The following is a 56291-nucleotide window of genomic DNA, read 5'->3' on the forward strand; positions in this document are numbered from 1 at the left end:
ACGCAGCGCTTCCCAGGCGCGGCCGACCGGCATGCGCCTGAGCCTTATGGTGACAAAGGCCGTCAGCAGGCAGAGCCCAAGGATCAGGTAGTAGAGGAAGATCTTATAGTAGGCGCCAGATTGGGCGATGCCGAGAACCTTCGAGATGTAGTTCGGATCCGAGACGTTGAACGATATCAGGCCGAAGAAAGAGACCTTCGGGATACCGGAAATGCCGGCCGAGCCGTTGGTCACTTCGCGCCAGTTGATGATCACCAGCCTTATGATCTCGCCGAAGGCGAGCGTCACGATCGCCAGATAGTCGCCGCGCAAGCGCAGCACCGGAAAGCCGAGCATGACGCCCCAGAACGCGGCCATGGCGCCGGCAGCAGGCAGCAGGATCCAGAACGACAGGCCGAAATGGGTACCGAGCAGTGCATAGGCATAGGCGCCGACGGCGTAGAAGGCGACATAGCCGAGGTCAAGCAAACCGGCGAGGCCGACGACGATATTCAGTCCCCAGGCCAGCATCACATAGATCAGGATTTGGATGCCGAAATTGTCGACCCATTTCAGCGAGCCCTGGAAGCCGCCCACCATCGATCCCGTATAGAGGGCAAGCACCAGCACGACGACGATCGGATAGAGCGCCAGCGCGGTTATGCCTAGGCCCGAGAAATGCGCAAGAATGAAGGCCCGGAAATAATAGATCACCCAGGCCAGTGCATAGATGATCGCCAGCGCCCGCACGAACCGCGCATAACCGGCAAGAGCCGGCCCCAGCAAACCATCGAGGGAGCCGGCCAGAAGAACCAGCACGGCCACTATGGCGATGGCCGCGATGAAATACGGCAACCGGAAGAACCGCGTCGCGACGCTGGCTGGCAACAGGCCGGTGGCGACATCGGCGATCTTCTGTTTGGCCAGGAAGGGCTGGCCATAGGCGACGTAAAGGAAGCGGCCGACCATCGTGGCGATCATCAGCACGGCGAGCAGGCCCCAGCGCTGCACCAGGATCAGTTCGTTGGAGATGTTCTGATCGGTCTTCAGCCCGATGAACAGCACGAACAGGCCGAGCACGATGGCCCCGGCATAAAGCGCCTCGCGGATAGCGCGCTGGATAGGGTTGGCGACGATGTCGCGCTCTGGAGATACGGTAACTGCCATGATCTCAGACCTTTTCGACTTCTGGCCGGCCCAGAATGCCGGAAGGCAGGAAGATCAGCACGATCGCCAGGATCGAGAAGGCGGCGACGTCCTTGTAGTCGATCGAGAAATAGGCCGACCACATGCTCTCGATGAAGCCGATCATCAGCCCGCCGAGCACGGCGCCTGGCAGCGAACCGATGCCGCCGAGCACGGCCGCGGTAAAGGCCTTCACGCCGGGCGTGAAGCCATCTGAAAACACCACCACGCCGTAATACATCAGGAACAGCGTGCCGGCGACGGCGGCAAGCGCCGCGCCCATGATGAAGGTGATCGAGATCGTGCGGTCGACATCGACGCCGAGCAGTGCCGCCATCTTTTGGTCCTGCTCGCAGGCGCGCTGCGCCCGGCCAAGCGAGGTCTTGTTGACCAGATACCAGAACAGCGCCAGCAGGACTATGGTGACCAGGACGATGATGATCTGCTTCAGCGACACGCTGATGCCGTCGATCGTGTAGACCTTGGACACCATCGGCGGCACCGGCTTGTTGCGCGGCCCTTGCGTCACCTGGACGAAATTGGAAAGCACGATCGACATGCCGATCGCGGTGATCAGCGGCGCCAGCCGGAACGAGCCGCGCAGCGGCCGGTAGGCCACTTTCTCGATCGTCCAGTTGTAGAGGCTGGTCAACAGCATCGCGACGATCATCATGATCAGCAGCGCGATGACGATCGGCACCGAATAGAACATCGCGCCGAGGATGAGGAAAACGATGAGGGCGGCGAAGGCGCCGACCATGAAGATGTCGCCATGGGCGAAATTGATCATGCCGATGATGCCGTACACCATCGTGTAGCCGATCGCGATCAGCCCATAGATCGATCCCAGCGTCAGCCCATTGATAAGCTGCTGGACAAAGTACTGCATGCTGTCGTGGCTCCCCTGGAATGTCGCCCATGCAGACGCATTCCTTTTCGTATTTGCCCTAGTCGTAAAGTTTCGAGCCCGGATTGCAACGTGATTTTTCGATCAGAACGCGTGTTTTCGCCGCACGCTGCCCGATCGCCCGTTTTTTTCATATCCGGCCTCTGGACTATCGCGGACCCTACCATTGGCATAACGCAATGTCATTGACGATTCAGCCGTATCATGCACCCCGTTTCGAAGAAATCGCCGTCAAAATAAGTTGATGAGAGGGATCGTTGCGCTGTCGACGGCAATCGATTTTTGCGCTCCTTTCGTTTCCCCTGGGTCAGGATCCCTCTCTATTCGACGACGAATCCGTGCGCGAACGGATCGCGGTCGTCGATGAAGATGGTGTTCAATCCGGTCATGCGCGCCCAGCCGCCGATCGATGGGATGATCGCCGGCTTGCCCGCGACGGTGACTTCCTTCTCGACCCTGCCCTTGAACAGCGAGCCGATGATCGATTCATGGACGAAATCGTCGCCGGTCCTGAGCTTGCCCTTGGCATGAAGCTGCGCCATCCGGGCCGAGGTGCCGGTGCCGCACGGTGAGCGGTCGATCGCCTTGTCGCCGTAGAAAACGGCATTGCGCGCATCCGCTTTGGGGTCGGTTGGCGCACCGGTCCACAGCATATGCGACAGCCGGTCGATGCCGGGATTCTCGGGATGCACGAAGGCGTACTTCTCGTTGAGCCGCTGCCGCACCACCGGGCTCCAGGCGATGAGGTCGCCGGCGGAATGGTCGGCCATGTCGCGATAGTTCTTCTGCGGCTCGACGATGGCGTAGAAATTGCCGCCATAGGCGACGTCGACGCTGATCTCGCCGAGCTGCGGACATTCGACAGTCAGACCCTCGGCATAGAGGAAGGACGGCACGTTGGTGATGCGCACCTCTTCGACATATTCGCCGACCTGTTTGTACTCGGCGGTGACCAGGCCGGCCGGCGTGTCCAGCCTGAGCAAACCCGGCGTCTTCGGCTTGACCAGCCCGTGCTCGATGGCCATCGTCACCGTGCCGATGGTGCCATGGCCGCACATCGGCAGGCAGCCCGAGGTTTCGATGAACAGGATGGCGATGTCGCAGTCGGGCCTTGTCGGCGGATAGAGGATCGAGCCGGACATCACGTCATGGCCGCGCGGCTCGAACATCAGCCCGGTGCGGATCCAGTCGTATTCGGCCAGGAAATGCGCGCGCCGCTCCATCATCGTCGCGCCGTTGAGCAGCGGTCCGCCGCCGGCGACAAGCCGCACCGGATTGCCGCAAGTGTGGCCGTCGATGCAGAAGAAGGAGTGGCGCGCCATTTCTAGATCCCGTCAGAAGCGGTTCGGAGAAAACGGAGACAGATCAAACACCGGATTTTGGCCGAGAATGAGATCGCGGACCAGGCGTCCGGTGGCAGCCGCCTGGGTCAGGCCGAGATGGCCGTGGCCGAAGGCATAGACTATCGTGCCGGCCTCCCTGGCGCCACCGATCACCGGCAGCGAATCCGGCAGTGACGGCCGGAATCCCATCCACTCGCGGCCGCCGGCCGGGTCAAGCCCCGGCAGGAATTTTTGTGCCTTGTCGAGCAGCGCTTTCGAGCGGGCGTAGTTGGGCGGCAGCTCGATGCCGCCGAGTTCGACCGCGCCGCCGACGCGCACAGCGGTTTCAAGCGGGGTGATGACGAAGCCGTGGCCGGAGAAGATCAGTTGCCGCTTCAAGTCGAAGGCGGTCTTCGGCAGCGTCGTGTTGTAGCCGCGCTCGGTTTCGAGCGGAATGCGGTCGCCGATCTGTTTCGCCAGAAGATGCGACCACGCGCCGGCGGCGATGACGAGGCATTTTGCTTGCCGCACCGTGCCGTTGGCCAGCGTCAATGTCGCGCCATCCTGCCCTGCTCCGACATGGTCGATCCGAGCCTTTTCGAAACGCGCGCTGTTCTTCTCGGCATAGGCCCAGATCGCCTTGCCCAATAATTTCGGATCCGTAACAGTCTTCCATCCCGGCACGAAGGTGCCCTTGATGAAACGCGGCGACAGGCCCGGCTGCAAGGCGGCGAGAGCATCGCCCTCGACATGGCTGAAGCCGATGTCGAAGCGCTGCCTTGCCGCCCAGCCGGGCAGTGACGCCTTGAACTCGGCCTCGCTCTCGTAAAGTTCGAGCGAGCCGTCCTCGCGCAGCATGTTTCCGGTGCCCGAGCGCGCCATCAGCCCGGCCCATTCGGCCTCGGCGAGCCGCATCATCCCGGCCTGCGCCACGAGGCTGGCCTCGTAGCGGTCGCTTCGTCCGGCCCGCCAGAAGCGGATAAGCCATGGCAGCAGCTTCGGCAGGTAGGCGGGCGGGATGCTGAGCGGGCCGAGCGGGTCGGCAAGCCATTTCGGCAGATGCCTGATCATGCCCTTGTGGGCCAAAGGCAGCACATCGGAAAAGGCCAGGGCGGCGGCATTGCCGGAACTCGTCTCCTCACAAATCCCCGTCCGATCGAAGATCGTGACGTTTCGCCCCGCCTCGGCCAGATAGGCGGCGACGCAGATGCCGATGATGCCGCCGCCGATAATGGCGATGTCTTCACCTTCTCCCCGTTCACGGGGAGAAGGTGCCGGCAGGGCGGATGAGGGGCGGCGCCCCGCCTTTGCCGACTTGGAAATTCCCTGCATGTGGGCGCTGCCCCTCATCTGGCTGCCGCCATCATCTTCCCGTAAACGGGTAGAAAAGAGCATGCCTCAAAACGTCGGCAGTGCCGGCCGCACCGCCAGTGCATCCCTGACGACCTTTTCGACCATCTTGCGGCGCTCGCCCGACAGCGGCTGGCGCGGCATGCGCACGCGGTCGTTGGTGTTGATCGCCAGGACTTCCGCGAGCTTGATGTTCTGCACCAGATAGGTCGACACGTCGAGGTCGAGCAGCGGCCGGAACCAGCGGTAGATTTTCAGCGCCTCCTCGCGGCGGCCCTGCTTCATCAATTGGTAGATCGCGACCGTCTCGCGCGGAAACGCGGTGACCAGCCCCGCCACCCAGCCGATGGCGCCGACCGACAGCGCCTCGAACGCCAGATTGTCGACGCCGGTGAACAGGTCGTAGCGATCACCGAAGCGGTTGATGATTTCGGTCGAGCGGCGGATGTCGTCGGAGGATTCCTTGATGGCGAAAAAGCGTTTGTCCTTCGCCAGTTCCTCCATCTGGTCGACGGTGACGTCGACGCGGTAGGCAAGCCGGTTGGAATAGATCATCACCGGCAGGTCGCCGGCCTCGGCGACGGCACGCAATGCGGCGACCGTCTCCGCCGCATTGGTGTGGTAGATCGGGCTCGGCACCACCATCAGCCCGTTGGCGCCCTCCTTGGCGGCGCGGCGCGCGATCGCCGCCGCCTCGCGGGTGCCGGCTTCGTTGACCGTCAGCAGAACCGGCTTATTGCCGGCGATCTTCTGCGCGGTCTTCAGCACGTCGATCTTCTCGTCATGCGAGAGCATCGGCCCCTCGCCGAGCGAGCCGCAGACGATGATGCCGTCGCAGCCGGCCTCCATCTGCAGCGCAAAGCAGCGCTCCATCTCGGCGTGGTCGAGGCGGTCGTCCTCGGTGAATTTCGTTGTGACGGCGGGGAAAACTCCGGTCCACATGGTGGTCGCTCCATCTGATATATCAGTCGTATATTTAGTAAGAAACGGACTGTCAACACGGATTTCGCTATGATATATCAAAAATATATCAGGAGCTCGCCTTTGATATTCAATGAAACAAGCCCGGCATTCGAGCCAGTGGCGGCGAAAGCCTACCGCCTGCTCGAGCACATGATCGTGACGCTCGAACTGGCGCCTTCAAGCTTCATCACCGAGGGCGCGCTGATCGACAGGCTGGGGCTCGGCCGCACGCCGGTGCGCGAGGCGATCCAGCGGCTGGCGTGGGAGGGACTGCTGGATGTCCGGCCGCGTGCCGGCATCGCCATTGCCCCGCTGCATCCCGGCGACTGGTTGCGCGTTCTCGATGCACGGCGTGGCGTCGAGGTGGTTCTTGCCCGCTCGGCCGCCCGCTTCGTCACCCGTGAGGCCGCCGATCTGTTTCACGACGCGGCACTGGCCATGCAGAAGGCGGTGATTTCAGGCAATGTGCTGGCCTTCATTCAGGCCGACAAGGCGCTCGACGAGGCGCTGGCGCTGGCGGCCGACAACCCCTTCGCCGCGCGGCTGGCAGCCCCCTTGCAGACCCACAGCCGCCGCTTCTGGTTCCGCTACAAGGCCGAAACCGGACTGGCGGAATCGGCAGAGCACCACGTCGCGCTGATCCGCTCGATCCTCGCCGGCGACGAAGACGCCGCCGCCAAAGATGCCAAGCGCCTGATGGCGCTGCTGCGCGGCCATGCCGAGGCGGCTGCGACGCGCTAGGAGATCGGCATCATCCTTCGGCCGGCTCTTTGAGTTCCGTCCATCCGGCGGCGGCCAGGCGCTGAGCATCGTTCAATTCGGTCATGCGTCCTGGTCGGGCGGGATCACCACGTTTTCCCAATGTTCGCCGGCCGCGACGATGCAGCTTCTGCCGGCGACGTCGGTGACGATGATCGTCCAGCTTCCGCTGTCGGCGACATAGACTTCCATAATCGCCATCTGACCGATCAGCCCGAAAGCAAACTGTCTTTCCTGGAACTGCTCGCTCAGGTGGGCGACGAGATCGCCATGTTCAACGCAGTATTGATATTGGGCGCTTGCGGCGTTCGTACCCACCGCCAATGCCCCAGCAAGAATCAGGGTTTTCAAACCAACCAACAGCGATTTGCGCGCCATAGGGCACTTCCTTTGCTATCACGTCCGACAAAGGGAGAGCCCTCATTTTGCCGGAACGATCCAGGCCGGTCCCGACGTCATCACCATCGCGTCGTTCCTTTCTGTGTTCCGGTCTGTCATCAGCGGGGACGATTCTTAATGTTCCCACTATGTTCCAATATGGTGTCGGCAAGGAAAAAGCGCAAGCAGGCGCCCGCTGGGGCGCCTGTGGATCCGTTTCATGGTCGTCGCCGAGAACCGCGGCCTGCGCGCGGCTATGCTAAGGCGGCTGCCACCCACTAGGCGGCTCAGGTGCCTGGCAGCGCTGCTGTCGTCACCGCGCTCTCCCAGCCTTCACCCACCGAAACCACGCAGCTTTGACCGCGTGTGTCGCTGGCGAGGATGGTCCAGGTGCCCTGGTCGGAAACGAAGACTTCAACAATCACATTCGGATTGACGACGCCGAGCGCGGTTGGATTTTCCCGGAACTTCTCGCCGAGCGCCTTGATCATGTCGGCTCGTGGCGCGCATTGTTCGGCCGCTGTTGCCGGGGCGGCGGAAAGCGCCGCAACTGCTAGGAATATCGTCGCTATTAGACGTGTCATCTGACACCTCCTTGCGCCGGCCGCCCCCGAAGCTGTTGCCAGCGCCGTTGGTTGGTCTACCGCGCCTGCTTCGCTGCAGGATCGCAATCTTAAGACGTCTGCTGCCGCCTGGTTCCATCACATTAGCGTTCAGGCAGATACGGTGCGAGACCGGCCAACAGAAAGGTCCGGTTTCTAGCCGGGCCTTTTCGTCTTCAATCATAAAATCTGGAGCTGTTTGTCGTTCGGCTAATTCATCGTCGGGATGACGAACTCGGCCTCGTCCTTGACGGCTGCCCGCGCGCCCACAGCCAAGGCGAGGGCGCGCAAACAAAAAACCGTCCGGCTAATTCATCGTCGGAATGACGAATTCAGCCCCGTCCTTGACGCCGGACGGCCAGCGCGAGGTCACTGTCTTGGTCTTGGTGTAGAAACGGAATGCGTCCGGTCCGTGCTGGTTGAGGTCGCCGAAGGAAGACGCTTTCCAGCCGCCGAACGTATAGTAGGCGATCGGCACCGGGATCGGCACGTTGATACCGACCATGCCGACCTGGACCCTCGAGGCGAAGTCGCGGGCGGCATCGCCGTCGCGGGTGAAGATGGCGACGCCGTTGCCCATTTCGTGATCGTTGGCGAGCTTGATCGCGTTCTCGTAAGTCGGCGCGCGCACCACCGAGAGCACCGGCCCAAAAATCTCTTCCTTGTAGATGCGCATATCGGCGGTCACGTTGTCGAACAGGCAGCCGCCCATATAGTAGCCGTTCTCATAGCCCTGCATGGAAAAGCCGCGGCCGTCGACGACCAGCTTGGCGCCTTCCCTGACGCCGGTATCGACATAGCCCTTGACCCGCTCCAGCGCCTGCGCCGTGACCAGCGGGCCGAAATCGGCGGACGAATCCGTCGACGGGCCGACCTTCAGGCTTTCAACGCGCGGCACCAGCCTTTCCATCAGCCGGTTGGCGGTGTCGTTGCCGACCGGGACAGCCACCGAGATCGCCATGCAGCGCTCGCCGGCCGAGCCGTAGCCGGCGCCGATCAGCGCATCGACGGTCTGGTCCATGTCGGCGTCGGGCATGATGATCATGTGGTTCTTGGCGCCGCCGAAGCACTGCACGCGCTTGCCGGCCGCGCAGCCGCGCGAATAGATGTACTGGGCGATCGGCGTCGAGCCGACGAAACCGATGGCCTTGATATCGGGATCGTCGAGGATGGCGTCGACCGCCTCCTTGTCGCCGTTGACGACGTTGAGGATGCCCGCCGGCAGACCGGCCTCGATGAACAGCTCGGCGATGCGCATCGGCACGCCCGGGTCGCGCTCCGAAGGCTTCAGGATGAAGGCGTTGCCGCAAGCGATAGCCGGCGCGATCTTCCACAATGGGATCATCGCCGGAAAATTGAACGGCGTGATGCCGGCAACGACGCCGAGCGATTGGCGCATCGAATAGACGTCGATGCCAGGGCCGGCGCCGTCGGTGAACTCGCCCTTCATCATGTGCGGCGCGCCGATGCAGACCTCGACCACTTCCAGGCCGCGCTGGATGTCGCCCTTGGCGTCGGCGATGGTCTTGCCGTGTTCGCGCGCCAGAATGTCGGCCAGCGCATCATAATCCCTGGCGACCAGTTCGAGGAACTTCATCAGGACGCGCACGCGCCGCTGCGGATTGGTCGCCGCCCAGCCGGGCTGCGCCGCCTTGGCGTTTTCCACCGCCGCACGCAGTTCCGCCTGCGAAGCCAGCGCCACGGTGCCGCGCACCGTGCCGTCCATCGGCTGCATGACGTCCTGCTTGCGGCCGCTGGTCCCAGCGACACGCTTGCCGCCGATGAAATGACCGTAGTCGATCATGGTCTCTCTCCCTGTATTTATGATGCGGCATTGTCCGCCTTTGCGCGGCCGATGGCAACGCGCGCGAGAACGCAACCGTTGTGCGGAAAATAGATAGCGGACGACGCCTGTGCATCAATTGCCGCAAATGATAAGGATGCAGGTCCCCTAGCGGCAAGGATTGAGAAATTGAGTTCCTTCGCGCCCCCCTCTGTCCTGCCGGACATCTCCCCCACGAGGGGAGAGATTGGCTGTCATCCCCGCTTTCGCCAACCCGCAACGTTGCAAGAAAGTCGCCGCCGGAGCGGCCGGCCGATCTCCCCCCAAGTGGGGGAGATGTCCGGCAGGACAGAGGGGGGCGCCCTAGAGCACTGCCGTAATCGTCGTCATCCGGATCATCCTCATGAATTGGGATGACGTCCGCATCTTTCTGGCGGTGGCGCGTGCCGGCCAGATCCTTGGCGCGGCCAAGCGGCTGGAGCTCAACCACGCCACCGTCTCGCGCCGCGTCGCCGCACTCGAGGATGCGCTGCGCACAAAACTCTTCCGCCGGCTGACCACCGGCAGCGAGCTAACGCCGGCAGGCGAGCGTTTCCTCGATATCGCCGAGCGCATGGAAGGCGACATGATCGCCGCGCGCTCGACCGTGGCGGGCGAAGGCGACGATGTCTCCGGCACCGTGCGCATCGGCGCACCAGATGGTTTCGGCGTTGCCTTCCTGGCCAAACGCCTCGGCGCACTGACGGCGCTTCACCGCGAACTCACCATCCAGCTGGTGCCGGTGCCGCGTTCCTTCTCGTTGTCCAGGCGCGAGGCCGACATCGCCATCACCGTGGAGCGGCCGACCGAAGGTAGGCTGGTGGCGGGAAAGCTGGTCGATTACACGCTCGGCCTGTTCGCGTCCCGCGCCTATGCCGAAGCGCATGGCCTGCCCCAGACGCCCGCCGAGCTCGGCCGGCACACGCTGATCGGCTATGTGCCGGACCTCATCGTCAGCCCCTCGCTCGACTATGCGGCCGAGTTCAGCGCCGACTGGCGTACGAGCTTCGCCATCTCCTCGGCACTCGGCCAGGCCGAAGCGGTGCGCTCCGGCGCCGGCATCGGTATCCTGCACACCTTCGTCGCCCGTTCGATGCCGGAACTGGTGGCCGTCGACATCGTCGCGCCCATCCGCCGCGCCTACTGGCTGGTCTATCACGAATCGGTCAGGCCGCTGCGCCGCGTCCAGATCGTTGCGAGCTTCATCACCAAGGCGGTGGAACGGGAGCGAAGCCTGTTCGTCTGACGATATTCATCTGACGCGGCGAAGTGTGTTGAACCTTGATCCCAAATTGCGCGGCAAGTTTCTCACCCCGCTCAAATGCGTGAAGGACCTTCCGATCCTACCGCTGGTATCGCTCCGGTCCGAGATCGCGGACATTGATGTCCGGCACCCGGCTGGAAATGATGTCGGCCAGGACCTTGGCCGAGCCGCAGGCCATGGTCCAGCCGAGCGTACCATGGCCGGTGTTGAGATAGAGGTTGGAAAACTCGGTGCGGCCGATCAGCGGCGGGCCGTCCGGCGTCATCGGCCGCAACCCGCACCAGAAGGTCGCCGACCGCATGTCGCCGCTGCCCGGAAAAAGGTCGCCAAGCGAATGTTCGAGCGTGCGCCGCCGCGATTCATGCAGCGTCAGGTCGAAGCCGGAAAGCTCCGCCGTGCCACCGACCCGGATGCGGCCGCCGAGCCTGGTGATCGCCACCTTGTAGGTCTCGTCCATCACCGTCGACACCGGTGCTGCGGCAGCGTCCTTGACCGGCACGGTGATCGAATAGCCCTTGACCGGATAGACTGGGATGGGTCGTTTCAGGCTGCGCATGAACTTGGCTGAATAGCTGCCCATTGCCATCACATAGGCGTCGGCAGCCTTCCAACCTTTGCTCGTATTGATGTTGGCGATACGATTGCGCTTGCGGACGATGCGCCTGATCGACGTGTCGTATTCGAAGGTGACGCCGCGCGCCACGCAGAGCTCGGCCAGACGGTCGGTGAACATCTTGCAGTCACCGGTTTCGTCGCCCGGCAGTCGCAGGCCTCCGACGAATTTTTCACGCACCCCTGCCAGCCCCGGCTCGGCCGCGATGCAGCCGTCGGGATCGAGTATCTCGTAGGGAACGCCGTATGTCTTCAGCACCTCGACATCGCCGGCAGTGCCGTCGAGCTGCTGCTGCGTGCGAAAAAGCTGCAGCGTTCCCTTGGCGCGCTCGTCATAGGCGATACCGGTCGCCGCGCGCAGCGCTTTCAGCGTGTCGCGGCTGTATTCGGCCAAAGGCACCATGCGCGCCTTGTTCACCGCATAGCGCTCGGCCGTGCAGTTGCGCAGCATCCTGACCAGCCATACCCACATATGCGGATCGAGAGTCGGCCGCACCACCAGCGGACCATGCTTCATCAACAGCCATTTGATCGCCTTCAACGGGACGCCGGGACCGGCCCAGGGCGAGGCGTAGCCGGGCGAGATCTCGCCGGCATTGGCAAAGCTGGTTTCCAGCGCCGGGCCCTTCTGGCGGTCGATCACCGTCACTTCATGGCCGGCCTCGGCGAGATAATAAGCGGTGGTGACCCCGATAACGCCGCCGCCCAGCACGAAGATCTTCATCGCATAGTTCTCCAGAACGACGTCTTGTCAGGGGTTTTGGGGCGGGGCATCGTGGCTTTCTGTCTGCCGGATTTTACGGCGTCCGCCAAGTGCCCAAGCATGTCGCCCAAAAGTACGCAGCGGTTTTGGGACAACGACATGCATAAAAAGGCCGCGCGCTATCCATTCACATAGCGCCGGTGAAAGCGGTGTCCGAGGCTGGTCAGAATTTCATAGCCGATGGTGCCGGCATGGCCGGCCGCCTGGTCTACCGTCTGCAACGGCCCGATCAGTTCGACGAGGTCGCCCGCCTTCAGCCTGTCGGGCGGCAGGGCCGAAATGTCGAGAACGATCGAATCCATCGATACACGGCCAAGAAATGGCAAGCGCACATTTTCGAACCAGGCGGCTGAGGCCGCGCGACGATGCCAGCCATCGGCATAGCCTAGCGAGATCGTTGCGGCGACCAGCGAATCGGTCACCTGAAAAATATGGCCATAGCCAACGCCGGCTCCCCTATCGAGGCTGCGCGTCTGGATGACCTTTGCCTGAAGCCGCACCACCGGCACCATCGGATTTTCCACCGCTGGCGTCGGATTGATGCCATAGAGCGCCGCACCGGGCCGGGCGAGGTCGTAATGAAAGGGCTGCCCAAGAAAGATGCCGGAGGAGTTGGCTAGCGAGGCCGGCGCCTTTGGCAGCATCCTGCGCAGCCGCTCGAATTCCAGCCGCTGCTGCTCGTTGGCCGGATGCTCGGGCTCGTCGGCGCGAGCGAGATGGCTCATCACGAAGATGACGTCGATACCGTCGAAAGCCTGCGGATCGGCAGCGACGTCCGCCACCTCGGCTGCCGCCATGCCGAGCCGCGACATGCCGCTGTCGACCTGGATTACAGCCTTGAGCTTGCGGCCGGCCCGCTGCGCCGCCGCGCGCCAGGCGGCGAGTTGGTCGGCGCTGTTGATGACCGCGGCCAGCTCCGCGTCGACGGCTTCGCCTTCAGCGCCCGGCTGAATGCCGTTCAGCACATAGATCGCTGGCCGTGCGCCGAGCGCCTGGCGCAGCAAGACCCCTTCGGTCAGATGCGCGACGAAAAAAATAGCGCAGCCTTCGGCCGCCAGCGCCGCCGCCACTTGGGCCCCGCCGAGCCCGTAGCCGTCGGCCTTGACGACCCCCGCGCAGCCGACGCCACCCAAGCGCGCCTCGAGCCGCCGGTAATTTTCGCGGATGGCGCCGAGATCGACGGTCAATATGGCGCCGGCCGCCGCTTCGCTGATCGGCGCGGCTTTGACGGCGACCCTTTCAGAAAGAGATTTTTTGGAGGCCTCGTTCATGCCAACCCCGTCTGCAGCGGATTGGCCATCAATAAGGCCACTACGCTGACGCGGCAACCGTGGTTGGCGCGAGCGCGGCTTGCGCCAAGCTACGCAACCAGATGCCGGAACGCCGCAACCACGTCCTCATAGACCTGACGCTTGAACGGCACGATCAGGTCTGGCAATTCCTGCATCGGCCGCCATGCCCATTTGTCGAACTCGGCGGTGTGGCCGCCCGGCGGCGGATTGATTTCAATCTCGCTCACGTCGCCGTGAAAGCGGAAGGCGAACCATTTTTGCGTCTGGCCACGATATTTCCCCTTGAAGGCGATGCCGACCAGATGGGCCGGCAGGTCGTAATATATCCAGTTCGGCGCCTCATCCAGCAGCGACACGCTGCGCATGCCGGTTTCTTCGTAAAGCTCCCGCTCCGCCGCCTGCAGCGGCTCTTCGCCCTTGTCGATGCCGCCCTGCGGCATCTGCCAGAGTTGCATCGTGCCGGCGAATTCGCTGTCCGGCTCGGCAATGCGATGCCCGACCCAGACCAGCCCATCACCGTTGAGGATCATCAGTCCGACACAGCGACGATAAGGCAGCGTCTCGGGATCGACCGGTTTTTTCTTGGCCATGCTCAACCTTTTTCCGGATCCACCGCCACTGCCGAAATCGGCACGATCTCGATGCCGCGTTTCTTGGCCCCGCTCACCCAAAACGACACGGTGTCGACCGTCAGGTCGAAGGCCGAGCCGATGCCGACAGCAAAGCCTTTCGCCCGCGCGGTGGCTTCCAGTTCGTCCAGCTTCTTCAATATGGCGCCGCGATCCCGCACGGCGTCGATCGACGTGTCACCGGCGGCAAACGGCACGCCGTTTTTCAACGCCAGGTCGGGTGCCAGGCTGCGCGCCGACGAACCGTCGTCGACATAGGCCAGGCCGCGCCTGCCGAGCTCGTCCATCAGCGGCCCCATCGCCGCCGCATCGGCCGAAAAACGCGCGCCCATATAGTTCATGACGCCGGTGTAGTTGGTCGTCCGCGACAGCGCCCAGCGCAAATTCTTCAAATTCTCATCCGCCGTCGCCGCGAGCGTCAGCGTGTTGCGACCGGGATTGACGTTCGGATAATCGAACGGTTCAAGCGGCACCTGCATGACGATCTCATGGCCTCTCTGCCGCGCCGCCTGCATCCATCGGCCGATGCTGTTGCCCTGCGGCGCAAAGCCCAGCGTCACTTCGGCCGGCAGCTTGGCGATGGCCGACTGCGTGCCGGTCTGCGACACGGCTAGCCCGCCGATGACAATCGCCACGCGCGCACCGCGCGCACCGGACCACGGCCGCGCATAGACATCGAACGGCCGCCTGCCGTCGGCGGCACGAACCGGCAATGGGCCGGTTTCGCCGGCCTCGACCAGCGCCCTGTCGGGAATATGCGCGATCCTCAGGTTCTGGCCGATCGTCGAAGGGTCGCGAATGACAATGGCCGTCTTGGGCGGACCACCGTCAACTTCGGTCGGCATATGGATGATCTGCGGCCCGCCCATCTTGGGCCTGCTCGTCTTGGATGCTGCTTCCGCCTTCGATGCCGGCTCCTTGGCCGGCGCTGCGGGTTCGACCACCGCTGTCGTCTTCGGTGTCGAAACGGCGACTTCTTCCGGCTTTCGAAATGGCCTTTCGCGCAGCGCAATCGCGCCGGAGACGCCGATTACGGCCAGCACCAGAAGCGTGGCCGCGACCACACCGGCGCTGATCCTGCGGGCCGCGCGCGGCGGCCGGACTGCCTGCCCTAGCGGGCGTTCGATGTCGTTGCCGATGTCAGCCAAGCCGCATCCCCAGCCGCGGTTCCCCCGAATCAAACTGCCGGGGCCTTGCAGCCCCGGCAGCATTACATCGCTTCGATCAGGCAGCCAGACCTGTTGTCCGCCTGATCGACCTTTACTGGTTCAGCACAGCCCCTACTGGTTCAGCACTGCCTTGTCCGGATTCGGCGGGAACGCCGGATCGGTCTTTTCGCCGCGCAGCAACTGCTCGGCAAAGATGAGCTGCAGGTCGTCCTTCGGCTCCGGCGGCACATAGGCTGCCGAGCCCGAACCGGTATCGCCCTCGTCGCTGCCCTTGATGTGGCCCTTGAGGTCCGACTCGCCGCGCGTCAGATCCCTGCCCTGCAGGTCCGGCGGCAACGGCTGGTCGACCTTGATGTCGGGCGTGATGCCCTTGCCCTGGATCGACTTGCCGGACGGCGTGTAATAGAGCGCCGTCGTCAGGCGCAGCGCGCCGTTCTCACCGAGCGGGACGATGGTCTGCACCGAACCCTTGCCGAAGGACTGCGTGCCGACCACCGTGGCGCGGCGCAGATCCTGCAGCGCGCCGGCGACGATTTCGGACGCACTGGCCGAGCCGCCATTGACGAGCACGACCAGCGGCTTGCCGTCGATGTCGTCGCCCGGCCGCGCGTCGAAGCGGGTGACGTCCTTCGGATCGCGGCCGCGCGTCGAGACGATCTCGCCACGGGTGAGGAAGGCGTCGGACACGCTCACCGCCTGGTCGAGCAACCCGCCCGGATTGAGGCGCAGATCGAGCACGTAGCCCTTGAGCTTTTCGTTCGGCACCTGCTTCTTGATGGTGTCGATGGCGTTCTCGAGGTCGTCATGGGTCTTTTCGGTGAAGGAGGTGATCTTCATGTAGCCGATGTCGTTCTCAACCCGGAACTTGACCGCCTTGACCTTGATGATGTCGCGCACCACCGTCAGCTCGATCGGCTTGTCGGCGCCCTGGCGCAGGATGGTGAGCTTGATCGGCGTGTTGACCAGCCCGCGCATCTTCTCGACCGCGTCGTTGAGGCTCAGGCCGCGAACCTCCTCGCCGTCGATCTTGGCAATATAGTCGCCGGCAAGCACGCCCGCCTTGGCGGCCGGCGTATCGTCGATCGGCGTGATCACCTTAACCAGGTCGTTCTCCATGGTGACCTCGATGCCGAGGCCGCCGAACTCGCCCTTGGTCTGCACGCGCATATCCTGCGCCTCTTCGGCGTTCATATACGAGGAGTGCGGGTCGAGCGAGGTAAGCATGCCGTTGATGGCGTTTTCGACCAGCGACTTGTCGTCGGGCGGCGTCACATATTGCGCCCGCACCCGCTCGAAGATGTCACCGAAGATCGCCAGCTGCTTATAAGTTTCGGAGCCCGCAGCGTTCGCCGTCGAGCCGGGGGCGCCATAGACCAGGCTCATCGCGGATGCGCCCATCAGCGCACCGGCAAACAGAAGCGAAAGTTTCCGCATCATCTCACGTCCTTCCAGAGAAACGGTCCGCCCACCATGGGGTCGGATCGACGGGTTTTCCATCCTTGCGGAACTCAACATAGAGTTCCGGCGTGGCATTTCCATTCTTCGATGCCGAGGTGCTCGCCACCCGGGCCTCTCCCATCGCGCCGACCGGCTCTCCTGCGAGCACCGACTGGCCAGACGCGACGCTGATTCTGCTCATCCCCGCGAGAACGACATGATAGCCGTCACCCGCGTTCAGGATCAAGAGTTGACCATAGGAGCGAAAAGGTCCCGCATAAAGCACATTTCCGTCCGCTGGCGCGGTGACGATGGCTCCCGATTGTGTCGCAACCATGTCACCGAGCATCACTGCGCCGTTACCGTCGCTGGCCCCGAACCGCCGTTTGATCTTGCCGGTGACGGGCAGCGCGATCTGCCCCTGAAGCGCCGAAAACGGTGCAGCGGCGGTGAGCCGGTTGGCCTCCGGCACCGGCAGGGCCGCCAGTTCCGTCTGTTCCGGGGCCTTCTGTGCCGGAGCCGTCTGCGCCGGAGCCTTGTCGGCGCCCGCTGCCTTCTGCTCTGCGGCCTTCTGCTCGGCAGCCTTCGCCGCGGCCGCCGCCTTGCGGGCCTTGTCGGCCTCGAGCGAGGCGATCAGTTCCTTCAGGCTGCCGGCCTTGGCCGCCAGTGCTGCGGATCGCTGTTTTTCCGCCGCCAGTGCCGTTTGCGTCTCGGCCTCGAGCTTCTGCTTGGCTTCGAGCAGCATGCCGAGCCGTTTCTTTTCCGCCGTCTGCTCGCCGACTGCCGCCGTCAGCCGCGCCCGCTCCGCCTCGATCGAGGCGGTCACCCGCGACTGCTCCTTGAGATCCGCCAGCAATATCTCGGTCTGCTGGCGCAGTTCCGGCACCACGGCGCCGAGCAGGATGGCGCTGCGCACCGACGACAGCGCGTCCTCCGGCTTGACCAGAATGGCCGGCGGCGGATTGAGCCCCATGCGCTGCAGCGCGGCCAGCACCTCGGCCAGAACGTCGCGTCTGGCGGCCAGCGAGGCGCGGATTTTCTGCTCCTCGCCCTTCAGCCCTTCCAGCTTGGCACCGATGTCCTCGATGTCCTGGCCGAGCTTCTGTTCAGTCATCGCCGACTGGATCAGCGCCGCGGTGATCGAGGCATGGTCCTTCTTGACCGTCGCCATGTCGGCGGCGAGCTTGGCGAGCCGCTCGGACGACAGCGTGATCTCCTTCGACACCCGTTCGTATTCGGCGCGGCTCTGGTCCGGGTCAGGCGCCATGTCGAGCCTATTCTGCGCCCACGCAGCGCCGAGCGACAGCATAAGCGCCGCCGCCGCCAAGCCGCAGCGTGCGCGCCAAAAGCCCGTTCGCGATTTCCAATCTTCAGACATTGAAGCCAGACCCTATGCGTGGCTTCGTTAACGAACCATCAACCATGTTCGAAGCCTCGCCAATCTAGCATAAACTCCCGGGCCTGAGACCAAAATCCCCGCGGCTGGGCCCTCAGTTCACCGGTTTTGGTCCGGTTCATGAACGATGGTAGGGATGACCCGAAAGAATAGTGGCGGCCCGGTAAAGCTGCTCGCCCAACATGACACGGACCAGTTGGTGCGGCCATGTCAGCGCACCGAACGACACCATCAGATCGGCCTGATCGCGCAGCGACTGATCGTGACCGTCGGCACCGCCAATGGCAATGACAAGTGCCTTGCGCCCGCCATCACGCAACAGGCCGATGCGCCCGGCGAAATCCTCGGAGGAAAAGCTCTTGCCGCGTTCATCGAGCAGCATCAGCGCGGCACCAGGCTGCAATTGCGTCAGCAGTTTCTGGCCTTCTTCGCGGCGACGCTCGTTGGCGGTCTGGGCGCGGCCCTCAGGAATCTCGACAACCCCTGAGAATTCGAGCCCCACGGCCGGTCCGCTCTTGGCGAAGCGCTCGAAATACCGGTCGGCGAGCTGCTTCTCGGGGCCGGCTTTCATCCGGCCCACGGCATGAACGGCAATTTTCATCCCTGCCTCGAAGAGCCGCTAATGCATGTCACCAAAAGTGGTCACCGGTTTTGGGAAACGACATGCATCAATCAAATGCGGCTCAGTGGAGGGTCTCTTCCTCAAGGTCCGGCGCTTGCCACATCTTTTCGAGATTGTAGAAGTCGCGGACTTCGGGACGGAAGACATGGACGATGATGTCGCCTGAATCGATCAGGACCCAGTCGGCGCCGGCCAGTCCCTCGACGCGCGCCGTGCCGAGCCCGGCATCCTTGAGCGCCTTGAGGAGATGATCGGCGACAGCCGAGACATGACGGTGCGATCGGCCGGACGCGATGACCATATAGTCACCGAGGCTCGATTTTCCCTGAATGTCGATTGAGACGATGTTTTCGGCCTTGGAGTCTTCCAGACTGGCAAGGACTGTCTTGATGGCGCGGGACACGGCGTCGTTTACGCTGATCCCGGCCGGCGAAGGCACGATGTCGGCCTTCTTCCAAAGTGCTGTTCTCAGTGTATTTCCTTTCGCAGCAAGAACAACCAAATCACCCCTCAAAGCAGGTGACACCCCTTAGATAGGCAGAGTTGCGTTGCAGTTTCAAGACGGCAGCCCTGCTGTAGCCAACGAAGAACCGTTCTTCCGGTTCCGCAGTTGAAGAAAAAACGGAACTCTTGTCGCCTGGCCTGGGTTATCGGCGCATTGACCAACCGGATCCCCCTCATGCCTATCGACCCTCAGAATGCTCTCCTCACCGTGCAGTCCGGCCTTGCGCAGCTCAGCGCGCTGATCGTCTCGTACTCCTTCTCGGCCCTCGGCGCCGTCATCCTGCTGGTTCTCGGCTATACCGTCGCCGGCCTTGCCCAGCGCTCGATCTATGCCGGCCTCGGCCATATCCATGGCTTCGACACGACGCTGCGCCACTTCTTCTCGAGGATCGTCCGCTACGCCATACTGATCCTCGTCGTCGTCATGGTGCTCGGCCAGTTCGGCGTCCAGACGACCTCGATCATTGCCGCCATTGGCGCCATCGGCCTAGCCATCGGCCTGGCGCTGCAGGGCACGCTGCAGAACATTGCCGCCGGCATCATGCTGCTGGCGCTGCGGCCATTCCGCATCGGCGAATATGTCGAGGTCGGCGTCATTGCCGGGACCATCGAGGAAATCGGCCTGTTCGCTACCACGTTGAGAACGGTCGACGGCGTCTACATCCTCGCCCCCAATTCGACGCTGTGGAACCAGCCTGTCCGCAACTATACGCGCAACGGTGCCCGACGTGGCGACATCACGCTGACCATCGGCTCCTGGAACGACATCGATTTCGCTCAAAAGACCATGCTGGGCGTCGCCGCCGCCGACCGACGCGTCAGGCGGGAGCCGGCCCCGATTGCCTTTGTAGCGACCGTCGGCGACAGCAACGTCGCTGTCACCTTGCGCTACTGGACCTCGGCTGCGGATTTCTTCGCTACCCAGATCGATCTCACCAAACGCGCCAAGCAGGCCTTCGACAGCGAAGGCATTTCTATACCCGCGCCACCGCCTGAAGCACCGCGGCAGGAAACCGCCACCAGACAGTGAGATGATCAATTCCCGTGCAGGTCTAGCTGTCCGCGCGGCGCTGCTCTTCGGATGGGAAAGCGAGGTCGACCGGCAGCGGTGCCTGCGCCGTCATCGGCGCGAAATTGCCGGTCTCGGCGGCGGGAACAGGCGACATCGCCACCACACGCCACAGCACGAACAGGCAAAAACCAGTGGCAATGACGATGGCCACATAGATGAAAGCCTGCGTTCCATAGATAGCGGAAAGCCCGGTCACGATGCCGGGCATGATGAAGCCGGACAGCGACCACGCAAACAGCAGCGAACTGGACAGCGCCACCATGTCGTCCTTGCCGGCGCGGTCGGCGGCATGCGCGCTGGCCAGCGAATAGATCGATTCCGACGCGCCGTCCCAGACCACGTAGATGACGACCAGCGCCGCCAGCGCACCACCGTCGAAGCCCAGCGCGAACAGGCCCGCCACCAAGGCAAGCGCCGAAGCGGCGACCAGCACAAAGCGCCGGTCGGTGCGGTCGGAAATCCATCCGAGCGGGACCTGCAGGATCAATGTGCCGACCGGCATCGCCGACAGCAGCAGTGCCACATCTGCCTGGCTGTAGCCCTTGGCCGTGGCATGGATCGGCGCGAAGCCCGAAATCGTCATCGACAGGCCACCGACGGCAAGCATGCCGGCTACGCCCACCGGCGAAATCCGCCAGGCTCGGCCAAGCGCGACCGACGCCGCCTGCGGCGGCGGTGGCTGGGCGAGCCGCGTCAGTCCAACAGGAAGGATCGACAGCGCGGTGAAGGCGATACCGATCAACGGCGCGTCCGCAGCCCTTATGTCGATCAGCGCCAGTGTGGAGTAGCCGACACCGAGCCCGGCGACATAGGCGACGTAAAAGAAGGCCATGACCCTGCCGCGTATGGCGTTGGCGACGACGTCGTTCAGCCAGCTTTGCGCGACGATGAACAGGCCGCATATGGCAAAGCCATAGAGCGCGCGTGCCGCGATCCACGACAGCGGGTGCGGCCCGGCCCCGACGGCGGCGTTGGACAGCACGATCAACGCCGACAGCACCATGAACGCGCGAGCATGGCCGACGCGCCGTACCAGCGGGCCGGTCAGGATGCAGCCTGCCAGGCCGCCGGCCGAAAGGCCGGTGACGATCAGCCCCGCCCAGGTCGGATCGAAGCCGTCGGCGCCGAGCCGGACCGGGATATAGGCGAACATCAGTCCGTTGCCGACCGCAACCAGCGCCATCGACAGGACGACGCTGGCGATGGCGATCGCCGGGGCTGGCGGTCTGCCCTGCGCCGGGTCGCGTCTGGTCTGGTTTCGCTCGAGAATCGTCATGCCCGGGCAGGATCGCCTACAGATCGGGGAAAGGCAGCCGCAAATGCGACATGGCCGGACGGGCGGTGCTTGGATATTCCCTTCTCCCCTTGTGGGAGAAGGTGGATCGGCGCGTAGCGCCGAGACGGATGAGGGGTGCTGGAAGAAATGCAGCGCAAAAAAGATCCAGGGATTTAAGTGCTTAGGTCTTCAAGGTAGCGATTCTTCCAGCACCCCTCATCCGACCGAGCTTCGCTCGGCCACCTTCTCCCACAAGGGGAGAAGGAGACTCCTATCCGTTCGCCGAATTGCGGATCGCGGTCGACGACAGCGACGAGCGCGGGCCGTGGATGAAGGTCCAGGCCGGCGCCTTCATGCGGGCGAGCCGCGGCGCGTCGCCCTCGTCGACACGCGCGTAATCGAAGGTCTTGGCGACGACCGACGACAGGAACGACAGCGTCGCGCCAGGGCGGTCGATCACCGCGATCGGAAACGTCATCACGATCTGGCGCCAGCGCTGCCAGCGATGGAAATCACGAAGCGAATCGGCGCCCATGATCCAGACGAAGTCGACGCCCGGGTTGCGCGCCTTGACCAGGGCCAGCGTGTCGGCGGTGAAGCGGACATAATGGCTCGCCTCGAAGGCGGTGACCTTGACCTTCGGGTTCCGGGCGATCTGCTCGGACAGGCGCAGCCGCTCGGCCAGCGGCGCCAGTTCCCGCGCGCTCTTGAGCGGATTGCCCGGCGTCACCATCCACCACAGCTGATCGAGCGCCAGGCGTCTGAGCGCGATCTCGGCGACCAGTGCATGGCCGGCATGGGCAGGGTTGAACGAGCCGCCGAACAGCCCGACGGCCAAGCCCTTTTCGGCATGCGGCATGTGAAGGTAGCGAGAGGGGACTGGTTGTTCGGAAGGGGAGAGCATCGTGCTAAGCACCCCCCTCTGTCCTGCCCTCTTTGCCAAACCTTGGCATCTCCCCCGCAAGGGGGGAGATTGGCGGCTTCATCCCTGGCGCCCTTACTGCGACGCCGGAGATTGGCGAAAGTCTATGCGACATCCGATCTCCCCCGTTGCGGGGGAGATGTCCGGCAGGACAGAGGGGGGTGGCTGGGCGCAAACTTCAAGCCCTGGTGGCGAAAAAGATCAAGGCCTCACCTGTCCGGTCCCGCGCACGCGGTACTTGAACGAGGTCAGTTGCTCGACACCGACCGGGCCGCGCGCATGCATCTTGCCGGTGGCGATGCCGATCTCGGCCCCCATGCCGAATTCGCCACCATCGGCGAACTGCGTCGAGGCATTGTGCAGAAGGATCGCCGAATCGATCTCATTGAAGAACCGTTCGACCGTATCGGCATCCTCGGCGACGATCGCCTCGGTGTGATGCGATGAAAAATTCTCGATATGCTCGATCGCGCCGGCAACCCCATCAACCAGTTTTACCGCGATGATGGCATCGAGATATTCGGTCACCCAGTCGGCGTCGCTCGCCGGTTTAGCGTCGGCAAACGCTTTCAGCACCTCGACGTCGGCGTGGATTTCGCACCCTGCCGCGCGCAACGCCTCGAGGATCGGCACCAGATGGGTGGCGGCCACCGCAAGGTCGACCAACAGCGTCTCGGCCGCGCCGCAGACGCCGGTGCGCCGCATCTTGGCGTTGACCGCGATCCTGACCGCCATGTCGAGATCAGCCGAGCGGTCGATGTAGAGATGGCAGATGCCCTCGAGATGGGCGAAGACCGGCACCCGCGCCTCGTTTTGGACGCGTTCGACCAGGTTCTTGCCGCCGCGCGGAATGATGACGTCGATATTGCCGGAAAGCCCTTTCAGCATCTCGCCGACGGCGGCGCGATCGGTGGTCGGCACCAGCTGGATGGCATCTTCAGGCAAATTGGCCGTCTTAAGCCCTTCGACCAGGCAGGCATGGATCGCCGCCGAGGAGTTCAGCGAATCCGAGCCGCCGCGCAGGATCACCGGATTGCCGGCCTTCAGGCACAGCGCCCCTGCATCGGCCGTCACATTCGGCCGGCTCTCATAGATGACACCGACGACGCCGAGCGGTGTGCGCACGCGCTCGATATGCAGGCCGTTCGGCCGGTCCCATTCGGCAATGACATCGCCGACCGGATCGCGCAGTTCGGCGATTTCGCGGATGCCGTCGGCTATAGTGCGGATGCGGGCAGGATCAAGCTTCAGCCGATCCATGAAGGATGCTGAAAGCCCGGACTTCTCGCCATTCCTGATGTCGATGGCGTTGGCGTCGAGAATGTCGCGCTCGTGCCGAAGGATCGCCTGCGCCATACCGATCAACGCCGCGTGCTTGCGCTCGGCTGTGGCGACGGCCAGCGGTCGGGCGGCGGCCCGCGCGCGGCGGCCGATCTCGGCCATCGTTGCTGCGGTGTCGCCCCAGGACTTTTCATGCGGTTTCAGCATTTGCATTCTCTGAACAGCCCAAAGTGTGATGTTGCTTTACACGCCCGCCGCGATCTCATCAACGCGGGGATCAAGCGTGATATAATGTCTCGTCAATCGGGGAGGTAATGATGCCGAGAATTTCATCCGCAGCTTTAAAGAAAATGAGGAACAGCTATCGACTGGACGTCGCGAAATTTCTGGCAAGAAAGGCAGCTGAACAGAGTTTAGTCACATACGGAGAATTGACCGAAGCCTTTGGCGGCAGCGTCAGAGGTTGGGCAACACACTGGGAGGAATCGCGCTCCGCTGTAACGATGCCAGGCTTCCCCGTCTTTCGGTGATCGTAGTCAGCAAGGGGACCGGACAGCCGTCGCTAGATGCTGTTCTTTATGAGGATCTCGGGCTAACGGACCCATCGGAAATAGAAGCCGAACAGCAACTATGTTTCGATCAGGACTGGCGAACCACTGGGCTAGGCTGAGGGTGCCTCAGAATGGCTCACCACAAGGTCGTCGCGGTGGATCATCGCCGAGCGCGCTTCGTAGCCGAGCACGGTTTCGATCTCGGCTGTTTTCAGGCCAGCGATCCTTACGGCATCGGCGGCATCATAGGCAACCAGTCCGCGCGCGATCTCGCGGCCTTCGGGCGACAGGATCGCCACCGTGTCGCCGCGCGAGAAATTGCCGCTGACCAGTTTGACGCCGGCCGGCAGCAGCGACTTGCCCGACAGCAGCGCGCCGATGGCGCCGGCATCGACTGTCAGCCGGCCAGCCGGTTCGAGCTGCCCGGCGATCCACGTCTTGTAGCCCTTGACCGGATTGGCGCTCGGCCGGAAGAAAGTCGCCCGCTCGCCACGTTCGATCGCCATCAGCGGCGACAACCTTGTGCCTGATGTGATGATCATGGCGGTGCCGGCGGCGGTGGCAATCTTGCCGGCGTCGAGCTTGGTGCGCATGCCTCCGCGCGAAAACTCCGAAGCGGCCGCACCTGCCATCGCCTCGATCTCGGCGGTGATGCGGTCAACGACCGGAATGAACCGGGCCTGCGGGTCGCGCGCCGGCGGCGCCGTGTAGAGCCCGTCAATATCGGAGAGCAGCACCAAGAGATCGGCGCCCATCATGGTGGCGACCCGCGCCGCCAGCCGGTCATTGTCGCCATAGCGGATTTCGGAGGTCGCCACCGTATCGTTCTCGTTGATGACCGGCACCGCCTTCATCTTGAGCAGCGTCGAGATCGTCGCCCGCGCATTGAGATAGCGGCGGCGCTCTTCGGTGTCGCCGAGCGTCAGCAGGATCTGGCCCGATTTCAGGTCGCCCTTGCCGAGCGCATCCGACCAGGCGCCAGCCAGCGCAATCTGCCCGACGGCGGCCGCCGCCTGGCTCTCCTCGAGCTTCAGCGCCCGCTTGCCGAGGCCTAAAATGGTGCGACCAAGCGCGATGGCGCCGGACGACACGACGAGGATCTCGGCGCCACCCTCGGCCAGCACTGAGATGTCGTCGGCAAGCGAGGCCAGCCAGTCTCGCTTCAGGCCGGTCGTGCGGTCGACAAGCAGCGCCGAGCCGATCTTGACGGTGATGCGCCGGTATTTTTTCAGCGACTGCGCGGCCATCACTATCTCCAGCGCGTCTCGACCGGAGTGGCGACAGCTTCGCGCGCCTCGGCCACGACCGCCATCAGCGCGCGCAGAACGGCCTCGACGCCTTCGCCGGTGACCGCGGACAAAAGCATCGGCGCGCGGCCGGCGGCGCGTTTCAGCGAAGCGACCTTCTTCTTGCGTGCGTCGGCATCGAGCGTGTCGACCTGGGAAAGTGCTACGATCTCGACCTTCTCGATCAGACCATGGCCATAGGCGTCGAGTTCGGTGCGCACGGTCTTGTAGGCCTTCCCCGGATTTTCTTCCTGCGCGGAGACGAGGTGTAGAAGGACGCGCGTGCGTTCGACATGTCCGAGGAAACGGTCGCCGATGCCGACGCCTTCATGCGCGCCTTCGATCAGGCCGGGAACATCGGCGATGACGAACTCGCGCCCATCGATGCGGGCCACACCGAGGCCCGGATGCAGCGTGGTGAAGGGATAATCCGCGATCTTCGGCTTGGCTGCGGTGACGGCGGCGAGAAAAGTCGACTTGCCGGCATTGGGCAGGCCAACCACGCCGGCATCGGCGATCAGCTTGAGCCTGAGCCAGATGTTGAGCTCTTCGCCCGGCTGGCCGGGGTTGGCGCGGCGCGGCGCCTGGTTGGTCGAGGTCTTGAAATGCTGGTTGCCGAAGCCGCCATTGCCGCCCTTGGCCAAAAGGAAGCGCTGGCCGACCACAGTCAGGTCGCAGATCAGCGTCTCGTTGTCCTCGGCAAAGACCTGCGTTCCCGCCGGCACTTTCAGCGTGACGTCGGCGCCTTTGGCGCCGGTCATGTTGCGGCCCATGCCGTGCGTACCGGTCTTGGCCTTGAAATGCTGCTGATAGCGATAATCGATCAGCGTGTTCAGCCCATCGACCGCCTCCACCCAGACATCGCCGCCACGGCCGCCGTCGCCGCCATCGGGGCCGCCGAACTCGATGAACTTTTCGCGCCGGAACGACACCGAACCGGCGCCGCCGTCGCCGGAGCGGATGTAGACCTTGGCTTGATCGAGAAATTTCATCGGATTGCTGAGTTTCTGCTAGTGGCCTTGCGGCATTGCTCTAAACCTTCGGCACTGCTCTAAACCAAGGCGGGGCGAAGGGCGAGGCTGTTTATGAACATGGCCGGAGTCGCAATGAAGCTCGTAACCTACAACATCCACTACGGCGTCGGCCTCGACGGCCGCTACGATGTCGGCCGCATCGCCGATGCCGTATGCGGCGCCGACGTGATCGCGCTTCAGGAGGTCTCGCGCAACAATCCCAACAACGGCGGCCGCGACATGGTGGCCGAGCTCGGCGACGCCCTGCCCGAATACTTCGCCGTCTATGGCAGCAATTTCGAGGCCAATGTCGGCTCGCACCTGGAAAACGGCCGCGCCATCACAACCACCTTCCAGCTCGGCAACATGGTGCTGTCGAAAACGCCTATTCATCTGTCGCGCAATCTCCTCTTGCCGCGCAGCCGCAGTTTCGAAGTGATGAATTTCCAGCGCGGCGCGCTGGAGGCGCTGATCGAGACGCCGCTTGGTTTCATCCGCTTCTATTCCACCCATCTTGACCATCGCAGCCCGGTCGAACGCGCCAGCCAGATCCGGTTTCTGCGCCAGCGCCTGTTGAATTATGCGATCGAGGGCGGCGCGCTGTCGGGCATCGCCGAAGTCGGCCTGCCGGACCTGCCTTGTCCCGAAGGCTTCGTCGTCATGGGCGACTTCAACATGCTGGCTGGATCGCCGGAATATGTCGAACTCACCGGCCGCCTGGATCACGAATTCGGCATGCCTGTGACCGCCGATCTTGCCGTCGATGTCGCGCGTCTTGCCGCCACAGGCGCCGATCTCGTCACCTGGGTCGACCCCAAGCGGCCTGACGACGCCAGCCGCCACAAGCGCATCAATTATGTCTTCACCAGCGCCTCGCTCGCCAAAGCGCTGAAGCGCCTGTGGGTCGACCGGCAAGCAGTCGGCTCGGACCACCTGCCGGTCTGGGTCGAGATGGCCTGACCAGCATCCATCAGAAATGGACCCAGTTCCGCAGGCTGGTCCAGGTGTTGCGATCGAGACGGTAGCGCTCGACGGGCACCTGGCCGGCGACGATCGAGTTCAGCATGCCCTGGCCGGCATATTGGAAGCCGCATTTGTGGATGACCCGGCGCGAGGCCGGATTGATGACCCGCGTCGAGGCATGCAGCACCTGGATCGATGTCCTCTGGAAGGCGAGGTCGACCAGCGCATGCGCGGCCTCCGTCGCATAGCCGCGCTTCCAGTAGGGCTCGCCGATCCAGTAGCCGAGCTCCAGCCCGCGATCAGTGGTGTTGAGGCCGGCACAGCCGACGAAGGTTTCGGTACCGGCCAGCGTCAAGGCATAGGCGATCCCGGCCCGGCGCGATGCTGTCATCGCCAGGAAGGCGCGAGCCTCGGCCTCGCCATAGGGGTGCGGCATGCGGGCCAGCATTTCGGCGACGTGGCGGTTGTCGGCGAGCACCACCAGTTGCTCGATATCGCTTTCGCGCGGCGGCCGCAGGACCAGCCGTTCGGTCACCAGGACCGGACAATCTATCGCGTAACTTTCACCGTCTGTGTCTTCCGCTTCGGCAACCATGTCAGTCCTCCAGGCACAAGAAAAAGGGGAGATGGAAACCCATCTCCCCTGATCCATTTCCTGGCTTGGCCAGACACCGGTTCCCGAGATGGGTGCCGGTGTTCTCGTACGGAACCGGCTACTCCGCGGCCTTCGTCATCGGGTTCACCGATACGTAGGTTCGGCCATTGGCTTTTTTGTTGAAGGTGACTGCGCCAGCTTCGAGCGCAAACAGCGTGTGATCCGTGCCAATGCCGACATTGGTACCGGGATGCCACGTCGTGCCACGCTGACGAATAATGATGTTGCCCGGAATCACGGCTTCGCCGCCGAACTTCTTCACGCCGAGCCGCTTGGAATGGGAGTCGCGACCATTGCGCGACGAACCGCCAGCTTTCTTGTGTGCCATCTAACTAACTCCGATGCGCCGCACGGGCGCTTAAAGGTCTTATGAACGCGTTCGCGTTCCGTTTCAAGTCCGAACCGGCGACGATCGCGCCGGGCCGCTTTACTTCTTCGCCAATTCCTTGGCCTGCTCACGCCAGTCCATGATCTGGTCGGCGCTGAACGGCATATGCTCTTCGATCTTGGCGACGTCCTTGTCGGACAGCTTGGCGATCTGGGCGAAGGTCGTGATGCCCTGCTCGTTCAACTGGCCGGCCGCAACCGGGCCGATGCCCTTGATCACGGTCAGATCGTCCGGCTCGCCCTTCGGCGTCTTGAACAGCGGAGCGGCGGTCTCGGTTGCCTTGGCCTCTGCTTCCTTCGGCGCAGCCTCTGCCTTGGCTTCCTTCTTCGGAGCAGCCTTTGCCTCGGTCTTGGCCGCGGCCTTTTTCGTCGGCTTGGCACCATCCAGCAGGATCTCGGCGATCCGCACGGTGGTCAAAAGCTGGCGATGGCCGATCTTGCGGCGCGAATTCTGCCGGCGGCGCTTCTTGAAGGCGATGACCGTGCGGTTCTTGCCCTGTTCGACGACTTCGGCGGTGACCAGGGCGCCGTCGACGAACGGCGCGCCGAACGTGACATTCTCGCCCTCGCCATGCGCGAGCACGTGGCCGATCTCGACGATATCGCCGACCTGGCCTTCGACTTTTTCGATCTTCAGGAGATCGTTGGCGGCGACGCGATACTGCTTGCCGCCCGTTTTGATGACTGCGAACATTTTTTGCCTTTCGCTGTTCGGTCGGCCTTGATGAACCGCTTCAGGCGGTTCGGCCGTCTTTTTGTCAGTCTGCGGGTTCAAAAAACAAGCGGCGCGGAAGAACCCTCCACGCCGATTGCGCGCTGTCCCTAACCGAAGGTTCGGCGCGAGTCAAGGCAAACGGCCAGTAGCGAGCAGCCGAACGTTCAGGCCAAGCGCGCGGCAACACCGAGAGCCGGGCGGCAAGCCCGACAAGAAGCCGGATCGCCGGGCAGATTGGCCCTTGTAACCTGTCCGTCCAGCCGTTATCTAGTGCGCCGCGCCGGCAACGGCGGACCATGACCGCGGAGAGGTGGCAGAGTGGTCGAATGCACCGCACTCGAAATGCGGCATGGGTGCAAGCCCATCGGGGGTTCGAATCCCTCCCTCTCCGCCAGTTTGCCGCCTGTCCGACCCGGAGACATGGGTAACAGATTGTACCTAAGACATGGCGACAACCTCGTGCCGAACGGGTTGTGATGGTCTGCAATGTCCTCTGTTCCAGGTCGAAGTATCCAACATCATAGTGCATGAAGCTCAAGGGCCAAATGCCATCGTCGAACTCGTTGACGCCGAACCTTTGATCGGCGAGCACGGTGACGATCTTCTTCCTGTGCATGCAGATGCGGCTGGAGGCGGACCAATCTGTTCACCTTCGGGACGAGCCTGCGCTATCCGATTGATGAATCTGAATCATGACGACATGCGGATTTTGCCGCCTAATTGATCGCCGCCGCCGTCGCTATTCTATTTAGACATTCGCAACACTGCCGCGCATGCCGAGCAATGAGCATGGCCCGGCAGGCCTGCGACAGTTCAGGACGATCAAAGGAGACAGGCATGAACAAGCAGATCGGAATTGAGATCACGGCGGAACCGCAGTCCAGTGTCGACTTTGGCCGGCGTGATCTCCTGAAGCTGACCGGCGCCGGCGTCGCCGCGCTCGGTGCGGCGTCGCTCTTCAGCATCCCCTTCGCAAAGGCTCAAGATATGTCAAACGGCGCGAACAACTTCTACACCAGCGACCAGGTGACGCTCGAAAAGATTGCCTTCAAAAGCCAATACGAGATGAACGTCGCGGGGAATGTTTTCATTCCCAACAACCTCGACCGCAATGCGCGCCATCCGGCGCTCGTCGTGGGGCATCCGATGGGTGCGGTGAAGGAGCAGAGCGCAAACCTTTATGCCACCAAGATGGCCGAACAGGGCTTCGTCGCGATGTCCATCGACCTGCCGTTCTGGGGCGAGAGCGAGGGCGAGGCCCGCCAGATCGTTTCACCTGATGTCTACGCCGAAGCGTTCAGCGCCGCGGTCGATTTCTTGGGCACACGACCATTCGTCGACAGAAACCGCATCGGCGCGATCGGCGTCTGCGGCAGCGGCAGTTTCGTCATCAGCGCGGCCAAGATCGACCCGCGGATGCGCGCCATCGCGACCGTCAGCATGTACGATATGGGGGCCGCCAACCGCAACGCGCTTAACCATTCGCTGAGCGTCGAGCAGCGCAAGGAGACCATTGCTGCAGCTGCCGAGCAGCGCTGGGTCGAGTTTGAAGGCGGCGAGGTCGAATATACCAGCGGCACGGTGCATGAGCTGACCGCCGACACCCATCCCATCCAGCGGGAGTTCTATGACTTCTACCGCACGCCGAGGGGTGAATTCACGCCCGCAAGTGCAAACCCCAAGATCACCACGCATCCGACGCTGACCAGCAATGTCAAGTTCATGAACTTCTACCCGTTCAACGACATCGAGACGATCTCGCCGCGCCCGATGCTGTTCATCTCGGGCGATCTGGCTCACTCCCGCGAGTTCAGCGAGGATGCTTACAAACGAGCGGCCGAGCCGAAGGAGCTTGTGTGGGTTTCCGGCGCCGGGCACGTCGATCTCTACGATCGCGCGGACCTGATCCCGTTCGACAAGCTGACCAGCTTCTTCAATCAGCACCTCTCCGCGTGAGCGGCGAGATGGAGCCTGCGCCGGAGAGAGCAGGCTCCATCAGCATGGATCGGAGATACGACAGCATGCTGAAATCACTGCTGAGCTCCGCTGTTATCGCACTAGGAACGGTTGGACCTGCCATGGCTCAAGAGCGAATTCGCATTTCTTCGGATTGGGGCGAGGTCACAGCCGATCTTGCCGATAACGAAGCCGCAAAATCTCTGGCGCAGATACTGCCGCTCACGATCGAGATGTCCGACCATCTCCGCCAGGAAAAGACCGGCAACCTGCCTTCCGCCTTGCCCGAACTGGCGCGGCAGCGCGACTTCTCTATCGGCACGCTTGGACTCTGGAGTTCCGATCATTTCGTGATCTACTATCGGAGCGGTCGCGTCCCGGCACCTGGCATCATTGTGCTCGGGCAGGTCACTGGCGATGTCTCGATCTTTGACCGTCCCGGTCCCGTCGCTGTCCGAGTTGAACGCACCGATTGAAACGTGTGCAACCCGCTCGTAGCTGGTTGCCGGAGGGCGAGCGGCGCGAATTGCATAAGCTGCCGCAAAATCAGGTCTCCGTATTCGCTTTCGATTTATTCCGTATAATCGAGCTTTGGCTATCAGAAGGATTCATGAGTGCCGCGGCAGAATGTCAACGATCTGCTCGCGTTCCTGGCTGTTGCTCGGGAGCGTAGCTTTACGCGAGCCGCAGCCCGGTTCGGCATATCGCAATCGGCACTAAGCCACACTATCCGTCAACTCGAAGCTCGCCTTGGCGTTCGCTTGCTCACACGCACGACACGCGCGGTGGCCCCCACAGAAGCGGGAGAGAGGCTTTTGGAGCGGATTGGGCCTCACTTTGACCAGATCGAAGTCGAGGTCGATGCCCTGAACGAATTGAGAGAAAAGCCCGCCGGAACCATCCGGCTCTCAGCGCCTGACTATGCAATCAGCAGCATCCTTTGGCCCAAGCTGAAACGCTTTCTCCCGAAATATCCCGACATCAAGGTCGAACTCCTGCTCGACAACGGCCTCACCGACATCGTGACGGAGCGCTTTGACGCCGGGATCCGCATGGGCGAGCAGCTTGCGAAAGACATGATCTCCGCTCGCATCGGGCCGGATTTCCGGTTCGTGGTCGTCGGCGCCAAATCCTACTTTGCCGAGCATCCCGAGCCGGGGAAGCCGCAGGATCTCGTGCAGCACAATTGCATCAACTACCGTTTTCCAACGTCAGGGGCTCTTTATGTGTGGGAGTTCGAGGAGAACGGCCGCGAGATCAAAATTCGCGTCGATGGGCAGCTCGTTTTCAATAACATCTTTCATGTCCTGGACGCTGCGCTGGCCGGCCGCGGCCTCGGCTATGTTCCGGAAGAAATTGCGCTTCCTCACATCGCGAAAGGTCGGCTGGCCCGGGTACTGGAAGGTTGGTCGCCATATTGGGATGGCTACCATCTCTATTATCCGAGCCGCCGGCAATCCTCACCTGCTTTCGTCGCCTTGGTCGACGCGCTGCGCCATCGCGAGTAACTATCGATGCCGCGGGCTTCGACGTTCTTGCCGCTGAAAGCCACGCAACGAAGGGCAACGACAACCGTCCTTACATCGTGACTCGCAAGAGGACGTGAACGGCCGAGGCTGCAGGTATCGGTTAGGGCTGCTGTATTGCTGCGAGCTTCCAGTCGCCGCCGTTCTGGCGCGTGAAGGTCCACAGTTCGGTTGTTTCCGTCGGCTGATCGGCTTCGCCGGCGACGATCTTGCCGCTGGCGCGATCGCGCATCACGTCGTGAGACTCGTAGCGTAAGGCAGCCGTCGCGTAGTCGCGATCGTCTTCCCGCCAGCTCTCCGCAATATCGGCCTCCAACAGGCTGACGTTCGAGACCTCGTTCCTGACGCCGTTTTTGGCATTGTCGGCAAGCTCCTCGGACAAGTATGACACCATCTCGGGGGTCGCCAGCCGGCGCAAGCCAGCATGATCTTCGCGCCCGAACGCTTCCTGAACCTCCGTCAGCCGCTGCTGGAATATGTCGAGGTCGGCCTGCGTCATTGTAATTTCATCGGAGGCTGGAGCTGTCCGGCCAAATCCAGAGCCGATGCCTGGAATGGGGAAAGACGAGACGTTGTCGGCGTCGGGCTGGGCTGCCGGGTTTCGCCCAAAGTTCCCCATGCTGCGCGGAACACCGGCCATGGCGGGCGCTTGGTTGCGCGCCGATTGCGACCGGAAAAAGCGGATCGCCAACATGATCGCGCCGCCGATCAGCAGCCCTTGAAGAAGCAGGCCCAATATGCCGGCCAAGCCGCCGAACCCTTGGCCCAAAAGAAGTCCGATCAGACCGCCGAGCAGCAGGCCACGCATCATCGAGCCGCCGAGGCCGCTGAAGATCCCTGGTCGTTGGGCTGCCGGTGTCTGGCGGGCCGCATTGTTCGTTGTGGTGTTGGGTGCCATCGAGCGCTCGACCGGCGCGGCCGGCTGTGGCGCCGTCCTGGTCGGCGGGACCGACTGGAACGTGCGCGTGCCGCGGCTGCCGAAGCTGCCGCCACGCCGCGCCTCGGCGTAATCGGCCGTGACCATGGAAAATGCCAGGAACAGTCCTGCAAACAAAACTGCAAACCGGCTCGAACGCGAAATCATCATAGCAAATCCCTAGCGACACTCTTGTCGCTCATATGGGGTGCGCCGATCGAAATATCAGTGGCCCGCAGCTTCCGTATTCGGCCATTGAGGAGAATTCCCGGATCGCCTCGACTCCAGACACGGCCGCTGACGTGATCCTTCTAGCACCTTGTGCGTTGTCGCCTTTGGGCACGCCGAGGGAGACGAACGGTGTTTGCAGGTTTCAGGGCCACCAGCTTAGAACTAGACGACACGACCGTTTTCGCAAGGATCGGCGGGACCGGTCCGCCGCTGCTGCTTCTTCATGGTTTTCCCGAAACGCATCTGATGTGGAGGGATATCGCCGTGGCCTTGGCGCCCCGCTTTACGGTGATCGCCGCCGATCTTCGAGGCTATGGGCAAAGCGGCTGCCCGGTCTCCTCTGCCGATCATAGTCCCTACGCCAAACGCGCCATGGCCGGCGACATGGTGCGAGCCATGAAGCAGCTTGGGTTTGAGCAGTTCATGGTTGCCGGACACGATCGTGGCGGGCGGGTCGCCTATCGCCTGGCGCTCGATCACCCCGATGAGATATCCAAGGTCGCGGTCCTCGACGTCATCCCCACCGCCGCCGCGTGGGATAGGGCGGACGCCAGACTGGCTCTCGGCTTCTGGCCCTGGAGCCTTCTCGCGCAACCGGAGCCGCTGCCGGAGCGACTGATAGGCGCAGCGCCCGATGCCATAGTCGACAACGCGATTGTGCAGTGGGGGTCGCCGGCAGAAGCGTTCTCTGCACAGGTCAGGGACGCCTATGTCGAGGCGCTTCGCGATCCCGTTCATGTTCATGCGATATGCGAAGAGTATCGGGCCGCTGCCACGGTCGATCGTGAACATGACGCGCTGGACCAGGCAAATGATCGTCGCATTGAGTGTCCGCTGCTGGCACTGTGGAGCAGCGAAGGCGGCCTCGAGAAATGGTATGCCGGGGAAGGCGGACCGCTGGCTATTTGGAGGAAATGGGCCGACAGAGTTGCAGGAAGCCCTGTCCCGGGTGGGCACTTCTTTCCAGAAGAGCACCCTCACCAGACCGCAGCGGCTCTCTCGAAATTCTTCGAGGATTATAGGGGGAATGACGCGTAGAGCAGAGTGTTGTAGAGGTTCACATGCCTCATTCGCCCGTCCGGCGTCAAATCTGCTTGATAAAATGAAAGCCATCTCTACAGCCACGCCCCTGATATGCAGCCTCGTGTTTGTCGGAGGTTGCGCATCGCCCTTCCACGCATCCTTTGACGCCGCGAAATATGACAAGATGAGCTGCGTCGAACTCAACGTGGCCATGGGCGAAGTCGCCAAGGAGATGTCGGCGACAGCGATCACTCGGGGCAAAGTCGCGAAAACCAAAATTCCGGACTGGCTTTGGGGAGCCCGGCGTGTCGCCTCTACCGTCACTGCCCGCCAGAGCGCGAAAATCGAGCGCTTGCGGCAGCAGGAGGCCGCGATCGCAGCGGTGAGACGAAGCAGGTGCTGATTGCGGCGCCGGCGTGAGAGCCGAAGGCCGAAAATGATCGATTTCGCAGGACATGGCATTGGAGCCGAGGTTCCACGGCTCCATGGGTTCGGCTTCGACGCCGAGTCACCGCCGCGGGGGCATGCTATCCTAGTGCCGCCAGCCGTTCGATGAAGCGCCCCTTGCGGATATGCCGTTCGCGGATCGCCTGCAACCGGCGGGCGAAGTCGCCAATCGCCCCCCGCTCCTCGGCAATCGCCTTGAGGTCGAGCAGAAGACCGGCGGCCGTATCGTAGCCGGAAGCGTTGCGGCGCTCGATTTCGGTCTCCACCTCGCGCCACACGGCTTCGCCGCGCCGCATGATCGCATCGAGCCGGGCGCGGCGGGCGCGTAACTCTTCCGCCTCCCGCCGTTTCCTTTCGGCCTCCCGCCGCTCGCTTTGCTCGCGCTCGCGAGCCTCGCGGATCGCATCGGCACGGGCTCGCAATTCGCCGGCCGAGCGCGGAGCGACGGCGGGTCGAGCCGCCGAGGCCTGCAACACCTGGCGATCCCGAACGAGCGCCCGAAGCTCACTCGCCACATGCGGATCGCCCTCGGCCAGTCGAGCAAGCAGCGTCGTTTTTTCATGATCAGGCAAATCGGCAACGGAACGACGGACGACATCCGATGACAATGGATCCCCCGCCGTCGTGCCGGCGGGACGTTCGGCCGCCGCCTCGACGAGATCGGCATCGAGACGGAAGAACCGCGCGAATGCGTCGAACGCGCCAGTCATCGGGCCGATCCCCGGCAACGGCTCCGCCTCGTCCGGCTCGATAGAACCGGCCTCGACCGCCATCAGCCACAGCAGATAAAAAAGCCTCAGGTCGCCGCCAAGCCGATTCACCGGAGAGCAGCAAGCATGAAACCGGACCAGCGGGCAAGAAAATGGATCGCCAAGAAGGCCAAGCTGGGCGTACGCAGTTATCCCGTCGGCACCATCGCCTTCTATGGCCCCGATCACCTCCGCGCCACGAAGGTGGCGGTGGGTATCGTCCCCGCCCCTCAATCCGAGGCGACGATCCTGCGTCGCTGGTTTGTCGAGACCGGCGACGTGCGGAGGAGCGACACGATCTTCGCCGAGATCGCCGCGTTGTTGCGCGGGCATGGGGTGCACTCCATAGCAATGGTCGACGGGATTCTCGGCTGTCCGCATGAGGAGGGAATCGACTATCCGGAAGGCGGCACTTGCCCGTACTGGGCAGGGCGAGATCGTTGGACCGGTGAGCTCGGTAAGAACTGATGCCCGACAGGTGGATTCGTGGGCTATAGCGCAGATGAAGGACACTTCATCCCGCACGGTCCATCGTCAGCGTAGCGGATAACCTCAGACCGACACCCCGGATTGGTGCGCAGCGATTGCGCCGAGGAAAATCTGGCCGAATTCCCTGAGCTTCGCGGCGCCGACGCCATTGACCGCGGCGAAGGCGTCGAGGTCGCGCGGGCAGCGTTCGGCCATATCGATCAGCGTACGATCGGAGAAGATCACGAAGGCCGGCACCTGGCGCTCCCGGGCGAGACGCAGCCGAACCGCCTTGAGCGTGGCCAAAAGCGCGGTATCCAGGTCTTCCGTGCCCGCGGCAACGTCCGGGGTGGGACGTGTCTTGCCACGCGATGCGCGGCGCGGCGCCTCTACGCGATACCGGAACGGGACCTCGCCGCGGGCCAGCTCACGGCCCTTTTCGCCGATGGCGAGGCCGCCATGGCCGCCTGAGTCCAATGTCAGAAACCCTCCCGCGACGAGCTGGCGGATCAGCGACTGCCAGACATTCTTCTTGTGCGCCACACCGGTCCCGAAGCTGGCAAGCCTGTGGTGGTTCCTGGCCAGGACCTTCTCGCTTTCATGGCCGAGCAGAACATCGACGATATGGGCAGCACCGCAGCGCTCGCCGGTCTGCGCGATGGCAGCGAAGATGATCCGCGCCTCCGCCTCGCCATCCGCATGCGGCGTCTGGTCAAGGCAGTTGTCGCAATTGCGGCAAGGCACTGCTGACTCGCCGAAGTAGCCAAGCAGGATCTGGCGACGGCACTGGGCCGTTTCGCAATAGCCGATCAGCGTATCGAGCCGGCCATGCGCGCGCCTTTTATGCTCCGCCGGCGCGTCCTCGTCGTCGATGAAAAGCCGCCGCATGCGGATATCGCCGAGACCGAAGAGCATATGTGCCTCGGCAGCCCGCCCGTCGCGGCCCGCGCGCCCGATTTCCTGATAATAGGCTTCGAGGCTGCCCGGCAGGTCGGTATGGAAGACATAGGCGACGTCAGGCTTGTCAATCCCCATGCCGAAGGCGATGGTCGCCACCATCACGACACCGGACAAGGTCATGAAGCTGTTCTGGTTGGCCTCGCGCGCCTCTTTGCTCATGCCGGCATGATAGGCCAGGGCGCGCACGCCGTTCTTCTCGAGGAACGCCGCCATCTCTTCCGTCTTCTTGCGCGACAGGCAATAGACGATCCCGCTGCGGCCGGCATGGCGCTGCACGAAGCCCAGCAATTGGCGCTTGCTGTCCTGCTTGGCCTCGATGCCAAGCTTGATGTTCGGCCGGTCGAAACCCAGCACCAGGGTTGCGACGCGCCCAGCGAACAGCTGTGCGGCGATATCGGTGCGCGTCGCCTCGTCCGCTGTCGCCGTCAGCGCAATGATCGGCACATCAGGGAAAATGCCGCGCAGCCGTGACAACTCTTCATATTCGCGCCGGAACGCCGGGCCCCATTGGGAGATGCAATGCGCCTCGTCGACAGCGATCAGCCGGATATCGAGCCTGGCCAGCGCCTCGAGCATCCGCGCGGTCATGAGCCGCTCCGGCGCAAGATAGAGCAGGCGCGTCTGGCCCGCCGCAACGCGGCGCCATGCGGCGACATTGGCATCGCGGTCGAGCGAGGAATTGATCGTATCGGCGGCCACGCCGGCAAGACGCAATGCGGCGACTTGGTCCTGCATCAGCGCCACCAGGGGCGAAACGACAATGGTGAGCCCGCCAAGGACCAGCGCCGGGACCTGGTAGCAGAGCGATTTGCCAGCGCCGGTCGGCATGACAGCCAGCACATGACGCCCGGCCAGCAGCGCCTCCGTCACAGCGTCCTGGCCAGGACGAAAATCGTCGAAGCCGAACACGTCCTTCAGGACGCGCCGCTTGGGATCCTCCGCCGGGACGCCCGCCGCCGCTACCTGCATCAGGGAATTACTATGATCGGCGCCGCCCGAAAAGGCAGCGCGAGAACGGCCAGTTGCGACGTGACCTGCCACAGCTCCCCCGCGAATCTCCAGATGCCTGCCTTGATCGCAGATTCGAATGCTCGATCACCCCTCAAGTCCCGTCTCCGTCGGCGCCGTCTGAAGAATATCTCCCTCATTGGCGGATATGGCATCGTGATTCCAGCCCCTATTCGCTTTGACTGTGAATATCGCGTCGGCGCTGGCGCGGTTAATCCTATCTTCACCATACTTCGGCAGGTTCAGGTTCTGCGGTGATGTTTTGAGTACCGCGGCGCCACAAGCGCCCAGGCAACACGCCCGCGTCTCTCCGGAGGCGCGGGCTTTTCGTTTGCGAAGATAGGCTGCCGCTACGCAATGACCTGCGTTCGCTCGCCCTCAGTCGATAAAATCGGCGCGGTGCGGGGTAAAGCTGTCGACCAGGCGGCCGGCCTCGAGCGCCTTGACGCCATGGACCAAATTGGAAGGGACAATGAAGCTGCTTCCCGTCTCCAGGATCTCGGTCCTGCCGTCGATGGTGACCTCGAAGCGGCCTTCGGCGACGTAGCTCGCCTGGACATGCGGGTGCGAATGCAGCGCACCGACACCGCCCTTGTCGAAGCCGAATTCGACCATCATCAATTCGTCCGTATGCAGCAGCACACGCCTGCGATTGCCATCCGGGGTTGGCGTCCATGCGCCCTCGCCGGCATGCGAAAAGATCTTCGTTCCGGTCATCGCCAAATCCTCATCATGGCCTCATCGCGCCAGCCAACCGCCGTCCACCGGCACCACCGCGCCATGCATGTAGTTCGACGCCGGCGCCAGCAGGAAGACGGCCGCATCGCCGATGTCTTCCGGCCCGCCCCAACGCCCGGCCGGAATGCGCGCCAAAATGGCGGCGCTGCGGTCTGGATCGGCACGCAGCGCCTCGGTGTTGTTGGTTTCGATATAGCCTGGCGCAATACTGTTGACGTTGATGCCTTTCGACGCCCATTCGCCGGCGAGCAATCGGGTGATGCCGAGCACGCCGTGTTTCGAGGCGGTGTAGGAGGCAACGCGGATGCCGCCCTGGAAGCTCAGCACCGAGGCGATGTTGACGATCTTGCCGCGCCGTCCGGGATCGGCAAGCACGCGCCGGGCAAAGCTCTGGCTGAGAAAAAAGACCGTCTTCAGATTGACGTCCATGACGTCGTCCCAATCGGCTTCCGCCAAATCGACGGCGTCGGCGCGCCGGATGATGCCGGCATTGTTGACCAGTCCGTCGAGCGGCCCGGTTTCGTCCCAGATGCGATCGAGCATTGCCTGGGCGGCGGCATGATCGGCAAGATCGCAGCGCACCGCCTCGAAGCGTCCGCCCGCCGCGGCGATCTTTTGCGCGGTCTCGTCCATCGCCGAACGGCCGACGCCGACCACCGCACCACCGGCGCGGGCGATCGACAGGACGATGCCTTGGCCGATGCCGGTGTTGGCGCCGGTGACGAGGATGCGTTTGCCGGCCAGGCTGAAAGCCGAGAGGTCGCTCACCGCAGCTCTTCCATCGCTACCGGATCGACATCGGTGTAGTCGACATTGTCGCCGGCCATCGCCCAGATGAAGGCGTAGTTGGAGGTGCCGGCGCCCGAATGGATCGACCATCCCGGCGACAGCACCGCCTCCTCATTGCGCATGACGAGATGGCGTGTCTCGTCCGGTTCGCCCATGAAATGGAACACGCGCGCCGCCTCCGGCAGGTCGAAATAGAGATAGGCCTCCATGCGCCGGTCATGCACATGGCACGGCATGGTGTTCCAGACCGAGCCTGACGCAAGCTGGGTCATGCCGACGACGAGTTGGCAGGTTTTCACGCCTCCGGCATGGATGAACTGGAAGATCGAGCGTTCGTTGCAGGTCGCCTGGCTGCCGAGATCGAGCCGCTTGGCATCGCCGATGCGGATCAGCTGGCTTGGGTGGCTCTGATGCGCCGGCGCGCTGAGCAGATAGAACTTGGCCGGCTCGGCTGGATTGGCTGAGGCGAACGACACCTCGTTGGTGCCCATCCCGAGATACAGCATGTCGCGCGGCTGCAGCTCGTAGGACTGGCCGCCGGCCTTCACGATGCCGGCGCCGCCGATGTTGACAGCGATCATTTCGCGGCGATCGAGAAAGTTCTTTGTCCCGGTCGGCTTGATCGCCTGCAGCGGAAGCGGTGCCCCGGCAGGCATGGCGCCACCGACGATCATGCGGTCGTAGTTTGTATAGGTCAGGCCGATGCGGCCTAGCTGGAACAGCCCTTCGATCAGGAAATTATGACGAAGTTCGTCCGTCCCCATCGCCGCGGCGGTAACAGGGTCGATCGCGAAGCGCGAGGTGAAGTCGGTGTGATTATCAGTGTGATTCATTACTGTCCCATTGGGCTGCCTTATTGATCATTCGGTTGCCGCGGCCTTGACCGAATCGGCATAAAAAATCTGACGTGCGTGCAGGCGCTCACGATAGCGCTGCTGGCTGGCGGTGAGATGCGCGCGCATGGCTTCGCGCGCGGACTCGGCATCGCCGGCCGTGATGGCGTTCAGGATCACCAGATGCTCGCCTTGCAGCCCGCGCTGGTAGACGTCGGATTGGGCGAGTTCGGTGGACCATGGCGACGTCACGTCGCAAGGAATGGCGCGCCGGCCGAGCACGTCGAGCATCTCGACATAGAAGGGATTGTTGGTGGCGCTGGCGATCGCCCGGTGGAAGGCGAGGTCGGCCGGACCTGTCGGCTCGCCGTTCAAGAGCAGCCGCTCGAACTCGAAGAACGCCTCCTGGATCGCTGCTTCCTGCGCGGCGTTGCGACGGATAGCGGCCAGCCCGGCGGATTCGATCTCGATCGCCAGGCGCACCTCGAGCACGTTGAGTGCGATCGAATCCTTGCTGCCCATGTCGGCGGCCAGCGTGCCGAACATCGTCGAGATATGCTCGGTGACGAAGACCCCGGCGCCCTGGCGCGGCTCGACCAGACCGTCGGCGGCAAGCTTGGCCAGCGCTTCGCGGATGACGGTGCGGCTGACCCCGAAGGTTTCGGTCAGCTGGCCCTCGGTCGGCAGCTTTTGGCCCGGCTGGATCTCGCCCGCCTGCAACTGCTTGCGGATCGCCGCAACCACGGTCTCCGACAGCTTGGGCTTGCGTTCGATCTTCAGGCTGATCGCCGTATCCGATGCCATTTCCAACCCCTATTTGAAGACGCTCGGCAGCCATAGCGAGATGGCCGGGATGTAAGTGACGAGCCCCAGCACCAGGAGGCCCGCCCCATAGAACGGCCAGATCGAGCGCATCGCTTCCCAGACGGATATCTTGCCCACTGCGCACGCCACGAACTGCACTGCGCCCACTGGCGGCGTGTTCAGCCCGATGCCGAAGTTGAGGATCATGATCACGCCGAAATGCACCGGATCGACGCCGTAGGCCTGCGCCACGGGCAGGAAGATCGGCGTGCAAATGATGATCGTCGGCCCCATGTCCATGAAGGTGCCGAGGAACAGCATCAAGAGGTTGAGCAGAAGAAGCACGACCAGCGGATCTTCCGAGATCGCGTTCATCGAGGCTATCAGCGCTGCCGGCACTTTCAGGAAGGCCATCAACCACGAGAACGCCGCCGCCATGCCGATGATGAGCAGCACCATGGCCGTGGTGCGCACGGCACCATGGGTGGCATGAACGAAACCTTCCCAGGTCATCTGCCGGTAAACTAGGACAGTCACGAGCAACGCATAGATGACGGCGATGCAGGAACTCTCGGTAGCCGTGAAAACGCCCGATCGTACGCCGCCGAAGATGATCGCGATCAGCAGCAGGCCGGGCACCGCGACAGCGAAGAGATGCGCGACGGCGGCGAAGCCCGGAAACGGCTCGGTCGGATAACCGCGGGAGCGCGCCACGAAATAGGCGGTGATCATCAGTGCCAGGGCCAGTAGCAGGCCCGGGATGATGCCGGCGGTGAACAGGTCGGCGATGGAGATCTTTCCGCCTGCCGAAATCGAGTAGATGATCATGTTATGCGACGGCGGCAGGAGCAGCGCGATCAGCGCCGCCATCGACGTGACGTTGACGGCGTAATCCGCTCCATATCCACGCGCCTTCATCTGCGGGATCATTAAGCCGCCTACCGCCGCTGCCTCTGCCACTGCGGAACCGGAAATGCCGCCGAACAGTGTAGCGGTGGCGATGTTGACCTGCCCGAGGCCGCCGCGCATGTGGCCGACGAGCGAGCCGGCGAAGGCAACGATCTTGCTGGCGATGCCGCCGCGCACCATCAAGTCGCCGGCGTAGATGAAAAACGGAATGGCCAGCAGCGAAAAGACGCTCATGCCGGAATTCAGGCGCTGGAACACGATGAGCGGCGGCAGGCCCATGTAGAGGACGGTGGCAAAGCTTGCGACCCCGAGGCAGAAAGCGATCGGCGTGCCGATAAGCATCAGAACGGTGAAGACACCAAAGAGTATCCAGAGTTCCATTGCGTCAGACCTTCACGTTCGCTGTGTCGAGTTCGGCTGCGACTTCCGCCGGCGGCAGTTCATCGAGCGCATCGTCGATCGCCGCACCGGAAAGGCGAAGCACAATGCGCTCCAGCGTAAAGAGCACGATGAGCGCGCCTCCCGCGACAAGCGGGACGTAGTCCCAGCCCCCTGATATGCCGAGCGACGGCAAGGTGGCGCCCCAGGTCAATGCGACCAGTTGGCTGCCGTACCAGATCATGCCGATGCCGAAGGCGAGCGCGACGAGGTCCGAGATCATCCTCAGCCAACGCTTGCCGCCTTTCGGCAGCACGTAGAGCAGGACGTCGAAGCCGAGGTGATAGTTCTCGCGCACCCCGACGGCAGCGCCGAGGAAAATGAACCAGCTCATCAGCATCACCGAGCCCTGCTCGGTCCAGCTCGGCGAGCGGTTCAGAACATAGCGGCCGAACACCTGCCAGGCGACGAAGGCGGTCATCAGCACCAGCCCGACGCCGGCGATCCACAGCGCCGCCGTGCTGACGCGCGACATCGCCCGCGCGATGCCGGACAGGGGCGGTCTCTGTTCTGAGCTGGAGGTCACCGGTTCTCTCCGCAAGAGGATGGCGGCGCGGAAATCCCGCGCCGCCGCTTGATCACTGCACGGCCCTAATGGCCTCGACCATCGCCTTCAGCTTGTCGTCCTTGACGTGCTTTTCGTAGACCGGACCCATCGCGTCGATGAAGGGCTGCTTGTCCGGCGTCGTGATCTGCGAACCGGCCGCCTCGACCTTGGCACGCGATTCCTTGACCTTGGCGGCCCACAGCTCACGCTGCTTGGCGACGCTTTCCTTGGCGGCCGCCTTGAAGATCGCCTGGTCTTCCGGCGTCAGCTTGTCCCAGCTCGACTTCGCCATGACGAAGGCTTCCGGCACCATCGTGTGCTCGTCAAGCGAATAGAACTTGGCGACTTCCGCATGCTTGGCGGTGTCGTAGCTCGGAAAATTGTTCTCCGCGCCGTCGATGACCCCGGTCTCGATCGCCGAATACACCTCGCCATACGGCATCGGCGTCGCGTTGGCGCCGAGTGCCGCCACCATGTCGACGAAGATGTCGGACTGGATGACGCGGAACTTCATGCCGGCCATATCGGCTACAGAGTTGATCGGCTTCTTCGAATTGTAGAAGGAGCGCGCGCCGCCGTCATAGAAGGCGAGCAGCACCAGCCCGACCTGTTCGAACGCCGCCGCGATCTGGTCTCCGACCGGTCCGTCCATGACCTTGTGCATATGGTCTTCCGAGCGGAAGATGTAGGGCAGCGAGGGCACGGTGGTTTCGGGGATGAGCCCGTTGAACGGCGCCATCGAGACGCGGTTGAGGTCGATCACGCCGGAGCGCACCTGCTCGATCGTGTCCTTTTCCTCGCCGAGCTGCGCGGAATGGTAGACATCGACCGAATAGCGGCCGGCCGTGCGCTCCTTGACAAGCTCGCCAAAATATTTGACCGCCTCGACCGTCGGATAGCCGTCCGGGTGCGTGTCGGACGAGCGCAGAACCGTCTGGGCGCTTGCCGTTCCGGCCATCAGTGCGGCGGCCAATAGCGTAGCTCCCGCCAGTCTAGAAAAATGCAGCATTGGGTTCCTCCCGTTGAACGATGGCGGCAAGCGCCGTTAGAGCCGGTACGCCTTTTTCGCGAGCGTATAGGCAAGTTCCTGCGCCAGCTCCTGCGCCTCGTCCTCGCGGAGCCGGTGCTCGGCGACGAGACGCGCAAGAAAGGCGCAATCGACCCGACGCGCCACATCGTGGCGAGCCGGGATGGATGGAAAGGCGCGGGTATCGTCGTTAAAGCCGACGGTGTTGTAGAAGCCGGCCGTCTCGGTGGTCATCTCGCGGAACCGGCGCATGCCCTCCGGGCTGTCGTGGAACCACCAGGCCGGCCCGAGTTTCAGCGCCGGATAAACGCCGGCGAGCGGCGCCAGCTCGCGCGCATAGCTGGTCTCGTCCAGCGTGAAGAGGATGATTGTAAGGTCGCGCTCCAGGCCGACGCAGTCGAGCAGCGGCTTTAGCGCCGTCACATAGTCGGTTCTGGCCGGGATATCGAAACCCTTGTCTCTGCCGAATTTTTGGAAGACGGAAGGCGAATGATTGCGCCAGGAGCCGGGATGGATCTGCAGGACGAGCCCATCGTCGCGGCTCATCTTGGCCATCTCCGTCAGCATCTGGGCGCGAAACAGTTTTCGCTCACGCTCGTCGTCCGAGCCCCGGCGGATGCGGTTGAACAGCTCCTGCGCGGCGGGATCCGAAAGATTGGCGGTCTCCGCTGTCGGATGGCCGTGATCCGACGCGGTCGCCCCGAAACTTTTGAAGAAGGCCCTTCTCTGGCGATGCGCATCGAGATAGCCGGCCCAGGTGCCGGTGTCGCAGCCGGTGATGTCGCCGAGCCGATCGAGATTGGCCGAAAAGCCTTCGAAATCGGGATCGACGACCGCGTCCGGCCGGTAGGCGGTGACGACGCGGCCCTCCCAGCCGCTGTCGCGGATCATCTGGTGCCATCTGAGATCGTCGAGCGCGCCTTCGGTCGTCGCGATGACCTCAATGTTGAAGCGCTCGAACAGCGCTCGCGGGCGAAAATTCTCCCACTGCAGCAAGGTCGAGATGGTGTCGTAATGGCGGTCGGCGGTTGCGGCCGTCAGCGGCTCTTCGATGCCGAACAGATGGGCAAGCACATGGTCGAACCACAGCCGCGTCGGTGTGCCGCGGAACAGATAATAGTGCTCGGCGAAGCGCCGCCAGATCGTCCTGCCGTCGGTCTCCACCGGTGAGCCATCGAGCGTTGGCACGCCGAGATCCTCGAGCCGGACGCCCTGGCTGAACAGCATGCGGAAGATGTAATGGTCCGGCACAACAAGCAATTGCGCCGGATCGGGGAATGCCTCATTGAGGGCATACCAGCGCGGATCGGTGTGACCGTGCGGGCTGACGATCGGCAGATCCTTGACAGCTGCGTAGAGATCGCGGGCAAGCGAACGCGGATGCGCCTCCGAGGGAAACAGCAAATCCGGATCGGTCAGTACGGCCACATCAATCCTCCCAATCCGGCATCGGTAGGATCGAAAAGAAATAATGTCAACATACAAAAAATAGATTGTTGTATGATGACTTTTACGCAACGTCAGCCCATTGTGCGGGAAAGAAACGGATGCTACGCCGCATGCCGGCCACACCCGGCACGAGCTCGATCAGACCCATCGCACGATGACAGACAGACGCCTTTCCAACAGCACGCGGCAGGCATTGCCGGCCTCGGTCGCGGTCCCCGGATACGACCGCAACCATGTCGTACCCGGCATCGTCCATCTCGGCGTCGGCGCATTCCACCGCGCCCATCAGGCAGCCTATATCGACGACTGCCTGGCGGCGGGAGAGATGGATTGGGGCATTGTCGGCGTCTCGCTGCGCAGCGCCGACACACGCGACGCGCTGGCGCCGCAGGACGGACTTTACACGCTGGCGGTCAGGAGCAGCGACCGCGAAAGCCTGCGCGTCGTCGGCTCGATCCTGTCGATGCTGGTGGCGCCGGAAGATCCGGGTGCGGTGCTGGCCGCGCTGACTGACCCGCGCACCTCCATCGTCACGCTGACGATCACCGAAAAGGCCTATCTCAGGGTGGCGGGTGGCGGACTGGACACGGCCCATCCCGACATCGTCCACGATTTGGCCAACCCGCAAATGCCGCGAACGGCGCATGGTTTTCTGGCCGAATCGCTTGCGCGCCGCCGCGCCGCCGGTATCCAGCCATTCACCCTGCTGTGCTGCGACAACCTCCCCGCCAACGGCGCCACGCTGCACCGGCTGCTGGTCGAGTTCGCCGCCTTGCGCGGTACCGATCTCGCCCGCCATATCGCCGACGAGGTGGCGTTTCCGTCGAGCATGGTGGATCGCATCGTGCCGGCGACCACCGATGCCGACCGGGCACGGATATCAGGCCAGCTCGGCGTCGAGGACGCCTGGCCTGTGATGACCGAGCCGTTCTGCCAATGGGTGGTCGAAGACGATTTCCCGGCGGGCAGGCCGGCCTGGGAAAGGTTCGGCGTCACCATGGTCGGTGATGTCGGGCCGTTCGAGGACATGAAGCTGCGCCTGCTCAACGGCTCGCATTCGGCCATCGCCTATCTCGGCCTGCTCAGCGGCTTTGAGACGGTCGACCGCGCCTTCGCCAATCCGGCGATCCGGCAGTTCGTCGACGGATTGTGGGCCGAGGCCATCACGACGCTGCCGAAGGACGCCGGGCTCGACACGGCCGACTACACCGCCCAGCTCGCCGAGCGTTATTCGAACACCGCGCTTGCTCATCGGACGGCGCAGATCGCCAATGATGGCAGCCAGAAACTGCCGCAGCGCATCGTCGCCTCGGCCATGGAGCGGCTGAGTGCCGGCGCCCCGCCCGCGCATCTGATGCTGGTGGTGGCCGCCTGGATCGCCGCTTGCGAGGCGCGCGGCAAAGCCTTGCCGGAAAACCATTTCACCGACCCGCTCGACACGTCGCTGGCCGCACTCGACACTCGGCATCTGTCGGCTGACGAAGCGGTGGCGGCGGTGTTCGACCTGGCCGGCTTCGCCAAGGGCGGTGCTGAGCGCCTGACGCTGATCGACCTCGCGGCCGCCCATCTCGAACGCCTGCGGCAGGGCGGCGTGGCTGCTGCTTTCACAGCGCTGGGCATACAGGGTGAGAAAACATGAGGCAGAGCCGCGCGCCAGTCGTGCGTGCAGTGGAAGCGCTGACGACTTGAAGCTATTTGCCTGTCAGACCGTCCAACGTGTGCGGTGACGAGTAGTCGATACCTCTGGAGTTCCAGAACAGGCGAACGCCCTTGCCGACCAAATTCTCATACGGAATAGTACCCATATCAAAACGGCTATCGGCGGAACCGTCGCGATTGTCGCCAAGCATGAAGTAGCGGCCGGCCGGAACGACAACAGGCTGCGTGTTGTCGCCCATCGATCCGTCGATCACGTCGAGGACCGAGTAGGAGACGCCGTTCTGCAATGTTTCGCGCTGCATTTTGGCCGACAGGATCTCCTCGGAGGAGTAAGAGCCGGTCTCTTCAAGCTTCACCGCCTGATCGTTGATGTGAAGGACGCCGTCGATCATCTGGATCTTGTCGCCAGGAAGGCCGACAATGCGCTTGATGTAGTCGGTACTGGGATCAGACGGCCGCCTGAAAACTGCGATATCGCCCAGCGCCGGCGCCGTGTCGAACGTCCGCCCTTCGATCGGCAGCAAGCCAAAGGGGACGCTGTAGCGGCTGTAGCCGTAAGCAAATTTGGACGCGAACAGATAGTCACCGACCTCAAGCGTTGGCACCATGCTGCTGGCTGGTATTGAGAATGGCTGAAACAGGAACGACCGGATCGCAAACGCAGCCAGAGACGAGGCCAGAAAGGCCAGCACTAGAACCGAAAATCCATGTGCGTACCATTTGTCCGGCTTGAATCGATGCGCAAAGGGAACAACGAGCACCACCGACAAGATCGCTATGCCGATACTTGAAAGATTGGCCAATCCGGAAAGATCGATGCCAGGCAAAACCGGGAACCCGAAGTAGCAAAGGGCTACGCTTGCGGTACTGATCGCAACCAGACTGATGACCGCCAGCTTGCCGCTTCCGATCCAAACAAATCCGCCGAACGGACCGCCAAAGGCCGACACCAGGGCCGCCGACCATCTGGATCTCGACTTTGTTTCTTCAGTCACTGGCTACCGCCCCCAAGGCAGACAAGCAGGACTGTCCATCAAATAAAAAAGCGAGGCAAGCCTCGCTTTTGCAATTGCCGGACTGATCTTCGCTTCAAGCAGGCAGGACGGCGCCTTCGAGTGTGGTGAGCTGGCTAAGAAACTGCTCGGCCTTGCTGCGCGTCTGGTCGTCCTTGGCGTCGGCGACGTCTTCCCTGGCTTCCTGGATACGGCGGGCCAGGTCGGCGCGATCGATGTCGCCGACGGCTACCGCCGATTCTGCCAGCAGCGTGCAACCGGCCGGAACGATGTCGGCGAAGCCGCCGAACACGACGTAGCGTTCTTCCTTGCCTTGCGCGGTCTTCACCGTGACGACGCCCGGCTTGATCGTGGTCATGACCGGCGCGTGATGGGCCATCACAGTCATCTCGCCTTCGGCGCCCGGAATGACGACGGATTCGACCTGCTCGGAAACCAGCAGGCGCTCCGGCGAGACCAGTTCAAATTTGAAAGCTTCAGGCATGATCAATTTAGCGAATAGCGAGTGGTGAGTAGCGAATAGACAAAAACGCTCGGCTCACATCGCCCCTATTCGCTACTCCCTATTCGCTATTCGCTTCTTTACGCCGCTTCGGCCGCCAGGCGCTGTGCCTTCTCGACCGCTTCTTCGATGCCGCCGACCATGTAGAAGGCGGCTTCCGGCAGGTGGTCATAGTCGCCGTTGCAGAGGCCCTTAAAGCCCTTGATCGTGTCGGCGAGATCGACCAGCTTGCCCGGCGCGCCGGTGAACACTTCGGCGACGAAGAAGGGCTGCGACAGGAAGCGCTCGATCTTGCGGGCGCGGGCCACCGTCTGCTTGTCCTCTTCCGACAGCTCGTCCATGCCCAGGATGGCGATAATATCCTGCAGCGACTTGTAGCGCTGAAGGATCGACTGCACCTGGCGGGCGACCTGGTAGTGCTCTTCGCCGACGACCATCGGATCGAGCATGCGCGAGGTCGAATCGAGCGGATCGACGGCCGGATAGATGCCCTTTTCCGAGATCGCGCGGTTGAGCACGGTCGTCGCGTCGAGGTGGGCGAACGAGGTCGCCGGCGCCGGGTCAGTCAGATCGTCGGCCGGCACGTAGATCGCCTGCACCGAGGTGATCGAGCCCTTGGTCGTCGTCGTGATGCGCTCCTGCAGCGCGCCCATGTCGGTGGCCAGCGTCGGCTGGTAGCCCACGGCCGACGGAATACGACCGAGCAGCGCCGACACTTCGGAGCCCGCCTGCGTGAAGCGGAAGATGTTGTCGACGAAGAACAGCACGTCCTGGCCCTGGTCGCGGAAATATTCGGCGACTGTCAAACCGGTCAGGCCGACGCGGGCGCGCGCACCCGGCGGCTCGTTCATCTGGCCATAGACGAGCGCCGCCTTGGATCCTTCGCCGCCGCCCTTCTTGTTGACGCCGGACTCGATGAACTCATGATAGAGGTCGTTGCCCTCGCGGGTGCGCTCGCCGACGCCGGCGAACACCGAGAAGCCGCCATGCGCCTTGGCGACGTTGTTGATCAGTTCCTGGATCAGCACGGTCTTGCCGACGCCGGCGCCGCCGAACAGGCCGATCTTGCCGCCGCGGGCATAAGGTGCCAGCAGGTCGAGAACCTTGATGCCGGTGACCAGGATCTGCGCTTCCGTCGACTGCTCGACATAGGTCGGAGCCGGCTGGTGGATAGAGCGCATCTCGATGCCGTCGACCGGGCCTGCCTCGTCGACCGGCTCGCCGATGACGTTGATGATACGGCCGAGCATGCCCGGGCCGACCGGCACGGTGATCGGTGCGCCGGTGTCATAGACGTCCTGGCCGCGAACCAGACCTTCGGTCGAGTCCATGGCGATGCAGCGCACGGTGTTCTCGCCAAGGTGCTGCGCCACCTCGAGCACGAGGCGATTGCCGACATTGGACGTTTCCAGCGCGTTCAGGATTGCCGGCAGATGTTCGCCGAACTGCACGTCGACAACGGCGCCGATGACTTGGCGAACCTTGCCGGCCAAGCCAGTCTTCTTGATGGCAACGGTCGGCGCCTTCGCCGCGGCTGCCTTGACGGGCGCAGCCGCCTTCTTGGCCGGAGCGGCTTTCGCTGCCGCTGCCGGAGCCTTTGCCGGTGCTGCCGCCTTCGCGGCGGTCTTCGGGGCCGCCTTCTGGGGGGTCGCTGCTTTCGCCATCGTCTTTACCCTTTTCGTCTCTTGTTTCTCACGCGATCCGCTCGAAGGTCGGAGACCTTCGTGGGAGCGCGCCTAGAGCGCCTCGGCGCCCGAAATGATTTCGATCAATTCCTTGGTGATCTGCGCCTGCCGCTGGCGGTTGTAGGTGATCGACAATTTGTTGATCATGTCGCCGGCGTTGCGCGTCGCATTGTCCATGGCGCTCATCTTGGCGCCCATCTCGCCGGCCGCGTTTTCGAGCAACGCACGAAAGACCTGCACGGAGATGTTGCGCGGGATGAGGTCGGAGAGGATTTCGCCCGGCTCCGGCTCGTATTCATAGACGGCATTGCCGCCGTCCGTCGCCTCGGCGGCAGCGGAAGGCATGCCTGCCGGGATGATCTGCTGGGTCGTCGGGACCTGGCTGATCACCGACTTGAACTGCGAATAGAACAGCGTGCAGATGTCGAAGCCACCCTCGTTGAAAAGTTGGATAACTTTCTTGGCAATGGCATCGGCATTGACGAAGCCGAGCGTCTTCACTTCACGCAAATCGACACGCTCGAGGATCAGCGCCGCGTAGTCGCGACGCAGGATGTCGAATCCCTTCTTGCCGACGCAGATGATCTTGACCTGCTTACCGTCGGCCAGAAGCTTGCGGATGTGGTCGCGGGCAAGGCGCGCGATCTGCGAATTGAAGCCGCCGCACAGACCACGCTCGGCGGTGCAGACGACGAGCAGATGCACGTCGTCCTTGCCGGTGCCGGTCATCAGCGCCGGGGCCTCGCCGCCGCCGCCGATCGCCTGGGTGATGTTGGCCAGCACCGCGCCCATGCGCTCCGAATAGGGGCGCGCGGCTTCCGCCGCCTCCTGCGCGCGGCGCAGCTTCGCCGCGGCGACCATCTGCATCGCCTTGGTGATCTTCTGCGTCGCCTTGACCGAGGCGATACGGTTACGAAGGTCTTTTAGTGAAGGCATGCTTCAAACCTGATCCCGCCCGTCCGGCCTCGTTCAAGCAAAGGTCTTGGCGAAGGTGTCGATCTCCGCCTTCAGCTTGGCGCGCAGATCGTCCGACAGCGCCTTCTCCTTGCGGATGCCGTCGAGCACCTCCTTGCCGGCCGAGCGCATGTGGCTGAGCAAGCCATGCTCGAATTTGCTGACCTGGTCAATTGCCAGCTTGTCGAGATAGCCGTTGACGCCGGCGAAGATCACCGCGACCTGTTCTTCGACCTTGAGCGGCGAGAATTGCGGCTGCTTCAGGAGTTCGGTCAGGCGCGCACCGCGGTTGAGCAGGCGCTGCGTAGCGGCGTCGAGGTCTGAGCCGAACTGGGCGAAGGCCGCCATTTCGCGGTACTGCGCGAGCTCGCCCTTAATCGAGCCGGCGACCTGCTTCATCGCCTTGATCTGCGCCGAGGAGCCGACGCGCGACACCGACAGGCCGACATTGACCGCCGGGCGGACGCCCTGGAAGAACAGATTGGTTTCCAGGAAGATCTGGCCGTCGGTGATCGAGATGACGTTGGTCGGGATATAGGCCGACACGTCGTTGGCCTGGGTCTCGATGATCGGCAGAGCCGTCAGCGAACCGCCGCCATTGTCGTCATTGAGCTTGGCGGCCCGCTCCAGAAGGCGCGAATGCAGGTAGAAGACGTCGCCCGGATAGGCTTCGCGGCCGGGCGGGCGGCGCAGCAGCAGCGACATCTGGCGATAGGCGACGGCCTGCTTCGACAGATCATCGTAGCTGATCAGTGCGTGCATGCCGTTGTCGCGGAAATATTCGCCCATCGTGCAGGCGGTGAACGGCGCCAGGAACTGCATCGGCGCCGGATCGGAAGCGGTGGCGGCGATGATGATCGAATAGTCGAGCGCGCCGCGCTCTTCGAGAACTTTCACGAACTGCGCGACGGTCGAGCGCTTCTGGCCGACGGCGACGTAGACGCAGTAGAGCTTTTCCTTCTCCGGCCCGTGCTCGTGCACCGATTTCTGGTTGAGCATCGTGTCGAGGATGATCGCGGTCTTGCCGGTCTGGCGATCGCCGATGACCAGCTCGCGCTGGCCGCGGCCGACCGGGATCAGCGCGTCGATGGCCTTGAGGCCGGTCGACATCGGCTCGTTCACCGATTTGCGCGGAATGATGCCGGGCGCCTTGACGTCGACGCGCTTGCGCTCGGTCGCCTGGATCGGGCCCTTGCCGTCGATCGGGTTGCCGAGCGCGTCGACCACGCGGCCGAGCAGGCCCATGCCGACAGGCGTATCGACGATGGCGCCGGTGCGCTTGACGATATCGCCTTCCTTGATGTCGCGGTCGGCGCCGAAGATGACGACGCCGACATTGTCGGCTTCGAGATTGAGCGCCATGCCGCGGATGCCGCCGGGGAACTCGACCATCTCGCCGGCCTGGACATTGTCGAGGCCATAGACGCGGGCGATGCCGTCACCGACGGACAGAACCTGGCCGACTTCGGAGACCTCGGCCTCCTTGCCGAAATTCTTGATCTGGTCTTTCAGAATTGCGGAAATTTCCGCGGCGCGGATGTCCATCAGCCGACCTCTTTCAGTGCAAGCTTGAGCGAATTGAGTTTGGTTTTGAGCGACGTATCGATCTGGCGCGAGCCTATCTTGACCACCAGCCCGCCGAGCAGCGACGGATCGACGGTCACGGTGATCGCGACATCCTTGCCGGCAACGCTTTTCAGCGCCGCCTTCAGCTCGGTTTGCTGGGCGTCAGTCAGCGCGTGCGCCGAGGTAACTTGAGCGGCGGTCTCGCCACGATGCTCGGCGGCGATCTGGCGGAATGCCTTGATCATGCCCGGGATGGCGAACAGACGGCGGTTCTGGGCGACGACGCGCAGGAAATTGCCGGTGAGGCCGGTGATCCCTGCCTTGTCGGCGATCGCCGCAATGGCCTTGGCCTGGTCCTCGCTGGAGAACACCGGGCTATTGATCAGACGGGTCAGATCCGCACTGCCTTCGAGCATCGCCGCGAAACTGTTGAGGTCGGCCTCGACCTGAGCGACCGAATTCGCCTGGAGCGCGAGCTCGAACAGCGAACCCGCATAGCGTTCTGCGACACCTGAGATTGGCGATGACGATTGGGCCACGGACCGTCTTTTCTCTTGTCTGACAGGCCGCAGATTATTGGCGCGAGCGAAAACTCTGGCTAAATCTTTGACCTTACTGCATTTTTTCAAGCACGGAGACGCGGCTTCCGCTATCCCCGGCCGAAAGTCGATTGCCGTCTAGCACAGGCATTTTAAGACCGCAATGCGTCGTCCCGCATGGTTTTCAGGCACTATTGTCGCATCTGGTGGTGCGGTTCGACCGCAGGTCCCGAATTAGCCTTTGATTCAAGGCACAAAGCCGAAGGCGAAGGCAAGCGGCAGCGCCGCCAGCACCAGTTCCACCACTATGGAAACCCAATTGAATGGCGTGTTGGCGCCATCCGACATCATCGACAGCAGGCGGCCGAAGGCGGTGAACAGCCAGGAAAAGCCAAGCGCAATGTAGAGCAGCGGTTGCGCAAGCAGAATGCAGCACAGGCTGACGCCGAGATAGAAGCCCGACATCCTGCCGCGACCTTCGGCAATCGCCGCCGCCTTTTCGGGCTTGACCTGCAGCCGCAGGATTCGGAAGGCAAGCCCGGGCGCCAAGAACAGCAGCAGGCCGAACAGCAAGGTCACGACGGCGCTCGACCACGCCAGCCACTCGCCCTGGCTCATCGGCCACGGAAACGCAAATTCCATACTGTCCCCTCGCAAAATGGCTGTTTCGAAATTTCGGGCATTCTAGCGAAGGAAGAGACATGCGCCAGATGGCGTCGGTGAATTGCGCAAAGCGCATCAACCCAGAGCGAATTCGACCGCCGCTTCGGCATGGATGCGCGTCGTGTCGAACACAGGAATGTCGAAATCCTGCTGGCCGATCAGCATGGTGATCTCGGTGCACCCCATGATGACGCTGTCGATGTTTTCGTCGCGCCGCATACGGGCGATTTCATCAATGTAGGCCGCCTTCGATTCCGCGGTGACAATACCCTGACAGAGTTCGTCGTAGATCACGCGATGAACCATGTCCCGCCCGGCTTCATCTGGCACCACGGGATGAAGGCCGTACCTGTCGGCGAGCCGGCCCTTGTAGAAATCCTGGTCCATGGTGAACCGCGTTGCCAAGAGAGCCGGACGGCTGACGCCGGCCTGGGCAACCGCGGTAGCCGTGGCATCGGCAATGTGGATGAGCGGTATCGACACCGCTACCTCCACCTGATCGGCTAGCTTGTGCATGGTGTTGGTGCAGATCAGCAGCCCCTCCGCACCGGCTGCTTCGAGCTTACGCGCCGCCTCGACCAGCAGAACGCCCGCCCCCTGCCAGTCGCCGACGTGCTGCCGTTCGGCAATCTCGGCAAAGTCGAACGACCACAGCAGCAGTTTCGCCGAATGCAACCCACCCAGCCGCTCGCGCACGATCTCGTTGAGCAGGCGATAGTAGATCGCCGTTGATTCCCAACTCATACCGCCGATGAGGCCAAGGGTTTTCATCTCTTCACAGCTCCGGTCCAAATTGCACGGTCGGCCTCACAAAAAGCTCTGCGGGTCGATGTCGACCTGCACGCGCACCGAGCCCCGTAGCTTCGGCCCCTCGGCCAGCATGGTGCGAATGAACCCCTGCATGTCAGCGCGCCGCTCGCCCTGGATCAGCAGGCGAAAGCGATGGCGGCCGCCGATCAGCGACAGCGGCGCCTCGGCCGGGCCGAGCACGAACAGGTCGCTGGCCTGAGGTGCGGCGCGCCGCAAACCCCGCGCATGGCCCTCCGCTTCCGCTCGGGTCGCAGCACTGACGATGACGCCGGCGAGCCGGCCGAAAGGCGGCAGCGCCGCCCGTTCGCGCTCGGCGATCTCGCGCTCGTAAAAAGCCTCGGCGTCGCCGGAGACGATCGCCCGCATTACCGGGTGGTCGGGCTGGAAGGTCTGCAGCAGGCCAAGGCTCTTCTTGCCGGTGCGGCCGGCACGACCGGTCACCTGGCTGAGCAGCTGGAAAGTGCGTTCGGCGGCGCGCGGATCGCCATTGGCCAGACCGAGATCGGCGTCGACCACGCCGACCAGCGTCATGTTTGGGAAATTGTGGCCCTTGGCGACCAGCTGCGTGCCGATGACGATGTCGGCCTCGCCCTTGGCGATGGCTTCAAGCTCCAGTCTCAGCCGCCGCACGCCGCCCATCAGGTCGGACGACAGGACGATGGTTCGGGCGTCGGGGAAACGCGCGACGACCTCTTCGGCGATGCGCTCGACGCCCGGCCCGCACGCGACCAGATGATCGAGCGTGCCGCATTCCGGGCAGGCCTCGGGCCGCCGCTCATTGTGTCCGCAATGGTGGCAGATCAACTGGCCACGAAAGCGGTGCTCGACCAGCCAGGCCGAGCAGACCGGGCAGCCAAAGCGATGGCCGCAGACCCGGCACAGCGTCAGCGGCGCATAGCCGCGCCGGTTGAGGAACAGCAAGGATTGTTCGTGTTTCTCCAGCGTCTGCCGCATATGGCCAAGCAGCACCGGCGACAGGAAACCGCCGCGCGCCGGCGGGGCGCGG

At 63.3% G+C, this 56291-nt stretch carries 55 protein-coding genes, 1 tRNA gene and 1 pseudogene (2 of these 57 only partly in view); 12 read left to right on the plus strand and 45 right to left on the minus strand.

What is annotated here, in order from left to right:
* From livM to CIT26_RS27195, 5 genes are all read right to left on the minus strand, one after another.
* Positions 1–1146, minus strand: the 5' portion of a protein-coding gene (livM, locus tag CIT26_RS27175; protein ID WP_095495422.1) for a high-affinity branched-chain amino acid ABC transporter permease LivM. It extends 450 nt beyond the left edge of the window; only the first 1146 of its 1596 coding nucleotides appear in the window; the start codon lies at positions 1144–1146; the stop codon falls past the left edge of the window.
* 4 nt (positions 1147–1150) lie between these two features.
* On the minus strand, positions 1151–2053 hold the full coding sequence (locus CIT26_RS27180; RefSeq protein ID WP_095495423.1) for a branched-chain amino acid ABC transporter permease: 903 nt from the start codon (positions 2051–2053) through the stop codon (positions 1151–1153).
* A gap of 338 nt (positions 2054–2391) precedes the next feature.
* On the minus strand, positions 2392–3393 hold the full coding sequence (locus CIT26_RS27185) for a 4-hydroxyproline epimerase (RefSeq protein WP_095495424.1): 1002 nt from the start codon (positions 3391–3393) through the stop codon (positions 2392–2394).
* 12 nt (positions 3394–3405) lie between these two features.
* A complete protein-coding gene (locus CIT26_RS27190; protein ID WP_095495425.1) occupies positions 3406–4725 on the minus strand; it encodes an NAD(P)/FAD-dependent oxidoreductase in 1320 nt (439 codons plus the stop codon).
* Positions 4726–4791: 66 nt separating this feature from the next.
* Entirely contained in the window at positions 4792–5685 is an 894-nt protein-coding gene (locus CIT26_RS27195) for a dihydrodipicolinate synthase family protein (RefSeq protein ID WP_095495426.1), read from the minus strand.
* A gap of 69 nt (positions 5686–5754) precedes the next feature.
* Between CIT26_RS27195 and CIT26_RS27200 the strand changes: the two genes are divergently transcribed.
* Positions 5755–6447: a GntR family transcriptional regulator gene (locus tag CIT26_RS27200; protein ID WP_245319573.1), complete on the plus strand. Its 693-nt coding sequence runs from the start codon at positions 5755–5757 to the stop codon at positions 6445–6447.
* Positions 6448–6528: 81 nt separating this feature from the next.
* On the opposite strand, the gene CIT26_RS27205 is transcribed toward CIT26_RS27200, so the two are convergent.
* The 3 genes from CIT26_RS27205 to CIT26_RS27215 form a co-directional block, all read right to left on the minus strand.
* Complete coding sequence (locus CIT26_RS27205) at positions 6529–6843, minus strand: hypothetical protein (protein WP_095495427.1); 315 nt, start codon at positions 6841–6843, stop codon at positions 6529–6531.
* A 287-nt stretch (positions 6844–7130) separates the two neighbouring features.
* Positions 7131–7427 carry a hypothetical protein gene (locus CIT26_RS27210; RefSeq protein ID WP_095495428.1) on the minus strand — a complete coding sequence of 99 codons (297 nt, stop codon included), beginning with the start codon at positions 7425–7427 and terminating at the stop codon, positions 7131–7133.
* Positions 7428–7752: 325 nt separating this feature from the next.
* The gene (locus tag CIT26_RS27215; protein WP_095495429.1) at positions 7753–9249 is read right to left on the minus strand and encodes a CoA-acylating methylmalonate-semialdehyde dehydrogenase; all 1497 of its coding nucleotides are present in this window, start codon (positions 9247–9249) and stop codon (positions 7753–7755) included.
* Positions 9250–9631: 382 nt separating this feature from the next.
* Here CIT26_RS27215 and CIT26_RS27225 point away from each other — a divergent pair, with 382 nt between their 5' ends.
* Positions 9632–10513 carry a LysR family transcriptional regulator gene (locus tag CIT26_RS27225; protein WP_095495431.1) on the plus strand — a complete coding sequence of 294 codons (882 nt, stop codon included), beginning with the start codon at positions 9632–9634 and terminating at the stop codon, positions 10511–10513.
* A 97-nt stretch (positions 10514–10610) separates the two neighbouring features.
* Here CIT26_RS27225 and CIT26_RS27230 read toward each other — a convergent pair whose 3' ends face one another.
* The 8 genes from CIT26_RS27230 to rsfS all read right to left on the minus strand — a co-directional run bounded on the left by CIT26_RS27230 (position 10611) and on the right by rsfS (position 18890).
* The gene (locus tag CIT26_RS27230) at positions 10611–11867 is read right to left on the minus strand and encodes a D-amino acid dehydrogenase (protein WP_095495432.1); all 1257 of its coding nucleotides are present in this window, start codon (positions 11865–11867) and stop codon (positions 10611–10613) included.
* Positions 11868–12025: 158 nt separating this feature from the next.
* On the minus strand, positions 12026–13177 hold the full coding sequence (gene alr / locus CIT26_RS27235) for an alanine racemase (RefSeq protein WP_095495433.1): 1152 nt from the start codon (positions 13175–13177) through the stop codon (positions 12026–12028).
* An 89-nt stretch (positions 13178–13266) separates the two neighbouring features.
* Complete coding sequence (locus tag CIT26_RS27240) at positions 13267–13788, minus strand: RNA pyrophosphohydrolase (protein WP_095495434.1); 522 nt, start codon at positions 13786–13788, stop codon at positions 13267–13269.
* Between the two features lie 2 nt (positions 13789–13790).
* Positions 13791–14975 carry a divergent polysaccharide deacetylase family protein gene (locus CIT26_RS27245; RefSeq protein WP_095495764.1) on the minus strand — a complete coding sequence of 395 codons (1185 nt, stop codon included), beginning with the start codon at positions 14973–14975 and terminating at the stop codon, positions 13791–13793.
* Positions 14976–15107: 132 nt separating this feature from the next.
* Positions 15108–16433, minus strand: a complete 1326-nt coding sequence (locus tag CIT26_RS27250; protein WP_095495435.1) for a S41 family peptidase — start codon at positions 16431–16433, stop codon at positions 15108–15110.
* Position 16434: 1 nt separating this feature from the next.
* Positions 16435–17811, minus strand: coding sequence for a murein hydrolase activator EnvC family protein (locus CIT26_RS27255; protein WP_095495436.1), 1377 nt, complete (start codon positions 17809–17811; stop codon positions 16435–16437).
* Positions 17812–17947: 136 nt separating this feature from the next.
* Complete coding sequence (gene rlmH, locus CIT26_RS27260) at positions 17948–18430, minus strand: 23S rRNA (pseudouridine(1915)-N(3))-methyltransferase RlmH (RefSeq protein WP_095495437.1); 483 nt, start codon at positions 18428–18430, stop codon at positions 17948–17950.
* Positions 18431–18512: 82 nt separating this feature from the next.
* Positions 18513–18890, minus strand: a complete 378-nt coding sequence (gene rsfS / locus CIT26_RS27265) for a ribosome silencing factor (protein WP_023800052.1) — start codon at positions 18888–18890, stop codon at positions 18513–18515.
* A gap of 240 nt (positions 18891–19130) precedes the next feature.
* Between rsfS and CIT26_RS27270 the strand changes: the two genes are divergently transcribed.
* Positions 19131–19985 carry a mechanosensitive ion channel family protein gene (locus CIT26_RS27270; RefSeq protein WP_095495438.1) on the plus strand — a complete coding sequence of 285 codons (855 nt, stop codon included), beginning with the start codon at positions 19131–19133 and terminating at the stop codon, positions 19983–19985.
* Positions 19986–20007: 22 nt separating this feature from the next.
* On the opposite strand, the gene CIT26_RS27275 is transcribed toward CIT26_RS27270, so the two are convergent.
* The 5 genes from CIT26_RS27275 to obgE form a co-directional block, all read right to left on the minus strand.
* A complete protein-coding gene (locus CIT26_RS27275; protein WP_095495439.1) occupies positions 20008–21303 on the minus strand; it encodes an MFS transporter in 1296 nt (431 codons plus the stop codon).
* A gap of 271 nt (positions 21304–21574) precedes the next feature.
* Positions 21575–22162, minus strand: a complete 588-nt coding sequence (locus tag CIT26_RS27280) for a nicotinate-nucleotide adenylyltransferase (RefSeq protein WP_095495440.1) — start codon at positions 22160–22162, stop codon at positions 21575–21577.
* A 264-nt stretch (positions 22163–22426) separates the two neighbouring features.
* Positions 22427–23713, minus strand: a complete 1287-nt coding sequence (locus CIT26_RS27290) for a glutamate-5-semialdehyde dehydrogenase (protein WP_095495765.1) — start codon at positions 23711–23713, stop codon at positions 22427–22429.
* A 454-nt stretch (positions 23714–24167) separates the two neighbouring features.
* A complete protein-coding gene (proB, locus tag CIT26_RS27295) occupies positions 24168–25304 on the minus strand; it encodes a glutamate 5-kinase (protein ID WP_095495441.1) in 1137 nt (378 codons plus the stop codon).
* A 2-nt stretch (positions 25305–25306) separates the two neighbouring features.
* Positions 25307–26335: a GTPase ObgE gene (obgE, locus tag CIT26_RS27300; protein ID WP_095495442.1), complete on the minus strand. Its 1029-nt coding sequence runs from the start codon at positions 26333–26335 to the stop codon at positions 25307–25309.
* Between the two features lie 114 nt (positions 26336–26449).
* Between obgE and CIT26_RS27305 the strand changes: the two genes are divergently transcribed.
* Positions 26450–27316: an endonuclease/exonuclease/phosphatase family protein gene (locus CIT26_RS27305; RefSeq protein ID WP_095495766.1), complete on the plus strand. Its 867-nt coding sequence runs from the start codon at positions 26450–26452 to the stop codon at positions 27314–27316.
* A gap of 10 nt (positions 27317–27326) precedes the next feature.
* Here CIT26_RS27305 and CIT26_RS27310 read toward each other — a convergent pair whose 3' ends face one another.
* From CIT26_RS27310 to CIT26_RS27320, 3 genes are all read right to left on the minus strand, one after another.
* Positions 27327–27914, minus strand: coding sequence for a GNAT family N-acetyltransferase (locus CIT26_RS27310; RefSeq protein WP_095495443.1), 588 nt, complete (start codon positions 27912–27914; stop codon positions 27327–27329).
* 118 nt (positions 27915–28032) lie between these two features.
* Positions 28033–28302 (minus strand): 50S ribosomal protein L27, encoded by a 270-nt coding sequence (gene rpmA, locus CIT26_RS27315; protein WP_023678077.1) that lies wholly within the window; start codon positions 28300–28302, stop codon positions 28033–28035.
* A 99-nt stretch (positions 28303–28401) separates the two neighbouring features.
* On the minus strand, positions 28402–29055 hold the full coding sequence (locus tag CIT26_RS27320; protein WP_095495767.1) for a 50S ribosomal protein L21: 654 nt from the start codon (positions 29053–29055) through the stop codon (positions 28402–28404).
* Positions 29056–29380: 325 nt separating this feature from the next.
* Here CIT26_RS27320 and CIT26_RS27325 point away from each other — a divergent pair.
* A tRNA-Ser gene (locus tag CIT26_RS27325) sits at positions 29381–29470 on the plus strand.
* 52 nt (positions 29471–29522) lie between these two features.
* Here CIT26_RS27325 and CIT26_RS38925 read toward each other — a convergent pair.
* Positions 29523–29701, minus strand: a pseudogene (locus CIT26_RS38925) (transposase); the annotation flags it as partial.
* A gap of 95 nt (positions 29702–29796) precedes the next feature.
* On the opposite strand from CIT26_RS38925, the gene CIT26_RS27335 reads away from it, so the two are divergent.
* The 3 genes from CIT26_RS27335 (at position 29797) to CIT26_RS27345 (ending at position 32540) form a co-directional block, all read left to right on the plus strand.
* Entirely contained in the window at positions 29797–31032 is a 1236-nt protein-coding gene (locus CIT26_RS27335; RefSeq protein ID WP_245319574.1) for an alpha/beta hydrolase, read from the plus strand.
* The gene (locus CIT26_RS27340; protein ID WP_245319575.1) at positions 31029–31508 is read left to right on the plus strand and encodes a cyclophilin-like fold protein; all 480 of its coding nucleotides are present in this window, start codon (positions 31029–31031) and stop codon (positions 31506–31508) included. The genes CIT26_RS27335 and CIT26_RS27340 overlap by 4 nt, the downstream gene beginning before the upstream one ends.
* 138 nt (positions 31509–31646) lie before the next feature.
* Positions 31647–32540, plus strand: coding sequence for a LysR family transcriptional regulator (locus CIT26_RS27345; RefSeq protein ID WP_095495446.1), 894 nt, complete (start codon positions 31647–31649; stop codon positions 32538–32540).
* A gap of 121 nt (positions 32541–32661) precedes the next feature.
* Here the strand turns inward: CIT26_RS27345 and CIT26_RS27350 are convergent, their stop codons facing one another.
* The gene (locus tag CIT26_RS27350) at positions 32662–33642 is read right to left on the minus strand and encodes a Tim44 domain-containing protein (RefSeq protein WP_095495768.1); all 981 of its coding nucleotides are present in this window, start codon (positions 33640–33642) and stop codon (positions 32662–32664) included.
* Between the two features lie 192 nt (positions 33643–33834).
* Here CIT26_RS27350 and CIT26_RS27355 point away from each other — a divergent pair, with 192 nt between their 5' ends.
* Both CIT26_RS27355 and CIT26_RS27360 read left to right on the plus strand, forming a co-directional pair.
* Complete coding sequence (locus tag CIT26_RS27355; RefSeq protein WP_095495447.1) at positions 33835–34743, plus strand: alpha/beta fold hydrolase; 909 nt, start codon at positions 33835–33837, stop codon at positions 34741–34743.
* A 64-nt stretch (positions 34744–34807) separates the two neighbouring features.
* Positions 34808–35131, plus strand: coding sequence for a hypothetical protein (locus CIT26_RS27360; protein WP_095495448.1), 324 nt, complete (start codon positions 34808–34810; stop codon positions 35129–35131).
* 124 nt (positions 35132–35255) lie between these two features.
* Here the strand turns inward: CIT26_RS27360 and CIT26_RS27365 are convergent, their stop codons facing one another.
* The gene (locus CIT26_RS27365) at positions 35256–35996 is read right to left on the minus strand and encodes a hypothetical protein (RefSeq protein WP_095495449.1); all 741 of its coding nucleotides are present in this window, start codon (positions 35994–35996) and stop codon (positions 35256–35258) included.
* 15 nt (positions 35997–36011) lie between these two features.
* On the opposite strand from CIT26_RS27365, the gene CIT26_RS27370 reads away from it, so the two are divergent.
* Entirely contained in the window at positions 36012–36392 is a 381-nt protein-coding gene (locus CIT26_RS27370) for a uroporphyrinogen decarboxylase/cobalamine-independent methonine synthase family protein (RefSeq protein ID WP_095495450.1), read from the plus strand.
* Between the two features lie 84 nt (positions 36393–36476).
* On the opposite strand, the gene recQ is transcribed toward CIT26_RS27370, so the two are convergent.
* From recQ to uxaC, 9 genes are all read right to left on the minus strand, one after another.
* Positions 36477–38321, minus strand: a complete 1845-nt coding sequence (gene recQ / locus CIT26_RS27375; protein WP_095495451.1) for a DNA helicase RecQ — start codon at positions 38319–38321, stop codon at positions 36477–36479.
* A gap of 417 nt (positions 38322–38738) precedes the next feature.
* Positions 38739–39077 (minus strand): cupin domain-containing protein, encoded by a 339-nt coding sequence (locus CIT26_RS27380; RefSeq protein WP_095495452.1) that lies wholly within the window; start codon positions 39075–39077, stop codon positions 38739–38741.
* Positions 39078–39098: 21 nt separating this feature from the next.
* Positions 39099–39866, minus strand: a complete 768-nt coding sequence (gene kduD, locus CIT26_RS27385; protein WP_095495453.1) for a 2-dehydro-3-deoxy-D-gluconate 5-dehydrogenase KduD — start codon at positions 39864–39866, stop codon at positions 39099–39101.
* Entirely contained in the window at positions 39863–40720 is an 858-nt protein-coding gene (gene kduI / locus CIT26_RS27390) for a 5-dehydro-4-deoxy-D-glucuronate isomerase (protein WP_095495454.1), read from the minus strand. Before kduI ends, kduD begins: the two co-directional genes overlap by 4 nt.
* A 27-nt stretch (positions 40721–40747) precedes the next feature.
* Positions 40748–41524 carry a FadR/GntR family transcriptional regulator gene (locus CIT26_RS27395; RefSeq protein WP_095495455.1) on the minus strand — a complete coding sequence of 259 codons (777 nt, stop codon included), beginning with the start codon at positions 41522–41524 and terminating at the stop codon, positions 40748–40750.
* 9 nt (positions 41525–41533) lie between these two features.
* On the minus strand, positions 41534–42814 hold the full coding sequence (locus tag CIT26_RS27400; protein ID WP_095495456.1) for a TRAP transporter large permease: 1281 nt from the start codon (positions 42812–42814) through the stop codon (positions 41534–41536).
* 4 nt (positions 42815–42818) lie between these two features.
* Positions 42819–43346 carry a TRAP transporter small permease gene (locus tag CIT26_RS27405; RefSeq protein WP_095495457.1) on the minus strand — a complete coding sequence of 176 codons (528 nt, stop codon included), beginning with the start codon at positions 43344–43346 and terminating at the stop codon, positions 42819–42821.
* Between the two features lie 103 nt (positions 43347–43449).
* Positions 43450–44427, minus strand: coding sequence for a TRAP transporter substrate-binding protein (locus CIT26_RS27410; RefSeq protein WP_095495458.1), 978 nt, complete (start codon positions 44425–44427; stop codon positions 43450–43452).
* A gap of 36 nt (positions 44428–44463) precedes the next feature.
* Positions 44464–45873 carry a glucuronate isomerase gene (uxaC, locus tag CIT26_RS27415; RefSeq protein ID WP_095495459.1) on the minus strand — a complete coding sequence of 470 codons (1410 nt, stop codon included), beginning with the start codon at positions 45871–45873 and terminating at the stop codon, positions 44464–44466.
* Between the two features lie 175 nt (positions 45874–46048).
* Between uxaC and CIT26_RS27420 the strand changes: the two genes are divergently transcribed.
* Positions 46049–47533, plus strand: a complete 1485-nt coding sequence (locus tag CIT26_RS27420) for a mannitol dehydrogenase family protein (protein WP_095495769.1) — start codon at positions 46049–46051, stop codon at positions 47531–47533.
* A gap of 52 nt (positions 47534–47585) precedes the next feature.
* On the opposite strand, the gene lepB is transcribed toward CIT26_RS27420, so the two are convergent.
* From lepB to CIT26_RS27465, 9 genes are all read right to left on the minus strand, one after another.
* Positions 47586–48503 (minus strand): signal peptidase I, encoded by a 918-nt coding sequence (lepB, locus tag CIT26_RS27425; RefSeq protein ID WP_245319576.1) that lies wholly within the window; start codon positions 48501–48503, stop codon positions 47586–47588.
* Between the two features lie 139 nt (positions 48504–48642).
* The gene (locus tag CIT26_RS27430; protein WP_095495460.1) at positions 48643–49050 is read right to left on the minus strand and encodes a F0F1 ATP synthase subunit epsilon; all 408 of its coding nucleotides are present in this window, start codon (positions 49048–49050) and stop codon (positions 48643–48645) included.
* Positions 49051–49148: 98 nt separating this feature from the next.
* Positions 49149–50732, minus strand: coding sequence for a F0F1 ATP synthase subunit beta (atpD, locus tag CIT26_RS27435; RefSeq protein WP_167391546.1), 1584 nt, complete (start codon positions 50730–50732; stop codon positions 49149–49151).
* A 72-nt stretch (positions 50733–50804) separates the two neighbouring features.
* Positions 50805–51689: a F0F1 ATP synthase subunit gamma gene (locus CIT26_RS27440; RefSeq protein WP_095495461.1), complete on the minus strand. Its 885-nt coding sequence runs from the start codon at positions 51687–51689 to the stop codon at positions 50805–50807.
* A 33-nt stretch (positions 51690–51722) separates the two neighbouring features.
* A complete protein-coding gene (gene atpA / locus CIT26_RS27445; RefSeq protein WP_029349046.1) occupies positions 51723–53252 on the minus strand; it encodes a F0F1 ATP synthase subunit alpha in 1530 nt (509 codons plus the stop codon).
* Complete coding sequence (locus CIT26_RS27450; protein ID WP_095495462.1) at positions 53252–53812, minus strand: F0F1 ATP synthase subunit delta; 561 nt, start codon at positions 53810–53812, stop codon at positions 53252–53254. The genes atpA and CIT26_RS27450 overlap by 1 nt, the downstream gene beginning before the upstream one ends.
* Positions 53813–54058: 246 nt before the next feature.
* Positions 54059–54454 (minus strand): AGROH133_08824 family phage infection protein, encoded by a 396-nt coding sequence (locus CIT26_RS27455; protein ID WP_095495463.1) that lies wholly within the window; start codon positions 54452–54454, stop codon positions 54059–54061.
* A gap of 96 nt (positions 54455–54550) precedes the next feature.
* Positions 54551–55246, minus strand: coding sequence for an aspartate/glutamate racemase family protein (locus CIT26_RS27460; RefSeq protein WP_095495464.1), 696 nt, complete (start codon positions 55244–55246; stop codon positions 54551–54553).
* A gap of 36 nt (positions 55247–55282) precedes the next feature.
* Positions 55283–56291: the final stretch of a primosomal protein N' gene (locus CIT26_RS27465; RefSeq protein ID WP_095495465.1), read on the minus strand. Its footprint extends 1175 nt past the window's final position; only the last 1009 of its 2184 coding nucleotides appear in the window; its start codon lies beyond the right edge, outside the window — the gene reads right to left on this strand; the stop codon is at positions 55283–55285.

Source organism: Mesorhizobium temperatum (assembly GCF_002284575.1).
GTDB classification, from domain to species: Bacteria; Pseudomonadota; Alphaproteobacteria; order Rhizobiales; family Rhizobiaceae; genus Mesorhizobium; species Mesorhizobium temperatum.

Excerpts from the sequence above, each read along its gene's own strand:
- CIT26_RS27180 (WP_095495423.1), bottom strand. The coding sequence starts at position 2,053 with ATGCAGTACTTTGTCCAGCAGCTTATCAATGGGCTGACGCTGGGATCG.
- CIT26_RS27185 (WP_095495424.1), bottom strand. The coding sequence starts at position 3,393 with ATGGCGCGCCACTCCTTCTTCTGCATCGACGGCCACACTTGCGGCAAT.
- CIT26_RS27190 (WP_095495425.1), bottom strand. The coding sequence starts at position 4,725 with ATGCAGGGAATTTCCAAGTCGGCAAAGGCGGGGCGCCGCCCCTCATCC.
- CIT26_RS27195 (WP_095495426.1), bottom strand. The coding sequence starts at position 5,685 with ATGTGGACCGGAGTTTTCCCCGCCGTCACAACGAAATTCACCGAGGAC.
- CIT26_RS27200 (WP_245319573.1), top strand. The coding sequence starts at position 5,755 with ATGATATATCAAAAATATATCAGGAGCTCGCCTTTGATATTCAATGAA.
- CIT26_RS27205 (WP_095495427.1), bottom strand. The coding sequence starts at position 6,843 with ATGGCGCGCAAATCGCTGTTGGTTGGTTTGAAAACCCTGATTCTTGCT.
- CIT26_RS27210 (WP_095495428.1), bottom strand. The coding sequence starts at position 7,427 with ATGACACGTCTAATAGCGACGATATTCCTAGCAGTTGCGGCGCTTTCC.
- CIT26_RS27215 (WP_095495429.1), bottom strand. The coding sequence starts at position 9,249 with ATGATCGACTACGGTCATTTCATCGGCGGCAAGCGTGTCGCTGGGACC.
- CIT26_RS27225 (WP_095495431.1), top strand. The coding sequence starts at position 9,632 with ATGAATTGGGATGACGTCCGCATCTTTCTGGCGGTGGCGCGTGCCGGC.
- CIT26_RS27230 (WP_095495432.1), bottom strand. The coding sequence starts at position 11,867 with ATGAAGATCTTCGTGCTGGGCGGCGGCGTTATCGGGGTCACCACCGCT.
- alr (WP_095495433.1), bottom strand. The coding sequence starts at position 13,177 with ATGAACGAGGCCTCCAAAAAATCTCTTTCTGAAAGGGTCGCCGTCAAA.
- CIT26_RS27240 (WP_095495434.1), bottom strand. The coding sequence starts at position 13,788 with ATGGCCAAGAAAAAACCGGTCGATCCCGAGACGCTGCCTTATCGTCGC.
- CIT26_RS27250 (WP_095495435.1), bottom strand. The coding sequence starts at position 16,433 with ATGATGCGGAAACTTTCGCTTCTGTTTGCCGGTGCGCTGATGGGCGCA.
- CIT26_RS27255 (WP_095495436.1), bottom strand. The coding sequence starts at position 17,811 with ATGTCTGAAGATTGGAAATCGCGAACGGGCTTTTGGCGCGCACGCTGC.
- rlmH (WP_095495437.1), bottom strand. The coding sequence starts at position 18,430 with ATGAAAATTGCCGTTCATGCCGTGGGCCGGATGAAAGCCGGCCCCGAG.
- CIT26_RS27270 (WP_095495438.1), top strand. The coding sequence starts at position 19,131 with ATGCCTATCGACCCTCAGAATGCTCTCCTCACCGTGCAGTCCGGCCTT.
- CIT26_RS27275 (WP_095495439.1), bottom strand. The coding sequence starts at position 21,303 with ATGACGATTCTCGAGCGAAACCAGACCAGACGCGACCCGGCGCAGGGC.
- CIT26_RS27280 (WP_095495440.1), bottom strand. The coding sequence starts at position 22,162 with ATGCCGCATGCCGAAAAGGGCTTGGCCGTCGGGCTGTTCGGCGGCTCG.
- CIT26_RS27290 (WP_095495765.1), bottom strand. The coding sequence starts at position 23,713 with ATGCTGAAACCGCATGAAAAGTCCTGGGGCGACACCGCAGCAACGATG.
- proB (WP_095495441.1), bottom strand. The coding sequence starts at position 25,304 with ATGGCCGCGCAGTCGCTGAAAAAATACCGGCGCATCACCGTCAAGATC.
- obgE (WP_095495442.1), bottom strand. The coding sequence starts at position 26,335 with ATGAAATTTCTCGATCAAGCCAAGGTCTACATCCGCTCCGGCGACGGC.
- CIT26_RS27305 (WP_095495766.1), top strand. The coding sequence starts at position 26,450 with ATGAAGCTCGTAACCTACAACATCCACTACGGCGTCGGCCTCGACGGC.
- CIT26_RS27310 (WP_095495443.1), bottom strand. The coding sequence starts at position 27,914 with ATGGTTGCCGAAGCGGAAGACACAGACGGTGAAAGTTACGCGATAGAT.
- rpmA (WP_023678077.1), bottom strand. The coding sequence starts at position 28,302 with ATGGCACACAAGAAAGCTGGCGGTTCGTCGCGCAATGGTCGCGACTCC.
- CIT26_RS27320 (WP_095495767.1), bottom strand. The coding sequence starts at position 29,055 with ATGTTCGCAGTCATCAAAACGGGCGGCAAGCAGTATCGCGTCGCCGCC.
- CIT26_RS27350 (WP_095495768.1), bottom strand. The coding sequence starts at position 33,642 with ATGATTTCGCGTTCGAGCCGGTTTGCAGTTTTGTTTGCAGGACTGTTC.
- CIT26_RS27360 (WP_095495448.1), top strand. The coding sequence starts at position 34,808 with ATGAAAGCCATCTCTACAGCCACGCCCCTGATATGCAGCCTCGTGTTT.
- CIT26_RS27370 (WP_095495450.1), top strand. The coding sequence starts at position 36,012 with ATGAAACCGGACCAGCGGGCAAGAAAATGGATCGCCAAGAAGGCCAAG.
- recQ (WP_095495451.1), bottom strand. The coding sequence starts at position 38,321 with ATGCAGGTAGCGGCGGCGGGCGTCCCGGCGGAGGATCCCAAGCGGCGC.
- CIT26_RS27380 (WP_095495452.1), bottom strand. The coding sequence starts at position 39,077 with ATGACCGGAACGAAGATCTTTTCGCATGCCGGCGAGGGCGCATGGACG.
- kduI (WP_095495454.1), bottom strand. The coding sequence starts at position 40,720 with ATGAATCACACTGATAATCACACCGACTTCACCTCGCGCTTCGCGATC.
- CIT26_RS27395 (WP_095495455.1), bottom strand. The coding sequence starts at position 41,524 with ATGGCATCGGATACGGCGATCAGCCTGAAGATCGAACGCAAGCCCAAG.
- CIT26_RS27400 (WP_095495456.1), bottom strand. The coding sequence starts at position 42,814 with ATGGAACTCTGGATACTCTTTGGTGTCTTCACCGTTCTGATGCTTATC.
- CIT26_RS27405 (WP_095495457.1), bottom strand. The coding sequence starts at position 43,346 with ATGTCGCGCGTCAGCACGGCGGCGCTGTGGATCGCCGGCGTCGGGCTG.
- CIT26_RS27410 (WP_095495458.1), bottom strand. The coding sequence starts at position 44,427 with ATGCTGCATTTTTCTAGACTGGCGGGAGCTACGCTATTGGCCGCCGCA.
- CIT26_RS27420 (WP_095495769.1), top strand. The coding sequence starts at position 46,049 with ATGACAGACAGACGCCTTTCCAACAGCACGCGGCAGGCATTGCCGGCC.
- CIT26_RS27430 (WP_095495460.1), bottom strand. The coding sequence starts at position 49,050 with ATGCCTGAAGCTTTCAAATTTGAACTGGTCTCGCCGGAGCGCCTGCTG.
- atpD (WP_167391546.1), bottom strand. The coding sequence starts at position 50,732 with ATGGCGAAAGCAGCGACCCCCCAGAAGGCGGCCCCGAAGACCGCCGCG.
- CIT26_RS27440 (WP_095495461.1), bottom strand. The coding sequence starts at position 51,689 with ATGCCTTCACTAAAAGACCTTCGTAACCGTATCGCCTCGGTCAAGGCG.
- atpA (WP_029349046.1), bottom strand. The coding sequence starts at position 53,252 with ATGGACATCCGCGCCGCGGAAATTTCCGCAATTCTGAAAGACCAGATC.
- CIT26_RS27455 (WP_095495463.1), bottom strand. The coding sequence starts at position 54,454 with ATGGAATTTGCGTTTCCGTGGCCGATGAGCCAGGGCGAGTGGCTGGCG.
- CIT26_RS27460 (WP_095495464.1), bottom strand. The coding sequence starts at position 55,246 with ATGAAAACCCTTGGCCTCATCGGCGGTATGAGTTGGGAATCAACGGCG.